Origin of the sequence: Sphingomonas mali NBRC 15500 (assembly GCF_001598415.1) — a bacterium.
GTDB lineage: Bacteria > Pseudomonadota > Alphaproteobacteria > Sphingomonadales > Sphingomonadaceae > Sphingomonas > Sphingomonas mali.
Genome location: NZ_BCYX01000030.1, coordinates 1 through 45,837, shown reverse-complemented (window position 1 = coordinate 45,837; position 45,837 = coordinate 1). Strand labels below are relative to the sequence as shown.

The following is a 45,837-nucleotide window of genomic DNA, read 5'->3' as shown; positions in this document are numbered from 1 at the left end:
GGGTCAAACCCACGTCATCACGCTCCAAGGGCTGTTCGCGGCCGGTTCGTTCCTATATCGATCCGGACAGGGCCGCACGTCCGGAGACAACATTGATTACCATCCTCAGTATCCTGCAGGTCCTGCTGACCGTCGCGCAGTGGATCATCATCATCCAGGCGATCCTGTCCTGGCTCATCTCGTTCAACGTCATCAACACGCACAACGACACCGTGCGCGCGATCTGGACGGCGCTCGATCGGATCACCGAGCCATTCTATCGGCCGATCCGGCGCATCATGCCCGATTTCGGCGCGCTCGATCTGTCGCCGCTGGTCGTATTGCTGATCATCTGGTGCATCCAGATCGCGATCGGGCGGCTGGCCTTGTGGTGGGTCGGCGCGGGCGCGCTCTGAGCGGCTGGCGCACGACACCCGACGGAATCGAGATCGCGGTGCGCGTGACGCCGCGATCGTCACGCAATGAACTTTCGCCGGGCTCCGGCCATGTGGTGGCGCGGCTCACCTCGCCTCCAGTTGACGGCGCCGCCAACGTCGCGCTGATCGAGCTTGCCGCGAAGCATTTCGGGGTAGCGAAGCGGGAAGTCCGGCTGATCGCCGGTGATCGCGCCCGGTTGAAGCGGCTGGCGATCGCCGGCGATGCCGAAGCGCTGGCGAAGATCGCCGCCGCGCTCTATCAGGCCGAGCCATGACGGCGAACATCATCGATGGGAAAGCGTTCGCGCTGGGATTGCGCGAGCGCGTGGCGCAACAGGTCGCGGTATTCCGTGAAGCGACAGGGCGCGCGCCCGGGCTCGCGGTGGTGCTGGTCGGCGAGGATCCGGCGTCGGCGGTCTATGTCCGCAGCAAGCACAAGGCGACCATCGGCGCAGGAATGGTGAGCTTTGAGCACAAGCTTTCCGTGCACACGTCGCAAGACGATTTGCTGGCATTGGTCGACCAGTTGAACGCCGATCCCGCTGTGGACGGCATCCTGGTCCAGTTGCCGCTGCCCGGGCATATCGACGAGCGCGCGGTGACGACGCGGATCGATCCCGACAAGGATGTCGACGGCTTCCACCCGGTCAATGCCGGACGGCTGGCGACAGGGCTTTACGGCTTTGTGCCCTGCACGCCGCTTGGCTGCCTGATGCTGCTCAAGGATCAGCTCGGCGACCTCGCCGGGCTCGACGCGGTGGTGATCGGGCGGTCGAACATCGTCGGCAAACCGATGGCGCAGCTCCTCATCAAGGAAAGCTGCACCGTTACCGTCGCGCATTCCAAGACCAAGGACCTGTCGAGCGTGGTCAAGCGCGCCGACATCGTCGTGGCGGCGGTCGGCCGGCCGGAAATGGTCAAGGGCGAGTGGATCAAGCCCGGCGCGACGGTGATCGACGTCGGCATCAACCGCACCGAACAGGGTCTGGTCGGCGATGTCGACTTCGCCGGCGCGCTGAGCGTCGCGGGGGCGATCACCCCGGTGCCGGGCGGGGTCGGGCCGATGACGATCGCGGTGTTGCTCAGGAATACGTTGGTGTCCGCGCATCGCCGCGAGAAGGTGCTGTACGACAAGGACGCGCTGTGATCCCGTTGCTGCTCATGCTGGCGGCATCGAGCGACGCACCACGCAGTGCGGCCGATGCCGAACGATCCTTCGCTCGTGATGCGCAAACCGACGGTCAGTGGACGGCCTTTCGCCGTTGGGCCGATGACGAGGCGGTGATGTTCCTGCCGCAACCAACCAGGGCGCAGACCTGGCTGAAAGATCGCAAGGACCCGCCCAATTCGGTCATGTGGTGGGCCGCCGACAGCTTTGTGTCTTGCGACGGCGGGCACGCGGCCAATACCGGGCCGTGGATCCGGGGCTGGGCCAAGGCCAACGGCTATTTCTCGACGATCTGGGCGCGACAGCCCGGCGGTGGGTGGAAATGGCTGGTCGATAGAGGCGATGCCTTGTCCAGCCCGCGCGCTGCCGGCGACCGGCCGCGTGTGACGCGCGCATCGTGCCGAGGCCATCCGACGACTGTCGCGTCAGTACGCTATCGCGATGGCGAAACCAGCGAAGGCCAATCCAATGATCGCACCCTCGCATGGCGCTGGCACGTCGCCCCGGATGGCGGGCAAAGCCTGGACGTGTGGCTTTGGGACGGCCACCGGATGAAGCTGGTCATTACCGACCGGACCGCTGCGGGATGATCGAGCTCTACCTCTCCGCGCTCGTCACCTTCTTCGTCGTCATCGATCCGCCCGGCTGCGCACCGATCTATGCCGGGCTGACGCATGGCGCGACGCCCGCGCATCGCCGATCGATGGCGATCCGCGCGGTGGTCGTTGCAGCGATCATCCTGTTCGTGTTCGCCGCGGTCGGCGAGGCGATGTTGAAGGCGCTTGGCGTCAGTCTGTCGGCGTTCCGCATCGCGGGCGGCATCATGCTGTTCCTGATCGCGCTCGAAATGGTGTTTGAGAAACGCACCGAGCGCCGCGAGGATCGTGCTGCCAAGGTCGCGCAGAGCCCCGAAGTCGAGGACGTGTCGATCTTCCCGATGGCGATGCCGATGATCGCCGGCCCAGGATCGATCGCCTCGGTCATGCTGATGATGAGCCGCAACCATGGTCTCGAGAAAGTGGCAGCGGTCCTCGCGGCACTAGCGACGATCCTGGCGCTGACTCTGGTGGCGTTGCTCGCCGCCGGCCCGTTGATGCGGTTGCTCGGGGCACGGATAGAGGCGGTCATCACCCGCATCCTGGGCGTGTTGCTCGGCGCGCTGGCGGTTCAGTTCGTGATCGACGGCATCCGGATCAGCCTGGGGCTGACCTAACCGGCCGCCCCAGCTCTTCTCTTAATCCGTCACCCCTCTAAATCCGTCACCCCAGCGAAAGCTGGGGTCTCGAGCGAAGGCGCGACGCGGCTTGAGACCCCAGCTTTCGCTGGGGTGACGAGGGGTTAGTTTATCCGGAACAACCTGAGCGGCGAATTCCTCGGCAATTCCAATGGCTGGAGGAATGGGAAAATCTCGCCCTTCGCCATGCGATCGTAGAAGCCGCCTGGGTTGCGCACGCGATAGATCGTCGATTCGGCCATGTTCGGGCAGATCAGCAGCAAGGTCGCGCCATGCTTCTTGGCGATCGCGCGGAACTGTTCGGGGCTGCCGCCGAAGGCATGCTGGACATCGAGGATGGCGTCGCCGTTGCGGTGATACGGGCCCGCCACCGCCTTGTGATGCGTGACGACGATGATCCGCGGGCCGAGATCGACGAAGCTGAAGATCGTCGCGCTGGGATATCGATTGAGTGGCGCGAGGCTGGTAAAGGAGGGGCATCGCGCACCGGCGCGGTTGATCGTCATCATCCGCGCGTCAGGCTTGTCGATCGGCAGGAATTTGAGCGACAGCCCGCTGAACATGCCCGAGGCTATCAACACCACCGCGACAGGCCCGATAACGCGGACGAGCATGTTGCGACTGTCGAGCAGCAACGGCACCGCGATCCAGATCAGCGCCGCCGCTCCGGGCACCGCGAGCAATTGCGCCGCCGGCCCGGCGCGCGTCTGCCACAACAGCATCAGGCAGGCGAACAAGGTGAACAAGGTCACTGCCGACCAGCCGACCATGTTGGGCGCGCGATCGTCGACGGCGCGCTTGGTGGCGATCGCGGCGCCGAGCAGGCCGATGATCGGCAAGGTCACGATCGGGAACGCCTGGCGGAACGGATGCTGATAGATCGGCTTGGCCTCGCGCACATTGTCGAGCCAATTGCGCACCAATTCGGGCGATACCTGTTCGGGCCGCCCCAGGCATTGCGGGAACAGCCAGGCGAAGCCCGCGGCGATCACCGCACCGGCGGTGACGGCGAGGCCGAGCCGCGCCCAACGCGACGCCGGGCTCAGCCAGGCCAGGACGAACAGCAATCCGCCCGCCACCAGCATCACGGTCAGATAGACCGGCGTCAGCGCGTCGCAGCGCATCACCGAATTGGCATAAGATGCGAACGCGCCGTAACCGAGCGCGGTGCCGCTCGCCAGGCTGACCCCATAGGCCGCGACCCGCCGTGCCTCGCCGCGATCCCAGATCCATTGCAGCGCGATGATCGCGCCCGCCATCGCGGCATAAGGCAGCATTTCCAGGCCGATCGAGATGCTGACCGCGCTTGCCAGTCCGACGATCACGCCGCCGCGCGCGCCCTTGGGATCGCACAGCCCGGCGACGGTCAGGCTGAGCATCGCCAGCTGCCAGCCATGATGATCGATGCGATCGGGCGCGAACATCAGCATCGTCGGCGTGCACGCGCAGACCAGCAACGCCATCGCCAGCGGCCAGGCATGCGGGCTGACCAGCCGGCGCACCGTCGCGCCCAGCCCGATAAACGCGATCGACAGCGGCAGCAGCGGCGCGATGCCGCACGCGACTCGCTCGGCCCAAAACGTGCCGATGAACGGGCGCAGGATCAGGATCAGCCCAGCGATCGGCAAGTCGACGATGCGGCTCCAATGGATGTCGAAGCCGCCCGGCGGATTGAGGTAATAATCGCGCAGGTCGTACCAGTCCTGCCCGTTGAGCAGCGCGCGGACCTGCATCAGCCGCATATTGTCGTCGGTATCGCCGAGCCCCAGCGACCGGATCTGCGGCCAGGCGGTGATGACATACCACAGGCCGACGATGAACCAGGCGAGCAGCGCGTATTTGATCCAGTGCCGATCGAGTTCAACGACCAGGTCGGACCACCAGCTTTCGATCTTGCTCAAAATGCTTCCCTCGCGCGTCGGGGCGCTTTAGGGCCTGTACCCGCGCCCGGCAACGGCCACGACGGAGCGAATTTTGGCGCATATCTAGGAGTGAGGAGGGATCGATGCCCTGGGCATCGTGACCGACGACCGGACGCGGAGATGCGTCAAAAGGCGCCCGAGCGAAGCGATCGTGGCCATTGCCGGGCGGGGGTACAGGCCCTAAGGCGGCGCCCACTCCCGGGGCAAGCGTGTGACGGCAATTCTCAAACAAATCGATACGTGGCGAGAGAGCGGGCTGATGGGCCAGCTGGTGCGCTTCGGTATCGCCGGCGGCCTTTCGACGCTAATCTATTCCGCCGTGTATCTGCCGCTCACCACCTGGGTGTTCCCCGCCGCGCACGCAGTCTATGCGGTCCCGTTCGCCTTCGCCGTCGCGGTGACCGCCGGCTTCTTCCTGCACAGCCGGTGGAGCTTCAAGGGACATGGCACGCGCCAGCCCGGCGGCACGCAACAGGTCAAGTTCGTCATGGTGCAGGCATCGGGCATGGGGCTCAACGCCGTGATCACCTGGGTCGGCACCGCGTTGCTCGGCTATCCGGCCTGGGCGCCGCTCTTGCCAGCGATCGCGCTGGCGACGATCTTCACGTTCATCCTCAATCGCTGGCTGGTGTTCGCCTGATGGCTCGCCCCCGAATATTGGATCGCCCCGAATAATGGACCGTATCGTTTACGACCGCATGGCGGAGCATGACTCGTCGCATTGGTGGTATGTCGCACGCCGCGACATCCTGCACGATTATGTCGCGCGCTACGCCGATCTGCCCAAACAGGCCCGCATCCTGGAGATCGGCTGCGGCACCGGGCACAATCTCGCGATGCTCCAGCAATTCGGCGATGTCGACGCGATCGAGATCGATCCCGCCGCCGCCGCGATCGCCAGCAAGCGGCTCAACAAGCCGGTCAGCAACGCGCCGCTGCCGACGCTGCCGGGGATCGAGCGCGGCGCCTATGACATGATCGCGGTGCTCGACGTGGTCGAGCATATCGACGACGATGTCGCCGCATTGCGCGCGATGAAGGATTGCCTGAAGCCCGGCGGCAAGATCCTGATCGCGGTGCCCGCGCACCAATGGATGTGGTCGGCGCACGACGTCGTGAACCACCATCATCGCCGCTATTCCAAGGCCAGCCTGAAAAAGGCGATCGAGGCGGCGGGGCTGGAGACGCGCAAGTTCGGCTATTTCAACTCATTGCTGTTCCCACTCGCCGCCGCGGCACGGGTGGCCGGGCGGTTGACCGGCCGCGACGACAGCGACGATTCGCCGCCGCCGGGACCGGTCAACAAATTGTTCGAGGCGATCTTCCGGCTGGAACGCCATATGGTCGGGCGCGTGCCGATGACGCCAGGCGTGTCGATCCTGACCCTGGCGGTGCCGAAGGGGTAATTTTCTCCCCTCCCGCTCGCGGGAGGGGTTGGGGGAGGGTCTGTTACTCGGCCGCCTTGGTATCGGGTACGGGCAACACACCCTCCCCTAGCCCAGCTTCAGGTGAACGATGCTCCGCATCGTTCAGGTCAGGCTGGGAGCCTGACCGACCTGAAGCTCGTAAACGGGAGGGGAATGCCTGATCGCGATCCTCCGCCCGATAGCCTAAGGTCGCCTTGCCCTGCACTGGCCCCGCCACGTCGGACACCAGATATAGCGGCCGCCGCTTCGACTCGACGTACAGCCGCCCGAGATATTCGCCGATCATCCCGAGCACGAACATCTGCACCGCGCCCAGCAGTACGACGATGAACGCGAGCGACGTCCAACCGGGCACCGCGCTCCCCGAGAAGAACCCGACCGCGATATAGATCAGCAGCAGAAACGACGCCCCGGTCAGCGCCAGGCCGACATGGCTGGCGAAGGTCAGCGGCTTGGTCGAAAAGCCGGTCATTGCGTCGAACGCGAGGCGCAGCATCTTCGACAGCGGATAATTGGTCTCGCCCGCGAACCGTTCGGCACGGTCATAGGGGAACGGCACCTGGCGGAACCCGATCCAAGCGACCATGCCACGGATGAACCGCGCCTGTTCGGGCAGCGCCAGGAACGCATCGAGCGCGCGGCGCGACATCAGCCGGAAATCGCCGGTGTCGAGCGGGATAGGCGTATCGGTGACGCGATCGAGCAGGCGATAGAAAGCCGCGGCGGTCGCCTTCTTGAACAGAGTCTCGCCTTCGCGCTTGCGGCGGACGGCATAGACCACGTCGGCTTCTTCTGCGGCCATCATCTTGCGCATGTCGCCGAGCAGTTCGGGCGGATCCTGCAGATCGGCGTCGATGATCAGGATCTGCTGGCCCGCGCAGAGATCGAGCCCGGCGGTCAGCGCGAGCTGGTGGCCATGATTGCGCGACAGGTTGATCGCGACGAGCCGCGGATCGCTTTGCGACAGCCTGCGCATGATCGACCAGCTGTCGTCCTTCGATCCGTCGTTGATCAGGACGAGCTCGTAATCCTCGCCGACCTCCGCCTTGGCGGCGGCGGTGACACGGCCGTGCAGCGTTTCGAGGGTCAGTGCCTCGTTATAACAGGGGACGACGATCGAGAGCTTGGGACGATTCATGGCGGTGCTGCTTAGTCGTCCGCGCGGTCCGCGTCATCGCCTTTCGTGGTTTCCACGGCTGCGCCCTCGCGCGCCTGCGCCTTGCGGCGGCGCAGATTGGCGCGCAATTGTTCGGCCAGGCGGGCGGCGCGGTCCGGTTTGTCGTTCTTGGCGGTCATCTTGGTGAATCGCCTAAACCCGTCCACCGCGCCTTGACAATATCCGGGTCGACGGACATAGGCGCGCCTCCGTCGGGGCCTTTGGTCCCGCGTGAGTGCTGCCGTAGCTCAGTGGTAGAGCGCATCCTTGGTAAGGCTGAGGTCGTGAGTTCAATCCTCACCGGCAGCACCATTTTCTAAACCCAGCTGAAATTCAGCTTGCGGGCGCGAACCGCGAGCAATGCCTGCGTCGGATTGACCCTGGCTAGCTGGCCCTCCATTCTCGGTATCAAAGGGGTCGGACCAGAGATGATCGGCTGGAAATGGGCGCAAGCCTCGATAAGAAGCAGAATGCGATCGAGCCGGGCCGCCCGGCCGTGACCAGCGCGGAAAACGCCGAGGATCGCGCCTTCAAGGCAATCCGCGGCCCCTGGGCGGGCACGCCGCATCACCTCGACGCCCCTTTCTGGCCGACGCCCGAGCCGTTGGTCGAGCATATGCTCGATCTCGCCGAGGTCGGGCCCGGCGATCATCTCATCGACCTTGGCTGCGGCGACGGCCGTATCGTCATTGCCGCCGCACGCCGCGGCGCCACCGCGCTTGGCGTCGACATCGATGCGGCGCGGATCGCCGAAGCCGAAGCGGCAGCGCGTGCGGCCGGCGTCGAGCAGCTTGTCGGTTTCCGCTGCGAGGATTTGTTCGCGACGCGGCTCGAGGCCGCCAGTGTCGTCACGCTCTATTTGGTCCCGCACATCCACGGCCTGCTCGGCGCGCGTCTCCGCACCGAGCTAGCACCCGGCAGCCGCGTGCTCAGCCATGCTTTTGCGATACGCGACTGGGCGCCGCGCGCGCACGAGACCATCGACCAGCGCGAGTTATACCTCTGGATCGTCGACTAGGGTCTGAACTCAGCGACGAGGTCGTAGCGGTCGCCGCGGAACAGCTGGCGGACATGCGTGACGATCTGCCCGGCGCGCCAGGTCGTGCGCTCGAGCTCGAGGCAAGCACCGCGCGGACGCAGTCCGAGTGCCTTCGCTTCGGCTGCGCTCGCCTCCACCGCACGGATGCGGTGGCGGGCGGCGGTCCAGGGGACGTGATGGAGGAGCCAGGTGCCGGGCGCTTCATTGGCGAAGCTCTCCTGGGCGGCGTCGGGTACCGCGGCCAGCGCGATCAGGCGGCGTTCGAGCGCGAAGGGTTCGCCGCCGCCGTGATGCACGCCTTCGACCAGCAACGCAGGGAGCGGGACGTCGCCGGCGCTGTCGGCGATGCGGCGATTGGTCAACTGCCAGCGATACTCCTCGCCCCGCGCGGCGATGACTTGCGCCAGATCCGGGACTTCGAGCACCGCCGAGTGCACCTGTGGATGCGCGACGAACGAGCCGGCCTTGCGGCGGCGTTCGATCAGGCCGTCCTTGGCAAGGCCGCCAAGCGCCTTGCTGACCGTCGCGCGCGCGCACCCATAAGTCGCGACCAGTTCGTGTTCGAACGGGATGCGATGGCCGGGCCGCCATTCGCCTGAATGGATGCGTGCCTCGATATCCCGGCGGATGCGCGCCTCGACTGTCATGAGAGCAAGGCAGTGACCGTGCGGCGATAGCGGTCGGCGATCGTGTCGGCGGCAATGTGGCGGCCGTGGTCGACAAGCTTGCGGCCCGCGCGCCAGACCGAATCGATCGCGCCCGGACGCGCGGCGAAGATCCAGCGGTCGAGCAAATCGGTGCCGGCACCGGCCAAGGCGGGGTGCTGGAGGTCGAGCGATACGATATCGGCGGCACTCCCGACCGCGATCCCGCTCGCCACGCCGAGCGCCTGCGCGCCGCCTGCCTGCGCCTTGGCGACCAAGGTCGCGCCGACCGACGGCTCGGCCCCGTCGACCAGCAATGCACGCTTCCTGAGCATCAGGCGTTGCGAATATTCAATGGCGCGGAGTTCGCTCGCCGCGTCGATCAGGATGTTCGAATCGGTGCCGATGCCGAAGCGCCCGCCCGCCGCGAGATAATCGACCGCGGGGAAGACGCCGTCGCCGAGATTGGCCTCGGTCACCGGACACAGGCCGGCAACCGCGCCGCTCGCCGCAAGCCGCGCGGTTTCGTGCGCGTCGATATGGGTCGAGTGGATCAGGCACCAGCGGCGGTCGACCGCCGCATGGTCGAGCAGCCATTCGACCGGGCGCGCGCCGCTCCAGGCGACACAGGCTTCGACCTCGCGGACCTGTTCGGCGGCGTGGATGTGGAGCGGACCGTTCTCCGCCAGCGGCACGATCGCGGCGAGTTCGTCGGGCGTCACCGCACGGAGCGAGTGCGGCGCGATGCCCAGCACGGCATCGGCGGGCAGTTTGGCGCGGCTCGCCTCGACCAATCGCGCGAAGCCGTCGACGTCGGAAATAAAGCGGCGCTGGCCCGGCGCGGGAGGAGCGCCGCCGAAATCGGCATGCGCGTAGAAGACGGGAAGCAGCGTCAGCCCGATGCCCGTCGCCTCCGCCGCGGCGACGATCGCGCCTGCGGTTTCGGCCGGATCGGCATAATGCGCGCCGTCGAGATCGTTGTGGAGGTAATGGAACTCGCCGACGCGGGTGAACCCGCCTTCGATCATCTCGACATAGGCCTGGGCAGTGATCGCTTCGATATCGTCGGGAGTCAGGCGGTCGAGGAAGCGGTACATCACCTCTCGCCAGCTCCAGAAATCGTCGTCGGGCCGGCCGCGTCGCTCGGACATCCCGGCCATGCCGCGCTGGAAACCGTGGCTGTGGACGTTGCACAGGCCGGGCAGCGCCGCGCCATGGCGCTGGTCCCGGGACTCGGGCGCCACGCCGGTTGCGACCGCGGAAATAGTCGCGCCGTCGATCGCGACGCGGACCTGTTCAGCCCATCCGTCGGGCAGCAATGCGCGTTCGAACCAGAGTGTCGGCATCGGTCCTCCTGTCGATTATGTCTAGACATAATAATTGGCGCGGGCAAGATGGAGGCCATGGAGCGGACCTGGACCAATGCCCGACTCGCAACCATGGCCGGCAACGGGCTGGGCGTGATCGAGGATGGCGTGGTCGCGAGCCGTGACGGCGTGATCACCTATGCCGGGCCGCGCGCCGATGCCCCGGCAGCGGCCGGCGAGGTTATCGACTGCGGCGGACGCTGGATCACGCCGGGACTGATCGATTGCCACACGCACCTGGTCCATGCCGGCGACCGTTCGGGCGAATGGGCGATGCGGCTCGATGGCGCGTCATACGAGGAAATCGCGCGCGCCGGCGGCGGCATCGTATCGACGATGCGCGCGACGCGGGCGGCGAGCGAGGCCGATCTCGTCGCGACCGCCCTGCCCCGGCTCGATGCCTTGCTGGCCGAGGGGGTGACGACGATCGAGATCAAGTCGGGCTATGGCCTGACCGTCGCCGACGAGTTCAAGATGCTGCGCGCCGCGCGGTCGCTGAGCGATGAGCGGCGGGTGCGCGTCGCGACCACGTTGCTCGGCGCGCATGCGCTACCACCTGAATATGCCGGGCGGGCCGATGACTATGTCGCCTTGGTCACCGACGAGATGATCCCCGCAGCGCTCGGCTTAGCCGACGCGGTCGATGCCTTTTGCGAGGACATCGGATTCACGCCCGAACAGACCGGCCGCGTACTCGCCGCGGCACAGCGCGCGGGGCTGCCGGTGAAACTCCATGCCGAGCAATTGTCGGCGCTCCACGGCGCGAGCCTCGCCGCGAGCTTCGGCGCACTATCGGCCGACCATCTCGAATATGCCGATGAGACCGACGCCAAGGCGATGGCCGCGGCGGGCACCGTTGCAGTGCTGCTGCCCGGCGCCTTCTACTTCATGCGTGAGACCAAGCTGCCCCCAGTCGATCTGTTCCGCGCGCACCATGTTCCGATCGCGATCGCGACCGACTGCAACCCCGGTACCTCGCCAACCACTTCGCTGTTGCTGATGCTCAATATGGCAGCGACCCTGTTCCGGCTCACCGTGACCGAGGCATTGCGCGGCGTGACCGTCAACGCCGCCCGCGCGCTCGGCCTGGCCGACCAGATCGGTACGATCGAGCCCGGCAAGGCATGCGACCTCGCGATTTGGGACATCTCCGACCCCGCCGAGCTCGTCTACCGGGTCGGTTTCAACCCTCTCCATCTACGCGTGAAGGACGGCGAATGCTGCTGACTCCCGGTGCCGTCCCCTATTCGGCGTGGCAGGCGATTTACGAAGGCGCGGTGCCGGTGCTCGACCCGGCCTGCCGCCCGGCGATCGCCGAGAGCGCCGCGGCGGTTGGCCGCATCCTGGCGCGGCACGAGCCGGTCTATGGCATCAATACCGGGTTCGGGAAGCTCGCCAGCGTCCGGATCGGTGACGAGGATCTGGCGACACTCCAGCGCAATATCGTGCTCAGCCATGCCGCGGGCGTCGGCGCGCCGATGCCGGTGCCGATCGCGCGGCTGATGATGGCGCTGAAGCTCGCCAGCCTCGCGCGCGGGGCGTCGGGCGTGGCGCCGGCGACGGTCGACTTGCTCGAGGCGATGCTGGCCAAAGGACTGGTGCCGGTGGTGCCCGCGCAAGGGTCGGTCGGCGCGTCGGGCGATCTCGCCCCGCTCGCCCACATGACCGCGGCGATGATCGGCGTAGGCGAGATCTTCGTCGGTGACGAGCGCCTGCCTGCAACCGATGCGCTGGCACAGGCGGGGCTCGCGCCGCTCGTCTTGGGTCCCAAGGAAGGGCTGGCGCTGCTCAACGGCACGCAATTCTCGACTGCCTATGCCCTCGCCGCCTTGTTCGAGGCGGAGCGGCTGTACCGCGTCGCGTTGCTCACGGGCATCCTGTCGACCGAGGCGGCGAAGGGATCCGACGCGCCGTTCGACCATCGCATCCACGCGCTGCGCGGCCATCGCGGCCAGATCGAAACCGCGGACGCGCTGCGCCGGATGATGGAGGGCTCTCCGATCCGCGCCTCGCATCGCGAAGGCGATACGCGTGTCCAGGATCCCTATTGCCTGCGCTGCCAGCCGCAAGTGATGGGCGCGGCGCTGACCGTGCTGCGCCAGGCCGGCGAGACATTGGTGACCGAGGCCAATGGCGTATCGGACAATCCGCTGATCTTCCCAGAGACCGACGAAGCCTTGTCGGGCGGCAATTTCCACGCCGAGCCCGTCGCCTTCGCCGCCGACATGATCGCGCTTGCCATCTGCGAGATCGGGAGTCTCGCCGAACGCCGCGTCGCGATGCTGGTCGATCCGGCCTTGTCGGGGCTGCCCGCGTTCCTAACGCCCAAGCCAGGGCTCAATTCGGGCTTCATGATCCCGCAAGTGACCGCCGCCGCTTTGGTGTCCGAGAACAAGCAGCGCGCGACGCCGGCCAGCGTCGATTCGATCCCGACCTCGGCCAATCAGGAAGATCATGTGTCGATGGCGGCGCATGGCGCCCGGCGGCTGATCGAGATGGCAACCAATGTCGACGCAGTGCTGGGGATCGAATTGCTGGCGGGCGCGCAGGGGTGCGATTTCCACGCCCCGATGCTGTCGAGCGAGCCGGTCGAGCATGTTCGCCGCCTGTTGCGCGAGCGGGTGCCGACGTTGACCGACGACCGCCATATGGCACCGGACATGGCGATCGCGACGGAATTGGTGCGGTCGAAGCGGCTGCTGGTGGCGGTGGGGGAGCTGCCGGGAGTGGTGGGATGACTGCGGCCCTGTCCCTTACCCGTCACCCCGGCCTTGTGCCGGGGTCCACCGGGCAACCGAGCGCGAAGCTTGAGCCTCTTGTCCGGAGCCTGCAGCCCGGTGGATCCCGGCACAAGGCCGGGATGACGAGGGAAGTACGGACGGCTTTGGACTCTGGGGCGAGCGCAGGAGCGACCGTATGACCTGGCTCCACGTCGAACGCAGGGACTCCCCGCTGATCCTCGCCTTCCCGCACGGCGGCACCGATATCCCAGACGCGCTGCTCGGCGATTTCCGCTCGCGCTGGTGGGCGATCCGCGACGCCGACTGGCATATCCGGGAGCTGTACGACGGTCTCGCCGACGCGACACTCATCTGGACCGACCTGTCGCGCAGCGTGATCGACTGCAACCGCGATCCGTCGGGTGCGTCGCTCTATCCGGGGCAAGCAACCACCGGTCTATGCCCCACCGAGACGTTCGACGGCGAACCGCTCTATCGCGACGGCGCCGCGCCCGACATGGCGATGCGGCGCGATACCTGGTTCACGCCTTATCACGCCGCGATCCAGGCCGAGATCGAGCGGCTTCGCACGCTCCATCCGCGCGTCGTGCTGTACGATTGCCACTCGATCCGCAGTCGCGTCCCACGACTGTTCGAGGGCGAGCTTCCCGAACTCAACATCGGCACCGACAACGGTTCGACTTGCGACGCGGCGCTCAGCGATGCGGCGGTCGCGCAATGCGCCGGCCGCAGCCATGTCCTCAACGGCCGTTTCCGCGGCGGTTGGACGACACGCCATTACGGCCAGCCCGGCAAGGGCGTCCACGCGATCCAGATGGAGATCGCGATGCGCGCCTATCTCGACGAACCCGCGGGCGAACCCGACGAGAACAACTGGCCGCCTGTCTACGATCTCGACTTCGCCACTCCGCTGCGCGCCGACCTCTCGCGCGTGCTCGCGGCCGCTCTTTCCTTCGCCAAGGATTCCGCATGACCCGCATCGACAATCAGCGCCACATCCAGGCCGCGACCGGCACTGAACTTTCCGCCAAAAGCTGGCTGACCGAGGCCCCCCTACGCATGCTGATGAACAATCTCGATGCGCGCGTGGCCGAGAACCCGCAGGAACTCGTCGTCTATGGCGGCATCGGCCGTGCCGCGCGCGATTGGGAAAGCTATGACCGCATTGTCGAGACGCTGCGCCGGCTGGAGGGCGACGAGACGCTGCTGATCCAGTCGGGCAAGCCGGTCGGCGTGTTCCGCACGCACGAGAATGCGCCGCGCGTGCTGCTGGCGAACTCCAACCTCGTCCCGCATTGGGCGACCTGGGAGCATTTCGCCGAGCTCGATCGTGCCGGGCTGATGATGTACGGCCAGATGACCGCCGGGTCGTGGATCTATATCGGCACCCAGGGCATCGTTCAGGGCACCTACGAGACGTTCGTCGAGATGGGCCGCCAGCATTATGGCGGCGACCTGACCGGCCGTTGGCTGCTGACCGCCGGGCTGGGCGGCATGGGCGGCGCGCAACCGCTCGCCGCGGTGATGGCGGGCGCGTCGTGCCTGGCGATCGAATGCCAGCCGAGCCGGATCGAGATGCGGCTGGCGACCGGCTATCTCGACCACAAGGCCGACACGATCGAAGAGGCGATGGCGATCCTCGACCGCGCCAAGGCCGAAGGCAAATCGGTGTCGGTCGGCCTGCTCGGCAATGCCGCCGAATTGCTTCCGGAGATGTTCCGCCGCGGCATCCGCCCCGATCTGCTGACCGACCAGACCTCGGCGCACGACCCGGTCAACGGCTACCTCCCGATCGGCTGGACGCTCGACCAATGGTTCGACGGGCGCGAGCGTGACCCCCAGGGCGTCGCCAAGGCGGCCAAGGCGTCGATGGCGGTCCATGTCCGCGCGATGCTCGATTTCCAGGCCGCGGGCGTGCCGACGGTCGATTACGGCAACAATATCCGTCAGGTCGCCAAGGACGAGGGCGTCGCCAACGCGTTCGACTTCCCCGGCTTCGTGCCAGCGTACATCCGCCCGCTCTTCTGTCGCGGCATCGGCCCGTTCCGCTGGGCCGCGCTGTCGGGCGATCCCGAGGACATCTACAAGACCGACGCCAAGGTGAAGGAGCTGCTGCCCGACAATGCGCCTCTCCATCGCTGGCTGGACATGGCGCGCGAGCGGATCCACTTTCAGGGCCTGCCCGCGCGGATCTGTTGGGTCGGGTTGGGCGATCGCCACCGCCTAGGCCTCGCGTTCAACGAGATGGTCGCGAGCGGCGAATTGAAGGCGCCGGTGGTGATCGGCCGCGACCATCTCGATTCGGGATCAGTCGCCAGCCCCAATCGCGAGACCGAGGCGATGCGCGACGGCTCCGACGCGGTCAGCGACTGGCCGTTGCTCAATGCCCTGCTCAACACCGCGAGCGGCGCGACCTGGGTGTCGCTCCATCACGGCGGCGGGGTGGGCATGGGCTATTCGCAGCATGCCGGCATGGTGATCGTCGCCGACGGCACGCCCGAGGCGGCGAAGCGGCTCGAACGCGTGTTGTGGAACGACCCGGCAACCGGCGTGATGCGCCACGCCGATGCCGGCTACGACATCGCGATCGACTGCGCGCGCGAAAAGGGACTCGATCTGCCGAGCCTGGGCTAGGGTCCGTACTCGATTACGGCGAGGATCGTGATTGAGTACGGACCCTAGGCGGAAAATCGGAACGTCCGCCGCCGTCGAGGCGTTCGTGCCCCTCGAAGGAGAGAAAGCATGAACGCCAAACTTAGCTTCGGCGCGATCGCGCTCATCGCGGCGCTGGGTGCCTGCTCGCAAAAGTCGCAGGACACGACCGCCAATGCAGTAACCGATATCGGGTCCGATGTCGGGAATACGACCAGCGGAGCGATTGACGCAGCCGGCAACGTCACCGGGAATGCGCTCGACGCCGCCGGCAACGCGCTGAACCCGACCCCGACCGGCCAGGAATTCGCCGACAAGGCGGCCAAGAGCGACGCATTCGAGATCGCCGCGGCCAAGCTCGCCAAAACCAACGCCGAGTCGGCCGACGTCAAGAAGTTCGCCGCGACGATGATCGAGGCTCACACCGGATCGACCGCCAAGATCAAGGCAGCGGCTGCCAAGGCGACCCCGGAGATCAAGCCCGACCCCACTCTGACCAGCGACCTGCAGTCAAAGCTCGACGATCTCGGCAAGCTCAAGGGCGCCGATTTCGACAAGGCCTATGTCGACGGCCAGATCAGCGCGCACGAAGACGCGCTGTCGCTGATGAAAAGCTATGCCGACAAGGGCGACACGCCCAGCCTGAAGACCGCCGCCAGCGAGATCGCGCCGAAGGTGCAGGAGCATCTCGACATGGCGAAGAAGTTGAAGAAATAGGCCGTTAAAGCCCCTCCCCTTCAGAGGAGGGGTTGGGGTGGGGCAGTCCCAAGCGATGCGCTCTGCGGGGCATCCCCCACCCCCTACCCCTCCCCTGAAGGGGAGGGGCTTTGTGTTGCCTAACTACTCGTCCGCTCGACTAAAGGCGCGAAGCGGGCGACCTGCCGTCCGATCAGGCACAATTGCTCGACCACCGCCGGGTCGGTCGCGCCGCCCTGATCATCGAACTGCGTCACCTGGGTGTTGATCGCCGCCGCGAAGGGGGTCGGCCAGCCGCGCAGGGCGTGGACGATCGAGCGCAGCGCCGCGATCGTCGACCCCGTCGCCTGCCAGCCATAGGCCGTGGCGATCAGCCCGACCGGCATGTCGGCGAGATAGGGGCGCGCGTCCTTCGCCGTCTCCTCGAGCAGATCGAGCGCGTTCTTGACCACGCCCGACAGACTGCCGTGATAGCCGGGGCTGGCGATGATCACGCCCGACGCCTTGCGCACGGCATCGACGAATTCGCGCTCCTGCGAGGTCCGCGAGGTCGCGCGCGGATCATAAAGCGGCAATCGCGCCATGTCCTCGCCACCAAACAACCGGGTCGCGAATCCCTCGCGCTCGACCGCATCGAGCGCGATCCTCAAGGCGCGCTCGGTCGACGACACCGCCCCGATCGTTCCCCCGATTCCGACGATCAACGGTTTGTCCGGCATCCCAGCTCCTTCGCCACTAGACTCTGTTTCAGCCAGGCTGAAACGGTTGCGGTACCGCCCTACGCAGTCATTCCAACGATGTGCGCATCGCCGGAACCTCGGCCTGCTCCGCCCGCACCCCCACCCGGCCGCCCAATCAGGGTATTCTATGGGCGGCCGGGTGGGGGTGCGGGCCGGTACCGATTCAGCGAAGCTGATAACGACTCTATTGTCCCGCGATAGCCTCCCTGCGCGCGATCTGCTACAGCGGCATTGCACGGCCTGTGTTATTCGAGTAATACGCCTGTTGGCCCGGTGGGCCGTGTGGAAGCAGTGGATGCGCGACGACCCCTTTGACGGCAGCCGACGACCCGACCCCCGCTGGGGAGCACATTCGGCCTATCCCGACGATTATCTGAGCCAGGCGGCGACAGCGATTCCTCCACCCGATTCCGCGGGTGGCGCGGTGCCGGCTGGGCCGGATTACTCCACCAACCTCCCCGTCATTCGCAAGAAGCGCCGTTGGGGCCGCATCATCGTGCGCACGATGGCGGCGTTCGTGGTGCTGTTCGTGATCCTGGTCGGCTGGCTCGCGATCACCGCACCGCTCTCCAAGTCGTTGCAGCCGCCGACGCCGCCGTCGGTGACATTGCTCGCCGCCGACGGCACGCCGATCGCGCGGCGAGGCGCGACGGTCGACAAACCGGTCGATGCGTCGAAATTGCCCAAGCATGTGAGCCAGGCGTTCATCGCGATCGAGGATCGGCGTTTCTATTCGCATTGGGGAGTCGATCCCTGGGGCATCATGCGCGCGATGGCGCACAATATGATGGCGGGCGGCGTGCGCGAAGGCGGCAGCACGATCACCCAACAGCTGGCCAAGAACGCGTTTCTCGATTCGGACCGCACCGCCGGGCGCAAGCTGCGCGAGGCGCTGATCGCCTTCTGGCTGGAGGCATGGCTGTCGAAGAACGAGATTCTGTCGCGCTATCTGTCCAACGTCTATTTCGGCGACAACGTCTATGGCCTGCGCGCCGCCTCGCTCCATTATTTCAACGTCGAGCCCGAGCAATTGAGCGTCAGCCAGTCGGCGATGCTGGCGGGGCTGGTCAAGGCGCCGTCGAAGCTGGCGCCGACCGGCAATCTGCGGGGCGCGCAGGATCGTGAGAAAGTGGTGCTGGGCGCGATGGTCGCCGCCGGGTTCCTCAATCGGGATCAGGCCGACGTCCGGCTGGCCTCGGTCCGCGTGCGACCGGTCAAGGAATTGCCCGACGGCACCTATTTCGCCGACTGGGTCCTGCCCGAGGCGCGCGATACGCAAGGCGACCTGAGCCAGGAAACCAAGGTCGTCACCACGCTCGAACCGCGACTGCAAAAGGCCGCCGAGCGTGCGGTCAGGCGCGCGGGCCTGCGCCAGGCACAAGTCGCGATCGTCGCGATGCGTCCCGACGGTCGTGTCGTCGCGATGGTCGGCGGCAAGGACTATAAGACCAGCCCGTTCAACCGCGCGACGCAAGCGCGGCGCCAGCCGGGATCGACCTTCAAATTGTTCGTCTATCTGGCGGCGATGCGCGCCGGCATGACTCCCGACGACATGATCGAGGACGAACCCATCACGATCGGCGGCTGGAGCCCCAAGAACAGCGACGGCCGCTACGAGGGCAAGATCACGCTGCGCCGCGCCTTCCAGAAATCGAGCAACGTCGCGGCGGCACGACTGATCCAGAAGGTCGGCATCGACAACGTCATCAAGGCGGCGCGCGACCTCGGCATCTCGACGCCGATCGCGCACGACGCGTCGATCGCGCTCGGCACCTCGACCGGCTCGCTGCTCGAACTGACCAGCGCCTTCGCGGCGATCGCCGGCGACGGCTATCCGGTCAGCGCGCGCGGCATCGAGGCGAGCGAGGGCAAGCCGTGGTATTCGAACATCGTCGGCGGGCCACGGTCGCTCGGCGGCAATATCCGCGACGAAATGCTCGATCTGCTGTCGTCCTCGACCGACGGCGGCACCGGGCGCCAGGCGGCGCTATCGGTCCCGACCTATGGCAAGACCGGGACGACGCAGGACAATCGCGACGCCTTGTTCGTCGGCTTCGCCAAGGACCTCGTCGTCGGCGTGTGGGTCGGCAATGACGACAATACCCCCAATGCCGGCCTGTCGGGCGGCGGCATTCCGGCGCGGGTGTGGAAGGACTTCATGCAGAACGCGCTGGGCATCGCCCCGCCGCCACCACCGGTCGCCCCGACACCGATCGATGACAATGCGACCGATGGCGACGAGGACGGGACCGTGATCGACCCTGGCACCGGCCCGCTGCCGGTCGAGGGCAATATCTCGGGGCTCGGCGTCAACCTCCAGGTCAAGCGCGACGGCACCTTGCGCCTGTCGCCCGCCCCCGACCCCGGCGACCGCCCGCCGCGGCCACCGAATGAGGATGACGGACGGTAGGCGATTCCAATCCCCTCTCCCGCGTGCGGGAGAGGGAGGGGCCCGCCGCGAAGCGGTGGGAGGGTGAGGGTCTTCTGTCTTCTTTTGGCTTCAGTCGCTTGGAAGAAGAAAGAAGACCCTCACCCAACCCTCTCCCGCTCGCGGGAGAGGGCTAGAAGGAAAGTTTCCCTCTTTCCTCACGCCCCCGCATCGCAGATGGAGCCGCATGCGCTTCTTCTCCGACAATGCCGCCCCCGCCTGCCCCGCGGTGATCAACGCGATTGCCGCCGCCAATGTCCTCGACACCGCTTATGATGGCGATCGCTGGTCGAAACAGCTCAACGGACGCTTCTCCGACCTGTTCGGGACGCCGGTCGAGGTACTGTGGACCCCGTCGGGCACCTCGGCGAATTGCCTGGCGCTGGCAGCGCTCTGCCAGCCGCACGGCGCGGTGATCTGCCACCGCGAGGCGCACATCAACAATGACGAAGCCGGCGCGCCGGGCTTCTACCTCCACGGCGCCAAATTGCTGCTCGCCGAGGGACCGGGCGCGAAGGTGACGCCCGATGCGGTGAAGGGAGTACTCGCCGCTATCCGCAACGACGTGCACCAGGTCCAGGCGCATGCGCTGTCGATCACCAATGCCACCGAATACGGCCTGACCTACACGCCCGACGAAGTCGCCGCGCTGGGCGATCTCGCCAAGGCACGCGGGCTCGGCTTCCATATGGATGGCGCGCGTTTCGCCAATGCCGTGGTGCATTCGGGCGCCGATCTCGCCGATCTGACCTGGCGCGCCGGGGTCGATGCGCTCAGCTTCGGCTTCATCAAGAATGGCGGGATGACCGCCGAGGCACTGGTGTTCTTCAACCCCGAACTTGCCGCGGCGAGCCATTATCGCCGCAAGCGCGCCGGGTTGCTTGCGTCGAAAGGGCGCTATCTGGCGGCGCAGATCCTGGCGATGCTGGACAATGACGTGTGGCTGGCGAATGCGCGTGCGGCAAATGCCGGCGCCGCGCTGCTCGCGCGCGCGGCGGGCGATCGGCTGGTCTATCCGGTCGAGGCGAATGAGGTGTTCCTGCGCGCGACGCCCGAGGAAGCGGCGAGCCTCAGGGCGCTGGGCTTCGACTTCTACGACTGGGCGCCGGGCGAAGTGCGGCTGGTCACCTGCTGGGACCAGGCCGAGGACGCGATCCGGCCGTTGGCGGATGCCATCGCGGCGCTACCGTAGAACCCCTCTCCCGCATGCGGGAGAGGGAGGGGCCCGCCGCCGAAGGCGGTGGGAAGGTGAGGGTCTTCTTTCTTCTTGAACTCCTCCTGTTTGGAAGAAGAAAGAAGACCCTCCCCCTACCCTCTCCCGCGAGCGGGAGAGGGCTAAAAGGCGGTCGTCCATAGACTCACCTTGTCATCGTACAAGCAGAAGCCGGGTTGTTACGCCCGCGCACCGCGGTAGAGCGGGATCGTGCTCCAGCCGCCCCAAGCCAAGCCCCGCTCGACCACGCTCAGCGTGCTGGTGCCGTTCGGCATTGTCACACTGATCTGGGGATCGACCTGGTTGGTGATCCGCGATCAATTGGGCGTGGTGCCGCCGAGCTGGTCGGTGACCTATCGCTTCCTGATCGCGGGCATCTGCATGGCCGGCTGGGCGCTGTGGAAGCGCGAGAGCTGGCGGCTTGGCGCGCGCGGCTATGGCTTCGCGGTGCTGCTTGGGCTGCTGCAATTCTGCGGCAATTTCAATTTCGTCTATCGCGCCGAACAGCACGTCACCTCGGGCCTGGTGTCGGTAGTGTTCGCGATGCTGCTGATCCCCAATGCGCTGTTCGGCCGCATCTTCCTCGGCCAGAAGCTCGGCCGCCAGCTGATGATCGGATCGGCGATCGCGATGGCAGGCGTCATCCTGCTGTTCGTACGCGAGGCGCGAGTCGATCCGCATGGTCCGGGTCAGGTGCTGGCAGGCATCGGGTTCACGCTGTGCGCGATCCTCTGCGCCTCGACCGCCAACGTCATGCAGGCGACGCCGACCGCGGCGCGTTATCCGATGGGCACCACCGTCGCGGTCGCGATGCTCGCCGGGGCGGCGATCGATGCGATATTCGCCTATGCTACCACCGGCGCGCCGGTCATCGAGCATCGCGCCATCTATTGGATTGGTACGCTCTATCTCGGCGTCTTCGCCTCTGCGCTCGCTTTCCCGCTCTATTTCGGGGTGATCCGCACGATCGGCCCGGCCAAGGCGGCCTATTCCAGCGTGATCGTACCGGTGATCGCGATGATGCTGTCGACCCTGTTCGAAGGCTATCGCTGGTCGGGACTGGCGATCGGCGGCGCCGCGCTCGCCGCATTCGGACTGGTCATTGCGTTGAGAGCGCGCAGACCCAACCGATAATCGGCATAGACCGGCCGCCAGTCCAGCATCCGCTTGGCCTTGAGGTTGGCGACGCGGCGGTTTTCGGCGTGAAAGGCGCGCGCTTCGGGCGTCAGCATGTCGAGCGGGACGATCGGCGGTGGATCGATGCCAAGCAACAATGCGGCGAACTCGATCACCGCGTCCTGGCTCATGGGCATGTCGTCGGCCAGATTATAGGCGCCGGGCGACGCGTCGAACCCCGCGATCACACCGGCGGCCAGATCGTCGACATGGATGCGGCTGAACACTTGCCCGGCGATCCCGGTGCGATGCGCCCGTCCATTTCGCACGCGATCGAGCGGCGAGCGACCCGGGCCGTAGATGCCCGGCAGCCGGAACACCCGCGCGCCGAGCGACAGCCAGTCGGCATCCGCGCGATTGCGGGCCTGGCGCCGCCCCCGGATCGGCGCGCTTTCGTCGACCCAGGCCCCGCCGGCATCGCCATAGACGCCGGTCGAGGAGAGATAGCCGAGCCACGTGCCGCCACCCGCCAGCGCCGCGCCGTAGCGGGCGAGGACGGGATCGACCTCGTCGGGCGGCACCGAAGACAGGATGTGCGTCGCACGATCGATCGCCGTGATCACACCATCGCGATCGTCGAAATCGAGATTGCCCGCGCTGCCGGTCGCGGCAACCTCCCAGTCGTCGAGCCGGGCGGCAACGACGCTCGCCGCATAGCCCAGCCCGAAGATTAAGAGTCGTCCCATCCCGCACTCCCGTTCGCCCTGAGCTTGTCGAAGCCTGTCCTGAGCGGCCGGCCGGGCCGAAGGGGGCACGTATGAGTCGCGCTATGTCCTCACCGAACGTGCTTCGACAAGCTCAGCACGAACGGAAGGGGATAGGCAGCTATTCACTTTGCCCCATAACCGCCGAAATACGTCCCGAAATAATCGCCCTTGTTCCAGCGTGGCCGCTCGTCGTTATCGGCGATTTCGCGCGCGATCGTGTAATTGACCGTCACGAAGCGCACGCCTTGCGCCCAATCGAGCGGCTGCGAAATCTCGTCCGACGGCTGGTGGTAATGATTGGCCATGAAGTCGGCCCAGGCCGCCTTGCCCGCGCCCTTCTCACCCGGCCACAGGAAGACCGCGGGAATACCCTTCTGCACGAACCGGAAATGATCGGAGCGGACGAAGATGCCTTGTTCCGGCATCGGGTCGGGCGACATCGACACGCCGACCGATCCCGCCGCGCGCTCGACGATCGGGCCGAGCGTCGAGCGCTGGGCCCCGAACACCACCATATCCTCGAACGGATAGGTGATCAGCGGCATGTCGAGATTGACGTCGGCGACGATCGACTTGAGCGGGACAGTCGGATTGTTGGCGAAATAGTCCGAGCCGATCAGACCCTTTTCCTCCGCCGTCACCGCCAGGAACATGATCGTTCGCCGCGGCGGCTTACCCGACGAGACGAACCGCCTGGCCTCCTCGATCAGGCTGGCGATGCCGATGGCATTGTCCTCGGCACCGTTGTTGATCGTGTCGCCGGCCTTGTCCGGGGCACCGACGCCAATATGATCGAGATGCGCCGACAGGATGACGATTTCATCCTTCAGCTTGGGGTCACTCCCGGGGAGGAGGCCGATCACGTTCGACGACGGCATCGGCCGCGTCTCGGTCTTGATCGCGACTGACAAGGTGCCCTTGAGCGCAACGGGTTTGAACGCAGCGTCGTCGCTGTCCGCTGCCTTGCGCACCTGATCCCAACCGATCCTGGCGCCCGCGAACATCTTTGCCGCGATGCCCATCGACAAGGTCCCGAGCACCGGCACGCCGTCCGTACCGCCGGTGGCCTTACCGTTCGACCATGTCACCCGGTCGCGGTCCCAGGACCGCGCCAACGTCGCGACCGGAACATTGCCGCGCCCGCCGCGCGGGCTTTCGATCTGGACCGCGCCGATCGCGCCATGCTCAGCGGCAATCCGCGCCTTGGTCGCCGGGCTTGAGAAGAAGGCTCGCTCTTCGCCGTCATATTTGCTCGGCGCGCCGCCGACAAAGGCGACGATCTTCCCCTTCACATCGGCGCCGCGATAATCGTCGCGTTTGTAATCGGGCGCCACGATGCCGTAGCCGACGAAGACGATTGGTGCTTGCAGGCTGGTTTCGGGCTTGGCAGCGTTAGACGACGGCGCGAAATCCTGACCGAAGACGAGCGTCTGCGGTTGGCCGCGGACCGGCGTCCAGACGAAATTGCCCTTGTCGGCCAGCTTGACGCCGATCAGCGGCACCTTCTGGAGATAACCGCCGTCATCGCCCCCCGGACGCAGCCCGGCAGCATAGAATTGCGCCGCGACATATTGCGCGGCGATGTCGAATTCAGGGCTGCCCGCTTCGCGTCCGCGCATCGCATCAGACGCAAGGAACATGACATGGGCCTTCATCGCCGCCTGATCGGCGGGAAGCGGCGCGTTGACCCGCGCGTTGATCGACCTGGCGCTTTCCTTTGTCGGGACGGGCGGGCTCGGAATCTTCGCGCTCTGCGCGACCGCAGTTCCGGCGGCGAGCGTCAACGCGACCGCGCCGATCAGTCTCAACATGGCTTTCCTCTTGGCTGTCCCGATCGTGGCGCGTAGCACGCAGAGAACGGTTGGCAATCGCGTCTTGTGCGAATGATGCAGCCATAACGCAGGACCGCACGGAAACACATGATCGACGTTCAATCCGCCCTTGCCGACCCGATTGTCACGCGCCGCGAGGATTACAGCGCGCCCGATTGGCTGGTCCCGGACATCGCGCTCGATTTCGAGCTCGATCCGGCAACGACACGGGTCAAGGCGGCGCTGGACGTGACGCGCAACGGCGATCACGATCGCCCGCTCCGGCTCGACGGCGACGGGCAGGTCCCGTTGGCGGTCAGCGTCGACGGTAACCCGCACAATGACTGGCGGATGGACGGATCGGACCTGGTCATCGATCTTCCCGCCGGCAAGCATCGCGTCGAGACCGAGGTCGAGGTCCATCCCGACCGCAACACCCAGTTGATGGGGCTTTATGCTTCGGGCGGCAATTTGTGCACGCAATGCGAAGCCGAGGGTTTCCGGCGCATCACCTTCTTCCCTGACCGGCCCGATGTGCTCGCGCGCTATTCGGTCAGGATGACAGCGGACAAGAAGCGCTTCCCGATCCTGCTCGCCAATGGCGATCCGATCGCGTCCGGCGATCTCGACCCCGAAGAAGGCAAAGCCACCCGCCACTGGGCCGAATGGCGCGATCCTTTCCCCAAGCCGAGCTATCTGTTCGCGATGGTCGCGGGCAACCTCGCCGCCAATCGCGCGACCTTCACCACCATGTCGGGACGCAAGGTCGAGCTCGGTATCTGGGTGCGCGAACGCGACCTGGCCAAGACCGAGCATGCGCTCCAGGCGCTGCAGCTGGCGATGGCGTGGGACGAAAAAACCTATGGCCGCGAATACGACCTCGACGTGTTCAACATCGTCGCGGTCGACGATTTCAATTTCGGCGCGATGGAGAATAAGGGGCTGAACATCTTCAACAGCCGCTACATCCTGGCCGATCCCGACACCGCGACCGATTACGATTACGACGCGATCGCCGCGGTCGTCGCGCACGAATATTTCCACAATTGGTCGGGCAACCGCGTGACCTGCCGCGACTGGTTCCAGCTCAGCCTGAAGGAAGGCTTCACCGTCTTTCGCGATCAGAGCTTCTCTGCCGACCAGGGATCGGCGGCGGTCAAGCGGATCGAGGACGTACGGAGCCTGCGCGCCAGCCAGTTCCCCGAGGATAACGGCCCGCTGGCGCATCCGGTTCGCCCGGAAAGCTATATCGAGATCTCCAACTTCTACACCGCGACGATCTACAACAAGGGCGCCGAGCTGATCCGGATGATGGCGACGATCCTGGGCAAGGATCGTTTCCGCCGTGCCACCGACCTCTATTTCGACCGTTTCGATGGGACGGCTGCGACGTGCGAGGATTTCGTGCGCTGCATGGAAGAAGGCGGCGACATCGACCTGACCCAGTTCCGCTTATGGTATTCGCAGGCCGGAACGCCGCGCGTCTCCGCCGCGCTCGATCACGATGCCGGCTCGGGCCGCGCCACCTTGCGCCTCGCCCAGCGCACACCGCCGACTCCCGGACAATCGGTCAAAGAACCGATGGTGCTACCGCTCAAGCTCAAGCTGTTCGGCAGCGCGAGCGGTGCGGCGCTCGGCGAGGAGCAGCTCTATCTGCTCGACCAGCCAAGCAGCGAGATCGTGTTCGAGGGCGTGAGCGAGGCGCCGATACTATCGATCAACCGCGGTTTCTCCGCCCCGGTCATCATCGAAAGCGACCGCTCAGCGCAGGATCTCGCCTTCCTCTCGGCGCACGACGACGATCCGTTCGCGCGCTACGAGGCGATGCAGCAGCTCATGCTCGATACTCTGGTGACTGCGACCCAACTTGGCCGAGCCGACCACGGCCCGGTGATCGAGGCGGTGCGCCGCACGCTGGAAGACCCCGCGCTCGACCATGCCTTCGTCGCCGAAGCCGTGCTGCTGCCGTCGGACAGCTTCATCGGCGACCAACTCGACCGGGTCGACCCCGAGGCGGTGTTCCGCGCGCGCGAGGCGCTGCGCCGCGACCTCGGAAAGACGCTCGCGCCCTTGTGGCGCCAGGCCTATGCGGACGCCAGCAACGGCGCCCCGTTCGTCTATTCACCGGCGGCCAAGGCCGATCGCCGGATGCGGACGGTGGCGCTCGGCTACATCGCTGCCTCGGGCGCTGAGGATGCGGCCGATCTGGCGTTCGCGCAGTTCGAGACGGCGGACAATATGACCGACCGCCAAGGCGCGCTAACCACGCTCGCCAACGGGACGTCGGACAAGCGCATCGCCGCGCTCGATATCTTCTACAATCGCTATTCGACCGACGCGCTGGTGCTCGACAAATGGTTCCAGACCCAGGCGTTGTCGTCGCGCGACGATACGCCGATGATTGTCGAGGAACTGGCGCGGCATCCCGACTTTACCCTGGCCAATCCCAACCGCGCGCGCTCGCTGGTCGGCGCGTTCAGCGTCAACCAGCGCGCGTTCCATGCGGCGGGCGGTGCCGGCTATCGCTTCCTGGCCGACAATCTGATCGCACTGGACCGCCTCAACCCGCAGACCGCAGCCAAGCTGTTGCCGCCGCTCGGCCGCTGGCGCCGGTTCGATGAGGTGCGGGCGGGCCTGATGAAGGCGGAACTCGAGCGCATTCTCGCGACGCCGGGATTATCGAAGGATCTGTTCGAGCAGGCGTCGAAGAGTTTGGAGGGGTAGGAGCTCCCCAAAGGACACCTCTGGGCGGCTGACGCGTTTCCCGCGCATGGCGGATTCGCAAACCCAGGCGCGCAAGACCCACGAGAAGATCAAGCAGTCCGCTGCCACGCTCGAGGTGAGCGCGATCGAGCAGACCGACAGCGCCGACCGCCGCACCGAGATGGCCGCGGATCGAACTATCCTGGCGGCCGAGCGGACCTACGCGGCCTGGGTTCGGACCGGGCTCGCCGCGCTGGCGTCGGGTATCGGTGCGCGGGCACTGCTCGACCGGGTCGTCGCGGACTGGCTGACCCGCCCGACCGGCGCGATGCTGATCCTGTTCGCCGGCTTCTGCTTCGTCGCGGCGGTGTGGCGCGACGTGGCGCCCAGCGTGCAGCCGCCCAAGCCTCGTGCTCAGCGATTGCCCGCACCCCTGTTGATCGTAATCAACGGCTTTCTCGTCATCGTGACGCTGGCGGCATTCGTCGGCGTGATCGCCAGCCGCTAATATCAGCGTTGCAGCGCCGCCCGCATCGCCAGGGCATTGAGCGTTGCCGCACCTGTCATCGTGTTGTCGAAGATGGTCCAGCTCTCGACGCCGGCCTTACGCGCGCCAGCTGCATGACGATCGATCGTCGCTGCATCGTAACTCGACCGATAGATTTGCGGTGATCCGTGCAGCCGTGTGTACCGCAAACCCGGCCAGCCTCCGGCCTCTCCAGCGCCCGCGGCCGGCGGCGGATCGGCCGCGACGCGCGCGACCCGATAGCTGATCAGGAGGTTCTCCGCTTCGGGAGCGAACCAGCTCAGGTGGCGCGGTTCACAGGCCAGATCGTTCGCCGTGCGATCGCGGAGTAAGGCAAAGAAATCGGCGGCAATCGAGCTATCGAAGGCGATGCTCGGCGGGAGTTGGATCAGGATCGGTCCGCGTTTCGCTCCCAATCCGTCGGTCTCTTCGAGAAATCTGTCCAGCGGCGCCGCCACGCCAATGAGCCTCGCCTCGTGCGTGACCGCCTTGGGCAGTTTCACCGCGAAGGCGAAATCGTCGGGCGCGCTTGTCGCCCAGCGTTCATAGGTCGCGCGGCGATGCGGACGGTAGAAGCTCGAATTGATCTCGACCGCGTTGAGCCTGGCGGCGTAGCGTTCGAGCTGGCTTCCGGCTGCGGGGAAGGCGGCCGCCGCGATGCGTGGGACCGACCAGCCGGCGGCACCGATCCTGATCGTCAGAACAGCCTGCCGCCATTCGGCACCGGCTCGCTCGGCGCGATCAGCACGACCTTGCCGTCGGCGTCGGGAAAGCCGAGCGTCAGCACTTCCGACCGCATCGGCCCGATCTGGCGCGGAGGGAAGTTCACCACGGCGGCGACCTGGCGGCCGACCAGATCCTCCAGCGTGTAATGTTCGGTGATCTGTGCCGACGAGCGTTTGGTGCCGATCGGCTCACCGAAATCGATCGTCAGCTTGAACGCCGGCTTGCGTGCTTCGGGAAAAGGGTCGGCGGCGATGATCGTCCCGACGCGGATGTCGACCTTGAGGAAATCGTCGAAGCCGATCGTCTCGGCGGCCGGCGCATTACTGTCGTGGGAAACGTGCATCAGAAATTCACGTCGTGATAATGCGGCGAGGCCGGAATGCCCTCCATCCGCTCGCTCAGCAACGGACGGAAGCTCGGACGGCTCTTCATGCCGCCGTACCAGCGCGCGGTCTGTTCGTGGTTCTTCCAGTCGATCCCACCGAGATAATCGGCGACCGAGATCTGCGCCGCGGCCGCCAGGTCGGCGAGGCTGAGCGTCGCGCCCGCCATCCAATTGTGCCGGTCGAGCAGGTAATCGGTATAGTCGAGATATTCGACCGCCGACTTCATCGCTTCGCGCAGCACGCGCGCGTCGGGGCTCGCCTTGGTGACGATGCGCTTGAGCACGCGCTCGCCCAGCAATCGCTCGGTCACGTCGCGGAAGAAAAAGGTGTCGAACCAGGTCGCCAGCCGGCGAATTTCGGCGCGCTGGATCGCCGTGCCGTTGATCATCTGCGCCTTGTCGACCGTCTCCTCGAAATATTCGCAGATGACGAGTGAATCGATCAGCCGGATGTCACGCTGCGCGTCGGTTATCACCGGCGTTTGCCCCGCCGGATTCATGTCGATGAACTCGTCGCGCCGCTCCCACGGATTCTCGCGCACCAACGTATAGCCGACCCCCTTCTCCCCGAGGAGCAGCCGGACCTTGCGCGAAAAGGGACAGAGCGGGAATTGCAGGAGTTGCCACATGCTGTCGCTGTTATAAGCTGGCGGCGGGCGGGGGAAGATAGCTTGGCAGACTATTCGATCGATGACCGGTTCGAGACGGTCGCCGTCACCTGGAGCCAGCCCGAAGCGGCGGTGATGCTGTCGATGTTCGAATTCTACAGCATCCCGGCGTTTGCACTGGGGCGCCGGCATGTTTCGGCACAGGGTTCGATCCTGACCGCGCTGCACGGAATCCAGATACGCGTCGCCGTTGCCTTCATGGATGAAGCGCTCGGCCTGCTCGCCGAGGTCGCCGAACGGCCTGCAGCGATCCGCCCCTACGCGTTTGGACTGCCCGGATTGTATCGCGTCATCGTAATTCTGGCGTTGCTTACGGTTATGGCAATGCCCGTGGCGCTCGCCCTGATCGGTCCGGACGACGGCACGGCGACGATAGCCTTGGTGCTGTTCACTCCGCTGTTGCTGGTCTTCAACGCGGCGCCACCACCGCGCACGCCGTCCTACTTCATGCTGTGGAAACGAGCCGCGACAGCCTAGCCGACCCGCGCGCCCATGCCGCCATCGACCGGCAGCACCACGCCGGTGATGAACTTCGCCTCGTCGGATACCAGGAACAGGGTCGCATAGGCGGTGTCCCAGGCATCGCCCATCTGCGCGAGCAGCGGCACACGCGCGGCGCGTTCGGCCCGCACCACTTCGCGATCGAGCCCGCGGGCGCGCGCGATGCCGTCGATCGCCATTGGTGTGTCCATCAGGCCGGGCGCCACCGCGTTGACGCGGATGCCGTACTTCGCATTGGCCAGCGCGGTCGATTGGGTCAGGCGGTTCACCGCCGCTTTCGAGGTTTCGTAGGCGACCATCTGCCACCCGGCGATCCCCGCGAGCGACGAGATGCTGACGATGGCCCCGCGCCTGCGCTCGCGCATCCCGGGAATCGCGGCGGCGATGCCGTTGAGCACGCCCTTCAGATTGACCGACAGGATGCGGTCGAACGCGTCCTCGGCGACGATGTGCGCGGGACCGTCATTGCCGCCGATGCCGACATTGTTGACCAGGATGTCGAGCGGTCCAGCGACTGCCACTGCCGCTTCGCAGTCCGCCCGGCTCGTCACGTCGCAGGCGAGCGCGCGGGCATCACCGCCGCTTTCGCGAATCGCCTCTGCCGTCTCCTCGGCACGCGTCAGGTCGCGATCGGCGCACAGCACACTCGCCCCTTCGCGCGCCAGCAGGACAGCGATGGCGCGGCCGTTGCCGATCGTTGCTCCGGGGGTCTGCCCCGCTCCCATCACTAATGCCACGCGCCCGGCGACTCGCCCCGTCATCGCGGGAAGTCCGCGTCGAGCACTTGCCCCTCGTCGAGTTGCACCCCGAAGCTGTTCAGGAACATCGATACCTGGGTATATTGACCGACGGTGAAGACGGCATCCATCCGCTGACGCTCGTTCAAATCCCCAAGCGCCGCCCAGGTCGCATCGCTGACGAAGAAATCGCGCACCAGATCGTCGGCAACGCGCAGCAACACCGCATCGGCCGTACTCCAGCCCGGCGCCTCGGGACCAATTTTGATGCGCTCGATCTCTTCCTGGCTGAGCCCCGATTGGAGCCCGATGCGGGTATGCTGGGCCCATTCATAGCCCGATCGGCACAACCAGCCGGTGCGCAGGATGAGCAATTCGCGCTCGCGCGGTGCCACCGAATTGCGGTCGGACAGGATGTAGCCGCCCCACAGGTTGAAGCGCTTGAGCGCCTTTGGCGCGCGGGCCATCGTGCGGAAGATGTTGAGTACGCGCCCGCCAAAAGGCGCGAGCACTTCGCGCTGTTCGTCATCGAGTTCGCTATCGGCGAGCGGCGCCACGCGCGGCTGACTGAGCCTCATCCATCCTCTCCCTATTTTTTTGGAGAGGGTAGACGATACCGATCATTCGACAAGCCCGGCAGCAACGTCGCCGGACTGCCATACCCGACGTTCCGGGCATCAATTAGGGTCGGTCATTCCCAGAACGCGGCGGACGCGCTCGGTCGTCGCCTTGAGTTCATCCGACATCGCCACCGCGGCGCTCGCTGTGCGGCCGGCCGCGACCACCGTCTGCTTGGCGTTACGGTGGATCTCGTTGCGGTAATCGGGGTTGCGGCGGGCCGCCACGCTGTCGAGCGTGTCGTTGGGACGGATGCTCGAATCGGGCGCGATAGCCGCCATCGGTCCGACGCGCGTCTCCATCACGGCATCGGTCAACGCGTCGATCAACCCGACGACGCCGTTCTGCACCATCGGATTGTTGAGCGCATTGGCGGCGGCGCGCGCGTCCATCTGCGGCGCCAGCCCCGGAGGCGGCGCATCGCGGTCTTGCGCAAGCGCCGGAGTCGCGGCGAACGCGAGGACGGGAAGCAGCATATAGTTACGCATGGCACATCATCCGAACAACGATCGGTGAGTCGCCTTATAGCACCGATCGCTTCCCCAACGCTACTCCGCCGCCTGCAGTTCCTCGCTGTCGTCCAGTGCGTGCGTCAACCGTTCGAGCATTTCCTTCGGCACGACTTGCCAGAATTTGCCGCGCGCGCGGTCCCAATCGTCGAGAATCCCTTGCGACCAATTGCTGTCGGTCGCCGCGGCATGCGCGCGGATCAGGTTCTTGAGCACCGCTTCCCAATGCGCCGAGGCCAGGCGTTGCCAGACGATCGACTCGCCATTGGCGCGCCGTTCGAAGCTGGCGCCGGCGTCGTAGACGAACGCCATGCCGCCGGTCATGCCGGCGCCGAAATTGGCGCCGACCGCGCCGAGCACCACGGCAATGCCGCCGGTCATGTATTCGCAGCCATTCGCGCCGCAGCCCTCGACCACCACGGTCGCGCCCGAGTTGCGCACCGCGAATCGCTCGCCGGCCTGCCCCGCGGCGAACAGCCGCCCGCTGGTCGCGCCATAGAGCACGGTGTTGCCGATGATCGTATTCTCCTGGCTCGCCAGCGGCGATGAGACGACCGGGCGGACGATGATCGTGCCGCCCGAGAGGCCCTTGCCGACATAATCGTTGGCGTCGCCGAACACTTCGAGCGTGATGCCCTTGCACAGGAACGCGCCCAGGCTCTGCCCGGCCGAGCCGCGCAGCCGCACGGTGACGTGTCCGTCGGCGAGCTTGTCCATGCCGAAGGTGCGCGTGATTTCACTCGACAGCCTTGTGCCGACCGCACGATGCGTGTTGCGTACCGAATAGGTCAGCTGCATCTTCTCGCCGCGCGAGAAGACGTGTGCGGCGTCCTTGATCATCTGCGCGTCCAGGCTGTCGGGCACTTCGTTGCGCCACGTCTGCAGGCTGAAGCGGCGCTGGTCCTCGTCGGCATCGACCTTGGCCAGGATCGGGTTGAGGTCGAGATCGTCGAGATGCTCGGCGCCGCGGCTGACCTGGCGCAGGAATTCGGTACGCCCGATGATCTCGTCGAGGCTGCGCACGCCCAGCCGCGCCAGGATGTCGCGAACTTCTTCGGCGATGAAGGTCATCAGGTTGATGACCTTTTCCGGACTGCCGGTGAACTTGTCGCGCAGCTTCGCATCCTGCGTGCAGACACCGACCGGGCAGGTGTTCGAATGGCATTGCCGCACCATGATGCAGCCCATCGCGACCAGGCTGAGCGTGCCGATGCCGAATTCCTCGGCACCCAGGATCGCGGCGATGACGATGTCGCGCCCGGTCTTGAGCCCGCCATCGGTGCGTAGCTTCACGCGGCCGCGCAAGCCATTGAGCGTGAGCGTCTGGTTGACTTCGGACAGCCCCATTTCCCACGGCGTGCCCGCATATTTGATGCTGGTCTGGGGCGAAGCGCCGGTGCCGCCGACATGGCCCGAGACTAGGATAACGTCGGCATGCGCCTTGGCGACGCCCGCCGCGACGGTGCCGATCCCGGCCGAGCTGACCAGCTTCACGCACACCCGGGCGCGCGGATTGATCTGCTTCAGATCGTAGATCAGCTGCGCCAGATCCTCGATCGAATAGATGTCGTGGTGCGGCGGCGGGCTGATCAACGTCACGCCGGGTGTGGCGTGCCGCAATTTGGCGATGAATTCGGTGACCTTGAAGCCGGGCAACTGACCGCCTTCGCCGGGCTTGGCGCCCTGCGCGACCTTGATCTCGATCTCATCGCAGGCGTTGAGATATTCGGCCGTCACGCCGAACCGGCCCGAGGCGATCTGCTTGACCCCGGAATTGGCGTTGTCGCCATTCTCGTACGGCTGGTAGCGGAGCTTGTCCTCGCCCCCCTCCCCCGACACCGCCTTGGCGCCGATCCGATTCATCGCGATCGCCAGCGTCTCATGCGCTTCGGGCGACAGCGCGCCGAGGCTCATGCCCGGGGTGACGAACCGCTTGCGGATCTCGGTGATCGGCTCGACCTGGTCGACCGCTATCCCTTCGTCGGGGAAATTGAACTGCAGCAGGTCGCGCAGATAGACCGGCGGCAGATCGGCGACCCCGCGCGAGAATTTCTGATAGGTCGAATAGCTGTCGGTCGCGACCGCGGTCTGCAACAGGTGCATCAGCTGCGCCGAATAAGCGTGCGTCTCGCCGCCATAGCGTTGGCGATAGAAGCCGCCGATCGGCAAGGTCGCCACGCCGGTGTCGAACGCCTGCTGGTGGCGCAACTCGGCATTGAGGTGGAGCGAGGCATAGCCCTCGCCCGAAATCTTCGCCGGCATGCCCGGAAACAGGTCGGCGACCAGGCTGCGTGACAGGCCGACCGCTTCGAAATTATAGCCGCCGCGATAGCTGGAGATCACCGCGATCCCCATTTTCGACATGATCTTGAGCAGGCCTTCGTCGACCGCCTTGCGGTGATTGGCCATGCATTTGTCGAGGCTGAGGTCGCCGAACAGCCCTCGCGCATGGCGATCGGCGATCGCCGCTTCGGACAGATAGGCATAGACCGTGGTCGCGCCGACCCCGATCAGCACCGCATAATAATGCGTGTCGAGGCATTCGGCGGTTTCGATATTGACCGAGCAATAGGACCTGAGGCCGCGCCGCACGAGGTGCGTGTGCACCGCCGCCGCCGCCAGCACACCGGCGATCGCCACCTTGTCCGGGCCGATATTGCGGTCCGACAGGAAGATCTCGCTCTTGCCTTCGCGCACCGCCTGCTCGGCCTGGTTGCGGATACGCTGGATCGCCGTCCTGAGCGCATCGGGCCCGCCGCCCGAGGGGAAAGTGCAGTCGATCTCGGCGGTCTGGCTGCCGAAATACGCCTTGAGCTTGGCCCATTCGACGCCGGTCAGCACCGGGCTTTCCAGCACCAGCACGCGATCCTGGCGCACCCCCGTGTCGAGGATGTTGGCGAGGTTGCCGAACCGCGTCTTGAGCGACATGACGTGGCGTTCGCGCAAGGAATCGATCGGCGGGTTGGTGACCTGCGAGAAATTCTGGCGGAAGAACTGGCTGATCAGCCGCGGCTTGTCGGAAATGACCGCGAGCGGCGTATCGTCGCCCATCGATCCGATCGCTTCCTTGCCGCCTTCGACCATCGGCGACAGGATCAGCTCCATATCCTCGAGCGTCTGCCCGGCGGCGACCTGGCGGCGCAGCAGCTCGGCACGATCGAAGCGCGTGACCGTCTCGCCCTTCGGCGCCTTGAGTTCCTCTATCGTCAGGAAGTCGCCGACCATCTTGGCATAATCATGCTCGTCGGCGATGCGGTCCTTGACCTCGCGGTCGTGGAGCAGACGGCCTTCGTCGAGGTCGACCGCGATCATCTGGCCCGGCCCGAGGCGGCCCTTTTCGACGATCATCGTCTCGGGCACGACGACCATGCCCGCTTCCGAGCCGACGATCAGCAGCCCGTCGGAGGTCTGGGTATAGCGCAGCGGACGCAGCGCGTTGCGGTCCATGCCCGCGACAGCCCAGCGGCCATCGGTCATCGCCAGCGCGGCGGGTCCGTCCCACGGCTCCATCACCGAGCCGAGATATTTGAACATGTCGAGATGCTTCTTGGGCATCTCGCCCTTCGGCCCCCACGCCTCGGGCACTAGCATCAGCTTGGCGGTGGGCGCGTCGCGACCCGAGCGGCAGATCGCCTCGAACACCGCGTCGAGCGCGGCGGTGTCTGATGCGCCCGCCGGGATCACCGGCTTGATGTCTTCCGATGCTTCACCGAACGCATTCGCCGCCATCTTGATCTCGTGGCTGAGCATCCAGTTCTTGTTGCCGCGGATCGTGTTGATCTCGCCATTATGCGCGAGACAGCGGAACGGCTGCGCCAACCACCATTGCGGGAAGGTGTTGGTCGAATAGCGCTGGTGAAAGATCGCGACGCGGCTTTCGAACCGCGGATCCCGGAGGTCGGGGTAGAAGACCGACAGGCTCTCGGCGAGGAACAGCCCCTTATAGACGATTGAGCGACAGCTCAGCGAGCAGATGTAGAAGCCGTTGATCTGCGCGGCGATGACGCGCTTCTCGATCCGGCGGCGGACCAGATACAGGTCCTTTTCGAATTCCGCGGCCGATTGCGTCCCCGGCAACGGACCCGCGATCATGATCTGCTCGATTTCGGGGCGCGTCTCCTGCGCCTTGCGGCCGATCACCGACACGTCGACCGGCACCTGGCGCCAGCCATAGATCGAATAGCCTGCCTCGATGATCACGCTCTCGACGATCGTGCGGCACGATTCCTGCGCGCCGAGATCGGTGCGCGGCAGGAAGATCATGCCGACCGCGAGCTGGTTGTCGGCGACCTTGTGCCCCGACGCCTGGATCGCCTCGTCGAAGAATTTCATCGGCAGGTCGATATGCAGGCCCGCGCCGTCGCCGGTCTTGCCATCGGCATCGACCGCGCCGCGGTGCCATACCGCTTTCAGCGCATCGATCGCCGACTGCACGACGCGCCGCGACGGCTGGCCGTCGGTCGCGGCGACCAGCCCGACGCCGCAGGCATCGGATTCGAATTCGGGGCGATACATCCCCTCGGCGGCGAGGCGGGCGCGTTCGCTGTCGTTCATGCTGCCTTCCTCTCGTTCGCCGCCTTCGCGCGAAGATATCTGTCCATATGCCCGGCGACGTCACGGCCGTCGCGCACCGCCCACACCACCAGGCTCGCACCGCGAACGATGTCGCCAGCGGCGAATACGCCGTCGAGGCTGGTCATCAGCGTGGCATTGTCGACCAGCAACGTGCCCCAGCGCGTCACCCCGAGTTCGGGCGCGTCGAACAGCCGCGGCAGATCCTCGGCGTCGAAGCCGAGTGCCTTGATGACCAGATCGGCGCGCCGCACTTCACTCTCGCCGCCATCGGGTTCGGGCGCGCGGCGGCCGCTGGCGTCAGGCGCGCCAAGGCGCATCCGCGCGATCGTCACGCTGTCGACTGCCTCACCGCCGCCGAACGCCTCGGGCGCCGACAGCCAGACGAACTCGACGCCTTCCTCCTCGGCATTGCCGACTTCGCGCTGCGAACCCGGCATGTTGGCGCGATCGCGGCGATAGAGGCACGCAACCGACGCCGCGCCCTGGCGCACCGCGGTGCGCACGCAATCCATGGCGGTATCGCCGCCACCGACGACGATAACGTTCTTGCCCGCCGCGTCGAGCGCGCCGCTGTCGAAATCGGGCACAGCGTCGCCGAAGCTCTTGCGGTTCGACGCGGTGAGATAGTCGAGCGCCTCGACCACGCCATTCGCGCCGACACCCGGCGCCGCGAGCGCGCGCGCCTTGTACACGCCGGTCGCGACCAGGATCGCGTCGTGGCGCGTCCGCAATTCCTCGAGTCCCGCCTCGCGGCCGACCTCGAATCCTTCGTGGAAGACGATGCCGCCGGCCTTCAGCCGGTCGACGCGGCGCATCACTACCGGCTTTTCGAGCTTGAAGCCGGGAATGCCATAGGTCAGCAACCCGCCCGCGCGGTCGTGACGGTCATAGATATGGACGTCGTATCCGGCGACGCGCAGCAACTCGGCCGCGGTCAGACCAGCCGGCCCCGCGCCGATGATGCCGACCGACTGGCCGCGCGCCGGCCCCGGCACGATCGGCTCGACCCAGCCATTTTCCCATGCGGTGTCGGTGATGAATTTCTCGACCGAGCCGATCGTCACCGCGCCATGGCCGGAGAATTCGATCACGCAATTGCCCTCGCACAGCCGGTCCTGCGGGCAGATGCGGCCGCAGATCTCCGGCATCGTCGAGGTCGCGTTGCTGAGCTCATACGCCTCGCGCAGCCGCCCTTCCGCGGTCAGGCGCAGCCAGTCGGGGATATGGTTGTGGAGCGGACAATGGACCGAGCAATAGGGCACGCCGCATTGCGAGCAGCGCGCCGACTGTTCCTCGGCGTCGGGCACTCCGTAGCGATCGGCAATCTCGCGAAAGTCCTCCGCGCGCTGTTGGGCGTCCCGCTTGGCCGGATAGGCCTGCGTTACATCCACGAATTTCAGCATATCACCGGCCATCGCCCGCTCCCTTCGGAACGGCCGCTAACCGCTTTTCCCCTTTGCGTCACCTAAATTCGACCAATTGGTCCCACATCGGACCTAACTAGCCGCTATTTTGATCCACCTTGCCGCAGTATGCCGAGTTTCGTCCGATATTTATGGCCGATACGGTTCTATCTTAGCAAAAACACCATTGCAATCGCGCCGACAGCGATTCGGTACCAGCCGAACGGGCTGAACCCCGTGCGCCCGACCAGCCCGACGAACCACCTCACCACCAGCAGGGCGACGATGAAGGCGACGACGAAGCCGATGGCGATCAGGCCGAACCCGACACTGTTCGCCGCCATCAGCTCGTGCCGCTTGGTGACGAGTTCGAGCACGGTGGCGCCGAGCATGGTTGGGATGGCGAGAAAGAAGCTAAATTCAGCAGCGGTGCGGCGTTCGACCCCTAGACTCAATGCGCCGAGGATCGTCGCGCCCGAACGGCTGACCCCCGGGATCATCGCCAGGCACTGGATGAAGCCGATCCCGATCACTTTGGGCAGCGGGATGTCGGCGACGCCCTTTACATGGCCCTCCTTGACCGTGCGCTCGATGCCGATGATCGCGAGGCCGCCGACGATGAGCGCGATGGCGACGGTCAGCGGCGATCCGAGCAGTTTTTCGATCTGCTTGTGCAGCGCGAGCCCGATCACCGCAGCGGGCACGAAGGCCACCAGGATATTGCGGACAAAGCGGATCGAAATCGGGTCGAACTTCAACAAGCCCTGGAGCACTGCCCAGAAGGTCCGCCAGTACAGCACGACGATCGCCAGAATCGCGCCCAGCTGGATGACGATGTTGAACAGCGCCCAATAGTCGCTGTCATAGCCGAGCAGCGCGCTGGCCAGGATCAAATGGCCGGTCGAGGAGACCGGCAGGAATTCGGTCACGCCCTCGACGATGCCGAGGATGATGGCGGTAATCACGTCGTTCACGGGGATACTCCCTATACGCGGGCGTTGCCGCGAACGGATGTCTGGTAGAAGGTCAGGCCGCCTTGGCGCGCAGGCCGAACCGGCCCGCCTTGCGATATTGCACCAGCCAGGACGACGCGACCGCTTCCATCGGCGTCGGCGCGATGCCTAGCGACTCGAGGCCGGGAAGCGTTCCGCTCGCGACATTGTCGGTTTTGAGCATCTTCCACTGATCGAGCTTGATCGGCGCGCCGGGCAGGAAGCCGGCATAAGCGATCGCCTGCCCCAAGACGTCGGGCAGTTCGATGAAATCGGCCTCGCGGCCGATAGTCTCGGACAGCCAGCGCAGCAGGTCGCGCATCGTGACGACTTCCGGGCCGGTCGCCTCGATCCTCTGGCCGGCATGCACGTCGCTCGCCTCCAGCGCGCGGACGACCGCGCGCGCGACGTCGACGACATGGACCGGCTGGAATTTCGCGCCCGCGCGCAGCACCGGCACGACCGCCCGGCCGAATATGCCCGGCGCGCCGCCGATCATTCTGGCGAAGCGGTTGAGGAACTGGTCCTCGGGTCCGAACACGACGGAGGGCCGCAACACGATCGCACCCGGGAAAGCCTCGCGCGCCGCGGCTTCGCCCGCCGCCTTGCTGGCATAATAATGCGACGGCGACTCGGCATCGGCACCGAGCGCAGAGAGGTGGAGGAACGCCGTCGCCCCGGTGTCGCGCGCCGCCTTCGCCGCCGCGCGCACGCCCGCGACATGGACGCCCTGGAAATCGGGACCCCAGGTCCCCACCAGATAAACCACGGCGTCCGATCCGGCGACCGCACGCGCGATCGTGTCTGGCTTGGTCACGTCGGCCGCGACGAACTGCGTCTGGCCGAGCCCACCCAGCGGCTTGAGGAACCAGGCACGACGCGGGTCGCGCTCGACCACGCGAATGCGCGCGCCTGCGGCGAGCAATTCCTGCGCGACGTAGCGGCCGACGAATCCGCCCCCGCCGATCAGTGTTACCAGCTTGTCCTTCATGACGATCCTCGACACCATGCCTGGCCTCCCCATGCCGCGCCCCGCGCCGTGCCGCAAGCTTCGCGGTCGCTGTTGACAACCAGCAGGTGCCCCAATAGAGCGCGCCCCCTACCCCGTGCCCAGATGGCGGAATTGGTAGACGCACCAGCTTCAGGTGCTGGCGCTCGCAAGGGCGTGGAGGTTCGAGTCCTCTTCTGGGCACCATTTACCCATCCCATGACACCCCAAAACCATCGACAAAATGGCGGAAATCTGCCATTTTCTCCTTGGTTTTGTCCGAAGGTGTCCGATCAGATTTCAGTCGATCTCGCGCGAAAGTGGGCCATGGCCCGGGCCAGCGATGGCCCGACTTAGACGATGGCCCGTCGGGTCATTTCGACGGATAGGAAGGCACGTTCAGATCAAAACCGTACGATTCGGGATTGACTGCCATGCCTTTGAAAGATTTGGAGATTCGTGCCCTCAAGGCGCAAGATCGCGTTTACAAGCGCACCGATGAGCGTGGGTTATATATCGAGGTGCATCCCAGCGGCTCGAAACTCTGGCGAGTGAAGTACACTCACCTGGGCAAGGACAAGCGCATCGCGCTAGGCCGCTATCCAGAGGTCGGATTGGCAGAGGCGCGCCGCAAACGCGACGAGGCGAGAGCATAGCTTCGCGAAGGGGTCGATCCTCTATCCGGTCACGCATCATCGACGCTGTAGAACATCGGGTTGCGCACCCATGCATTGATGGCCGACTCTCGCCAACCGGTGCAGCGCGTGGCGATGCGAACCTGTTTGGGAAACGTGCCGGTCTGGACCTTCCGGTAGAGCGTCGAGCGGCTAAGGCCGGTGCGATCGAGCACCGCGTTGAGGCGAAGAATGCGGTCTGGCGTATCGGTCGGCATGGAATTGTCCTGTCTCGCGTGAGTTCCAATCGCTCCCCGTCGATACATTTGAGACACGACATCCGCCGGCGCAAGAGTGCCAAAGCAGTGCCGAGCTAATGATAGTAGGCGTTTATAGTCCGGTAGAGTGCGCCAGAGTGCATAGGAGTGCAGCAGACGGCATTGGAGCGCGCGAAATAAATTTCTTCGGACAATATTACTGTCGATTGAGTCTCGGTTAGTCCGAAATTGTCTCGACGCGTGCCGCGGCATTCCACAGCGTCCAGATCGCTCGCGATTGCGCTTCGTCGTCTCGCGTTGTGGTTGCGGGCCGGGGGCCGTACGCTGCTCTTGGTAACTGTGGCCGCTTCTACTTTTCGGGATTCTCGCGACGCTGAAGCTCGTTATCGATCGCCTCGCGAACGAACAACGCCAGCCGCCGATTGCCGACCAATGCCTCGATGCGTTGGATCGTCTCGACCGGTAGCCTGATCGTCGTCGGCTTCATTCCAAGTGGCGGGCGTCCCATCGGATTGTGCGTATCCGGCGCTGGACCAATCTCCAATACTATCATCATTGACGCTACCGTTTATCTAATATACGACATCGTTTATCTGGATAAACGATGTCGTATATCGATGCAACGCCGTTTACATGCTCCGGAGCCGACCAGTTGGCGGCGGTTTCCACGAGCGGCCATGCAGCGATTCGCGGCTGATGCGGAACAGGCGCGCAATGCTCACGAATGGTTCGATAACTTCACGGCGTAGGCTCCTGACCGCAATCGCCGTTGCGCCAGTGGTCATTTCGTCCCCCTGGGACGCAGCCATTGCGGCGTTGCCTTACCATGACGAGCCTGTCGTCCTCAGGCGGACCAAAGCGGGGCGCAGCGACAGTCGGTTCCGCTATCACAATGCCGAGAGCTTTTTCCTGGGGATCGAGAAGGGCATCGTGCGCGACCCGCACGACAGGCTTTATCAGACTGGCATCGTTCTTCAGTTGGGGTTGAGTTCGCATCTCCTGGATGTCGGCTTTACCGATCGATGGTGTGCTCGCCATGTCGGCCTCCACATCACGAGGTCGCTCGCCTACGCCAATGCAACCGGCTTCGGATTCGAGTTGGCCGACTTCGACCTACTGGCGGCGATCCTCTCGCCTTATGGCAAGTGGCGCTTTCCGCAACCGCGTGAACAGATTGAAGACCTACCGTTCACGCCGGAGCAAATTCGGATGCTCACCCGCGCGTTGCTCGATCACGTGTATTATGTGACCGGTCATGCTCGCCCGCGAGGGTGGAGCGTGCGTCATGCCTGACGAGGAACAGCGTCAATACGCCGAAGGACTCGAAACACATCCGCTGCTGACGCGGACCGTATTCCTGCTCGCCAGTCGCGATAGCTTTCCATACGCGAAGATCGGCTGGCGATGCGGGATCAGCATCGAGGAAGTGCAGGTTCGCGTGGCTGATGCGCGGCTTGATGTGACTCGTCACATGCACGGGCGGCCGACCTTCACCGGCCGCATCCGACGCGAGTTGCTGCCGTGGCGCGATGGGTGGGCGGCAGCGCGGATGAGGGAAGGTAATCGGCGGCTCGCGCCCTGGCTTTCGCCGGAGAACAGACCCGGCAGACGCGGCGTGATTGATTGGATCGCATGGGCGTTCGAACACGTGCTGCGATAACCTAGCTGATTGAGGGGGCGGCGCAATCGTCGTAGAGCGCGCTGGTCCGTAACCCCGTGTTAGATTGGAGGAGAGCTGACCTACCGCCCTTCGGTCCTACTGTTTCGAAACTGCCAGAAGTTCCGATGCATAATGTGTGGTTGGCGGAAGCACGTTTTTGATTCCCACTGTTTCATTCCAATATCGCTCCATCCAGAGCCATTTTGCGCGAACCGATGGGCTATGCCCGGCGCCGTAGCATTGCCACGCGAGCTGCTTGGCTATGCGGTCGGCGAGGTCACAGCACACGGCCTGCGGACCACAGCGTCGACGCTTTTGAACGAAAGCGGCAAGTGGAGCGCGGATGCAATCGAGCGCTCGCTTGCGCATGCGGACAAGGATGACCCCGACAGCATCCGCAGCGTCATCAATAAGAGCGGCTACGCGCTCGCGCCTGCTCGGGCGGCCGAACGGCCGCACCCGCATTTCCTCGCATGGCATCGGGAACATCGCTTCAAGCAATGAGGCCCTTTGGAATGTACGGATCCCTCAATCGCCTGCTGGCGCTCCAACCCGTGGCCTCTAGGCAAGTGACCTGTGGTGTCTACCTTCTCGACTGAGTCCAACGGGCTTACTGATTGTCGGTGTACATTGGCAAATTGCCAATCCTGCCCAGACCGCCGTTGTAGTTAGGCATATCCGGTATTGTCTATATAGATTACAGCTAATGCCTCTAATAGGAATAATGTCCCTATTTGTTGACATTTCTGCCCATATCTGCCACTTTCGTCGCGAATAACGACAAGGAAACGCCCATCCCCGACCGCACGGCCATCGTAACCTATAAGAGCGTCCCCGCCGGCGAGCTAAGCGAGCTCGGGGCCGACACACGCTTTGTCTATAATGAGGGCTGGACTGAGACGATCGCCTGCGCGCTACCCGCTACTCAACGAGATCATTATTATCGCAATGGCCTCATTCCCTTCTTTGAGCATTTAGGTCCGGAAGGGTGGCTGCGCGGCCGCCAAGCACGAGCGGGCGGCACCGCGGTACAGGACGATTTCGGACTGCTTCTGAACTACGGCGCAGATTGCATCGGCGCCGTGGGCATCCTTGAGCCCGATGGCAGCCGACTCATAGCACCAGCCGAACCGAATGTGATCGAGGAAGCCGCGGCACTACCGGGGCGGACGCTTTCCGGCGTGCAGAAGAAGCTGCTCGCCTTTCGTGGCGAAAAGGGCTTTGAACCCTGCATCAGGGCCAGCGATCCTGCGACACATATCGCAAAATTCAATCGCGAGGACCTGCCGACCCTCGTCCAGAACGAGGATCTCTCGTTGGAACTTGGTCGCGAAATTCTGGGCGACGCGGAAATCACCAAGGCGAAGCCAGCGGTCCTGGCCGGGATCGAAGGCTTGGCGCTCCTCGTCGAGCGCTTCGATCGGGTGGACGACGAAAAGCTCCGGCTGGAAGACTTCGCGCAGATACTCGGCAAACCGCGTGGCCGCGAATTCGATGGCAAATACCACTCATCTTATGAGGAAGCTGCCACCGTCATCACGCGGTTTTCGGCGCGCGCGCGCATCGACCTCGCCCGCTACTTCCGGCTGGTCGTCTTCAATCTGGTTCTCGGCAATGCCGACGCCCATCTGAAGAATTTCTCGCTCTTGGAAACGAGCGAGGGTTTGCGCCTGAGCCCAGCCTATGACCTGATCAATACGCTTGTCTATCCAGACTATGAGCGAACCGCAGCGCTTGAGATCGGCAATGCCAAGCGCGCCTTCGATACGCTCGACCGAGCCCTGCTCGAGGCGCTGGGGGCGGCGATCGGATTGCCCGCGCCCGAGATCAAGCGCTCCCTCGACACACTCGCCAAGGGCTTTTCGGGTGCCAAGACGCTCGAATTTTCAGCGCGGATCCAGCCCGACGATTTTCGCATCGCGTATCGGGAGATCATCCGGGGAAATGCTGGAAGGATATTCGCATGACCGAGTGGCCGATCGACTGGCGTGCAGTCATCGATGAGGCGAAGCGGCGCCGTACGCGGGAAGGGCTGACCCAGGCAGGATTAGCTGCGCTTGCCGGCGTCAGCCGGCAAACCGTCGTCTCGTTCGAGCAGGGCGAGATCAATCTCCGGTTCGAACGCGTGATCGCCATCCTTGATGCGCTTGGCCTGTTCGTGCAGCCAGGCCGCGCCGACAGTCTGCAGTCCTTCATCCATGATGCGCGAAATCGGTTCCGGGAGCTGGTCGAGCGTCTCGACGACGATCACCCCTCGCGGCAACTGCTCGGACACAGCGAGCAAGCCTATTCGATTGAGAAAGTCGAGCAGCTGCCGACACTGGCCCGGTTGAAGGACATTCTGTCCCACGCGCCCAAGACGTCGGGGTGGTCACCATTCTGGGTGCCGACCAAGGAATCGATCAAGCCGACCTTCCATGACGGATTGCTGGAATGTTGGCTGGGCCGGCCAGACGCAGATCGCCACTTCAACGATTCCGCGCATAGCGACTTCTGGCAGATCGCGCGCGATGGGACGGCCTATCTCCAGCGCGGCTATCAGGAAGACGGGCGGGATCTCCAAGCCGGCACCTTCTTCGATCTTAGCCTTCCGATCCGGCGGACCGCCGAGGTGCTGTATCACGCGGCCTGGCTCGCCCAGCAGTTGGGCGTGAGCGGCACAGCCAAGATCCGCTTTTTCGCGCGCTATACAGGGCTCGCCGGCCGAGAGCTTATCGCTTGGGCGAAACCTGGGCTGGCGCTCACGCTTGAGGAAGGTCTGCGCGCGCGGTCGGACCAGGTCGATCTCAATGCCGTCACAAGCGTTGACGATATCGATCAGAATCTAGAGCGTGTCGTGACGCAAATCCTTCTGCCACTCTACGAGCGGTTCGACGGCTTCGAGCCGCCCGAGGCACTGATCAAGGGACAGATTTCCGACTTCCGTCACTTCGTAGAAGATTTGCGATAGCGATAGTTCATGCCCCGAACCGCAAGGGAACGGACCAAGCGTCGCACAGATTCAGCAAAATCGTATTTTCAACGGTCTGTTGAAAATGCCCTCGGGAGTGAAACACTCAGTCCCGTACCGACATCTCTTCGCAACCCAACCGAACAGCCCATCGACACCTCGACACCTCGACACCCACCGGGGTCGCGTTTCTGCAGATGCTAGGTGTCTTCGCTCAGTTCGAGACCGCCATCCGTAAGGAGCGCCAGATGGAAGGTATCGCAAGGGCGAAGGCGGCAGGCATCCCCGCCCGCGGGGATGGCAAGTGCGCAATGCCTGACAACAAGCCAAAGCTAACGGACGAGAAGCGGCGCCGATACGTCGAAGCGCTCGAAGCACTTCCGCCGTTGACGCGGACGGTATTCGTGCTCGCAAGTCGAGACGGTTTTCGGCGATTGGGCAATTTCGGCCGAATGACCTGTGTGGTG

Annotated in this window: 45 protein-coding genes, 2 tRNA genes and 1 pseudogene; 28 read left to right on the top strand and 20 right to left on the bottom strand. The window is 65.3% G+C overall.

The genetic code is table 11. From position 1 onward, the window contains the following. Positions 1–92 precede the first annotated feature (92 nt). From SMA01S_RS18055 to SMA01S_RS18035, 5 genes are read left to right on the top strand one after another with little or no spacing between them, the layout of a single operon-like run. The gene (locus SMA01S_RS18055; protein ID WP_066825638.1) at positions 93–395 is read left to right on the top strand and encodes a YggT family protein; all 303 of its coding nucleotides are present in this window, start codon (positions 93–95) and stop codon (positions 393–395) included. After that, the gene (locus tag SMA01S_RS18050) at positions 335–691 is read left to right on the top strand and encodes a DUF167 domain-containing protein (RefSeq protein WP_369405676.1); all 357 of its coding nucleotides are present in this window, start codon (positions 335–337) and stop codon (positions 689–691) included. Before SMA01S_RS18055 ends, SMA01S_RS18050 begins: the two co-directional genes overlap by 61 nt. Beyond that, a complete protein-coding gene (gene folD / locus SMA01S_RS18045; RefSeq protein ID WP_066825635.1) occupies positions 688–1,563 on the top strand; it encodes a bifunctional methylenetetrahydrofolate dehydrogenase/methenyltetrahydrofolate cyclohydrolase FolD in 876 nt (291 codons plus the stop codon). The genes SMA01S_RS18050 and folD overlap by 4 nt, the downstream gene beginning before the upstream one ends. Beyond that, entirely contained in the window at positions 1,560–2,174 is a 615-nt protein-coding gene (locus SMA01S_RS18040) for a hypothetical protein (RefSeq protein WP_066825632.1), read from the top strand. The genes folD and SMA01S_RS18040 overlap by 4 nt, the downstream gene beginning before the upstream one ends. Beyond that, complete coding sequence (locus SMA01S_RS18035; RefSeq protein ID WP_066825629.1) at positions 2,171–2,797, top strand: MarC family protein; 627 nt, start codon at positions 2,171–2,173, stop codon at positions 2,795–2,797. The genes SMA01S_RS18040 and SMA01S_RS18035 overlap by 4 nt, the downstream gene beginning before the upstream one ends. A gap of 125 nt (positions 2,798–2,922) precedes the next feature. On the opposite strand, the gene SMA01S_RS18030 is transcribed toward SMA01S_RS18035, so the two are convergent. Next, the gene (locus SMA01S_RS18030) at positions 2,923–4,719 is read right to left on the bottom strand and encodes an AcrB/AcrD/AcrF family protein (protein WP_245649324.1); all 1,797 of its coding nucleotides are present in this window, start codon (positions 4,717–4,719) and stop codon (positions 2,923–2,925) included. 280 nt (positions 4,720–4,999) lie between these two features. On the opposite strand from SMA01S_RS18030, the gene SMA01S_RS18025 reads away from it, so the two are divergent. Together SMA01S_RS18025 and SMA01S_RS18020 are read left to right on the top strand one after the other, a co-directional pair. Continuing rightward, positions 5,000–5,380, top strand: coding sequence for a GtrA family protein (locus SMA01S_RS18025; protein WP_084250412.1), 381 nt, complete (start codon positions 5,000–5,002; stop codon positions 5,378–5,380). 34 nt (positions 5,381–5,414) lie between these two features. Next, positions 5,415–6,146 (top strand): class I SAM-dependent methyltransferase, encoded by a 732-nt coding sequence (locus SMA01S_RS18020; RefSeq protein WP_066825625.1) that lies wholly within the window; start codon positions 5,415–5,417, stop codon positions 6,144–6,146. Positions 6,147–6,189: 43 nt separating this feature from the next. Here SMA01S_RS18020 and SMA01S_RS18015 read toward each other — a convergent pair whose 3' ends face one another. Both SMA01S_RS18015 and SMA01S_RS24890 read right to left on the bottom strand, forming a co-directional pair. Next, positions 6,190–7,305 carry a glycosyltransferase family 2 protein gene (locus SMA01S_RS18015; protein WP_084250411.1) on the bottom strand — a complete coding sequence of 372 codons (1,116 nt, stop codon included), beginning with the start codon at positions 7,303–7,305 and terminating at the stop codon, positions 6,190–6,192. A gap of 11 nt (positions 7,306–7,316) precedes the next feature. Continuing rightward, complete coding sequence (locus SMA01S_RS24890; RefSeq protein WP_169803389.1) at positions 7,317–7,463, bottom strand: hypothetical protein; 147 nt, start codon at positions 7,461–7,463, stop codon at positions 7,317–7,319. Positions 7,464–7,560: 97 nt separating this feature from the next. Here SMA01S_RS24890 and SMA01S_RS18010 point away from each other — a divergent pair. Both SMA01S_RS18010 and SMA01S_RS18005 read left to right on the top strand, forming a co-directional pair. Then, a tRNA-Thr gene (locus SMA01S_RS18010) sits at positions 7,561–7,635 on the top strand. A 130-nt stretch (positions 7,636–7,765) separates the two neighbouring features. Then, positions 7,766–8,341, top strand: coding sequence for an SAM-dependent methyltransferase (locus SMA01S_RS18005; protein ID WP_066825622.1), 576 nt, complete (start codon positions 7,766–7,768; stop codon positions 8,339–8,341). Here SMA01S_RS18005 and hutC read toward each other — a convergent pair. Together hutC and SMA01S_RS17995 are read right to left on the bottom strand one after the other, a co-directional pair. Further along, the gene (gene hutC / locus SMA01S_RS18000; protein ID WP_066825619.1) at positions 8,338–9,009 is read right to left on the bottom strand and encodes a histidine utilization transcriptional repressor HutC; all 672 of its coding nucleotides are present in this window, start codon (positions 9,007–9,009) and stop codon (positions 8,338–8,340) included. The two genes, SMA01S_RS18005 and hutC, sit on opposite strands and share 4 nt — an antisense overlap. After that, entirely contained in the window at positions 9,006–10,352 is a 1,347-nt protein-coding gene (locus SMA01S_RS17995; RefSeq protein WP_066825616.1) for a formimidoylglutamate deiminase, read from the bottom strand. The genes hutC and SMA01S_RS17995 overlap by 4 nt, the downstream gene beginning before the upstream one ends. A 57-nt stretch (positions 10,353–10,409) precedes the next feature. Here SMA01S_RS17995 and hutI point away from each other — a divergent pair, with 57 nt between their 5' ends. From hutI to SMA01S_RS17970, 5 genes are all read left to right on the top strand, one after another. Next, entirely contained in the window at positions 10,410–11,600 is a 1,191-nt protein-coding gene (gene hutI / locus SMA01S_RS17990; RefSeq protein WP_066825641.1) for an imidazolonepropionase, read from the top strand. Then, a complete protein-coding gene (hutH, locus tag SMA01S_RS17985; RefSeq protein WP_066825613.1) occupies positions 11,591–13,111 on the top strand; it encodes a histidine ammonia-lyase in 1,521 nt (506 codons plus the stop codon). Before hutI ends, hutH begins: the two co-directional genes overlap by 10 nt. A 178-nt stretch (positions 13,112–13,289) precedes the next feature. Next, entirely contained in the window at positions 13,290–14,087 is a 798-nt protein-coding gene (gene hutG, locus SMA01S_RS17980; protein WP_066825609.1) for an N-formylglutamate deformylase, read from the top strand. Then, positions 14,084–15,748: a urocanate hydratase gene (gene hutU, locus SMA01S_RS17975; protein ID WP_066825601.1), complete on the top strand. Its 1,665-nt coding sequence runs from the start codon at positions 14,084–14,086 to the stop codon at positions 15,746–15,748. The genes hutG and hutU overlap by 4 nt, the downstream gene beginning before the upstream one ends. Before the next feature lie 108 nt (positions 15,749–15,856). Beyond that, on the top strand, positions 15,857–16,483 hold the full coding sequence (locus SMA01S_RS17970; RefSeq protein WP_066825598.1) for a DUF4142 domain-containing protein: 627 nt from the start codon (positions 15,857–15,859) through the stop codon (positions 16,481–16,483). A 119-nt stretch (positions 16,484–16,602) separates the two neighbouring features. Here the strand turns inward: SMA01S_RS17970 and SMA01S_RS17965 are convergent, their stop codons facing one another. Then, positions 16,603–17,181, bottom strand: coding sequence for an NADPH-dependent FMN reductase (locus SMA01S_RS17965; RefSeq protein WP_066825595.1), 579 nt, complete (start codon positions 17,179–17,181; stop codon positions 16,603–16,605). A 316-nt stretch (positions 17,182–17,497) separates the two neighbouring features. Between SMA01S_RS17965 and SMA01S_RS17960 the strand changes: the two genes are divergently transcribed. The 3 genes from SMA01S_RS17960 (at position 17,498) to SMA01S_RS17950 (ending at position 21,977) form a co-directional block, all read left to right on the top strand. Further along, the gene (locus tag SMA01S_RS17960; RefSeq protein ID WP_066825592.1) at positions 17,498–19,612 is read left to right on the top strand and encodes a transglycosylase domain-containing protein; all 2,115 of its coding nucleotides are present in this window, start codon (positions 17,498–17,500) and stop codon (positions 19,610–19,612) included. Positions 19,613–19,817: 205 nt separating this feature from the next. Next, on the top strand, positions 19,818–20,822 hold the full coding sequence (locus SMA01S_RS17955; RefSeq protein ID WP_066825590.1) for a threonine aldolase family protein: 1,005 nt from the start codon (positions 19,818–19,820) through the stop codon (positions 20,820–20,822). Positions 20,823–21,053: 231 nt separating this feature from the next. After that, a complete protein-coding gene (locus SMA01S_RS17950) occupies positions 21,054–21,977 on the top strand; it encodes a DMT family transporter (RefSeq protein WP_066825588.1) in 924 nt (307 codons plus the stop codon). Here the strand turns inward: SMA01S_RS17950 and SMA01S_RS17945 are convergent. Together SMA01S_RS17945 and SMA01S_RS17940 are read right to left on the bottom strand one after the other, a co-directional pair. Next, the gene (locus tag SMA01S_RS17945) at positions 21,887–22,705 is read right to left on the bottom strand and encodes a Rossmann-fold NAD(P)-binding domain-containing protein (protein WP_066825587.1); all 819 of its coding nucleotides are present in this window, start codon (positions 22,703–22,705) and stop codon (positions 21,887–21,889) included. The two genes, SMA01S_RS17950 and SMA01S_RS17945, sit on opposite strands and share 91 nt — an antisense overlap. A 143-nt stretch (positions 22,706–22,848) precedes the next feature. After that, positions 22,849–24,537: a M28 family peptidase gene (locus SMA01S_RS17940; RefSeq protein ID WP_066825584.1), complete on the bottom strand. Its 1,689-nt coding sequence runs from the start codon at positions 24,535–24,537 to the stop codon at positions 22,849–22,851. A 108-nt stretch (positions 24,538–24,645) separates the two neighbouring features. Between SMA01S_RS17940 and pepN the strand changes: the two genes are divergently transcribed. Both pepN and SMA01S_RS17930 read left to right on the top strand, forming a co-directional pair. After that, positions 24,646–27,261 carry an aminopeptidase N gene (gene pepN, locus SMA01S_RS17935; RefSeq protein WP_066825581.1) on the top strand — a complete coding sequence of 872 codons (2,616 nt, stop codon included), beginning with the start codon at positions 24,646–24,648 and terminating at the stop codon, positions 27,259–27,261. Between the two features lie 46 nt (positions 27,262–27,307). Beyond that, positions 27,308–27,748 (top strand): YidH family protein, encoded by a 441-nt coding sequence (locus SMA01S_RS17930; RefSeq protein WP_066825577.1) that lies wholly within the window; start codon positions 27,308–27,310, stop codon positions 27,746–27,748. A 2-nt stretch (positions 27,749–27,750) separates the two neighbouring features. Here the strand turns inward: SMA01S_RS17930 and SMA01S_RS17925 are convergent, their stop codons facing one another. The 3 genes from SMA01S_RS17925 to SMA01S_RS17915 are packed head-to-tail and all read right to left on the bottom strand — an operon-like array spanning position 27,751 to position 29,506. Beyond that, positions 27,751–28,455: a DUF72 domain-containing protein gene (locus SMA01S_RS17925; protein ID WP_500801823.1), complete on the bottom strand. Its 705-nt coding sequence runs from the start codon at positions 28,453–28,455 to the stop codon at positions 27,751–27,753. A gap of 8 nt (positions 28,456–28,463) precedes the next feature. Next, positions 28,464–28,835 (bottom strand): tRNA-binding protein, encoded by a 372-nt coding sequence (locus tag SMA01S_RS17920; RefSeq protein WP_066825571.1) that lies wholly within the window; start codon positions 28,833–28,835, stop codon positions 28,464–28,466. After that, positions 28,835–29,506: a glutathione S-transferase family protein gene (locus SMA01S_RS17915; protein WP_066825568.1), complete on the bottom strand. Its 672-nt coding sequence runs from the start codon at positions 29,504–29,506 to the stop codon at positions 28,835–28,837. The genes SMA01S_RS17920 and SMA01S_RS17915 overlap by 1 nt, the downstream gene beginning before the upstream one ends. Positions 29,507–29,548: 42 nt before the next feature. Here SMA01S_RS17915 and SMA01S_RS17910 point away from each other — a divergent pair, with 42 nt between their 5' ends. Beyond that, a complete protein-coding gene (locus SMA01S_RS17910) occupies positions 29,549–30,022 on the top strand; it encodes a hypothetical protein (protein WP_066825566.1) in 474 nt (157 codons plus the stop codon). On the opposite strand, the gene SMA01S_RS17905 is transcribed toward SMA01S_RS17910, so the two are convergent. From SMA01S_RS17905 to SMA01S_RS17875, 7 genes are all read right to left on the bottom strand, one after another. Then, entirely contained in the window at positions 30,019–30,807 is a 789-nt protein-coding gene (locus SMA01S_RS17905; protein WP_066825563.1) for an SDR family NAD(P)-dependent oxidoreductase, read from the bottom strand. The genes SMA01S_RS17910 and SMA01S_RS17905 overlap by 4 nt on opposite strands. After that, a complete protein-coding gene (locus tag SMA01S_RS17900; RefSeq protein WP_066825560.1) occupies positions 30,804–31,361 on the bottom strand; it encodes a carboxymuconolactone decarboxylase family protein in 558 nt (185 codons plus the stop codon). Before SMA01S_RS17900 ends, SMA01S_RS17905 begins: the two co-directional genes overlap by 4 nt. 99 nt (positions 31,362–31,460) lie before the next feature. Beyond that, entirely contained in the window at positions 31,461–31,889 is a 429-nt protein-coding gene (locus SMA01S_RS17895; protein ID WP_066825557.1) for a hypothetical protein, read from the bottom strand. 60 nt (positions 31,890–31,949) lie between these two features. Continuing rightward, a complete protein-coding gene (gene gltB, locus SMA01S_RS17890; RefSeq protein WP_066825548.1) occupies positions 31,950–36,464 on the bottom strand; it encodes a glutamate synthase large subunit in 4,515 nt (1,504 codons plus the stop codon). Beyond that, a complete protein-coding gene (locus SMA01S_RS17885; RefSeq protein WP_066825547.1) occupies positions 36,461–37,900 on the bottom strand; it encodes an NAD(P)-dependent oxidoreductase in 1,440 nt (479 codons plus the stop codon). Before SMA01S_RS17885 ends, gltB begins: the two co-directional genes overlap by 4 nt. 155 nt (positions 37,901–38,055) lie before the next feature. Continuing rightward, entirely contained in the window at positions 38,056–38,862 is an 807-nt protein-coding gene (locus SMA01S_RS17880) for an undecaprenyl-diphosphate phosphatase (protein ID WP_066825543.1), read from the bottom strand. 52 nt (positions 38,863–38,914) lie between these two features. Further along, positions 38,915–39,871 (bottom strand): NAD-dependent epimerase/dehydratase family protein, encoded by a 957-nt coding sequence (locus SMA01S_RS17875; protein WP_066825540.1) that lies wholly within the window; start codon positions 39,869–39,871, stop codon positions 38,915–38,917. A gap of 117 nt (positions 39,872–39,988) precedes the next feature. On the opposite strand from SMA01S_RS17875, the gene SMA01S_RS17870 reads away from it, so the two are divergent. Next, positions 39,989–40,075, top strand: a tRNA-Leu gene (locus SMA01S_RS17870). A gap of 227 nt (positions 40,076–40,302) precedes the next feature. Further along, positions 40,303–40,524, top strand: a complete 222-nt coding sequence (locus SMA01S_RS17865) for an Arm DNA-binding domain-containing protein (RefSeq protein WP_084250410.1) — start codon at positions 40,303–40,305, stop codon at positions 40,522–40,524. Positions 40,525–40,553: 29 nt separating this feature from the next. On the opposite strand, the gene SMA01S_RS17860 is transcribed toward SMA01S_RS17865, so the two are convergent. After that, positions 40,554–40,760, bottom strand: a complete 207-nt coding sequence (locus SMA01S_RS17860) for a helix-turn-helix transcriptional regulator (protein ID WP_066825537.1) — start codon at positions 40,758–40,760, stop codon at positions 40,554–40,556. Between the two features lie 349 nt (positions 40,761–41,109). Further along, positions 41,110–41,316 (bottom strand): hypothetical protein, encoded by a 207-nt coding sequence (locus SMA01S_RS24285; RefSeq protein ID WP_169804266.1) that lies wholly within the window; start codon positions 41,314–41,316, stop codon positions 41,110–41,112. A 221-nt stretch (positions 41,317–41,537) separates the two neighbouring features. Here SMA01S_RS24285 and SMA01S_RS17855 point away from each other — a divergent pair, with 221 nt between their 5' ends. From SMA01S_RS17855 to SMA01S_RS25200, 6 genes and pseudogenes are all read left to right on the top strand, one after another. After that, positions 41,538–42,053, top strand: a complete 516-nt coding sequence (locus SMA01S_RS17855; protein WP_245649323.1) for a hypothetical protein — start codon at positions 41,538–41,540, stop codon at positions 42,051–42,053. Further along, positions 42,046–42,420 (top strand): hypothetical protein, encoded by a 375-nt coding sequence (locus SMA01S_RS17850; RefSeq protein WP_066825532.1) that lies wholly within the window; start codon positions 42,046–42,048, stop codon positions 42,418–42,420. The genes SMA01S_RS17855 and SMA01S_RS17850 overlap by 8 nt, the downstream gene beginning before the upstream one ends. Before the next feature lie 255 nt (positions 42,421–42,675). After that, positions 42,676–42,801, top strand: a pseudogene (locus tag SMA01S_RS25210) (integrase); the annotation flags it as partial. 356 nt (positions 42,802–43,157) lie between these two features. Beyond that, positions 43,158–44,387, top strand: coding sequence for a type II toxin-antitoxin system HipA family toxin (locus tag SMA01S_RS17840; protein ID WP_169804267.1), 1,230 nt, complete (start codon positions 43,158–43,160; stop codon positions 44,385–44,387). Next, a complete protein-coding gene (locus tag SMA01S_RS17835; protein ID WP_066825527.1) occupies positions 44,384–45,370 on the top strand; it encodes a helix-turn-helix domain-containing protein in 987 nt (328 codons plus the stop codon). The genes SMA01S_RS17840 and SMA01S_RS17835 overlap by 4 nt, the downstream gene beginning before the upstream one ends. Before the next feature lie 248 nt (positions 45,371–45,618). Continuing rightward, on the top strand, positions 45,619–45,837 hold a 219-nt coding region (locus SMA01S_RS25200; RefSeq protein ID WP_245649326.1), incomplete at its 3' end, for a hypothetical protein.

Excerpts from the sequence above, each read along its gene's own strand:
- SMA01S_RS18035 (WP_066825629.1), top strand. The coding sequence starts at position 2,171 with ATGATCGAGCTCTACCTCTCCGCGCTCGTCACCTTCTTCGTCGTCATC.
- SMA01S_RS17970 (WP_066825598.1), top strand. The coding sequence starts at position 15,857 with ATGAACGCCAAACTTAGCTTCGGCGCGATCGCGCTCATCGCGGCGCTG.
- hutC (WP_066825619.1), bottom strand. The coding sequence starts at position 9,009 with ATGACAGTCGAGGCGCGCATCCGCCGGGATATCGAGGCACGCATCCAT.
- SMA01S_RS24890 (WP_169803389.1), bottom strand. The coding sequence starts at position 7,463 with ATGACCGCCAAGAACGACAAACCGGACCGCGCCGCCCGCCTGGCCGAA.
- hutG (WP_066825609.1), top strand. The coding sequence starts at position 13,290 with ATGACCTGGCTCCACGTCGAACGCAGGGACTCCCCGCTGATCCTCGCC.
- SMA01S_RS18005 (WP_066825622.1), top strand. The coding sequence starts at position 7,766 with ATGGGCGCAAGCCTCGATAAGAAGCAGAATGCGATCGAGCCGGGCCGC.
- SMA01S_RS17920 (WP_066825571.1), bottom strand. The coding sequence starts at position 28,835 with ATGCACGTTTCCCACGACAGTAATGCGCCGGCCGCCGAGACGATCGGC.
- SMA01S_RS17850 (WP_066825532.1), top strand. The coding sequence starts at position 42,046 with ATGCCTGACGAGGAACAGCGTCAATACGCCGAAGGACTCGAAACACAT.
- SMA01S_RS17905 (WP_066825563.1), bottom strand. The coding sequence starts at position 30,807 with ATGACGGGGCGAGTCGCCGGGCGCGTGGCATTAGTGATGGGAGCGGGG.
- SMA01S_RS18020 (WP_066825625.1), top strand. The coding sequence starts at position 5,415 with ATGGACCGTATCGTTTACGACCGCATGGCGGAGCATGACTCGTCGCAT.
- SMA01S_RS17885 (WP_066825547.1), bottom strand. The coding sequence starts at position 37,900 with ATGGCCGGTGATATGCTGAAATTCGTGGATGTAACGCAGGCCTATCCG.
- pepN (WP_066825581.1), top strand. The coding sequence starts at position 24,646 with ATGATCGACGTTCAATCCGCCCTTGCCGACCCGATTGTCACGCGCCGC.
- SMA01S_RS17955 (WP_066825590.1), top strand. The coding sequence starts at position 19,818 with ATGCGCTTCTTCTCCGACAATGCCGCCCCCGCCTGCCCCGCGGTGATC.
- hutH (WP_066825613.1), top strand. The coding sequence starts at position 11,591 with ATGCTGCTGACTCCCGGTGCCGTCCCCTATTCGGCGTGGCAGGCGATT.
- SMA01S_RS24285 (WP_169804266.1), bottom strand. The coding sequence starts at position 41,316 with ATGATGATAGTATTGGAGATTGGTCCAGCGCCGGATACGCACAATCCG.
- SMA01S_RS17875 (WP_066825540.1), bottom strand. The coding sequence starts at position 39,871 with ATGAAGGACAAGCTGGTAACACTGATCGGCGGGGGCGGATTCGTCGGC.
- hutU (WP_066825601.1), top strand. The coding sequence starts at position 14,084 with ATGACCCGCATCGACAATCAGCGCCACATCCAGGCCGCGACCGGCACT.
- SMA01S_RS17945 (WP_066825587.1), bottom strand. The coding sequence starts at position 22,705 with ATGGGACGACTCTTAATCTTCGGGCTGGGCTATGCGGCGAGCGTCGTT.
- SMA01S_RS17900 (WP_066825560.1), bottom strand. The coding sequence starts at position 31,361 with ATGAGGCTCAGTCAGCCGCGCGTGGCGCCGCTCGCCGATAGCGAACTC.
- SMA01S_RS17930 (WP_066825577.1), top strand. The coding sequence starts at position 27,308 with ATGGCGGATTCGCAAACCCAGGCGCGCAAGACCCACGAGAAGATCAAG.
- SMA01S_RS17940 (WP_066825584.1), bottom strand. The coding sequence starts at position 24,537 with ATGTTGAGACTGATCGGCGCGGTCGCGTTGACGCTCGCCGCCGGAACT.
- SMA01S_RS18025 (WP_084250412.1), top strand. The coding sequence starts at position 5,000 with ATGGGCCAGCTGGTGCGCTTCGGTATCGCCGGCGGCCTTTCGACGCTA.
- SMA01S_RS17960 (WP_066825592.1), top strand. The coding sequence starts at position 17,498 with ATGCGCGACGACCCCTTTGACGGCAGCCGACGACCCGACCCCCGCTGG.
- SMA01S_RS17995 (WP_066825616.1), bottom strand. The coding sequence starts at position 10,352 with ATGCCGACACTCTGGTTCGAACGCGCATTGCTGCCCGACGGATGGGCT.
- gltB (WP_066825548.1), bottom strand. The coding sequence starts at position 36,464 with ATGAACGACAGCGAACGCGCCCGCCTCGCCGCCGAGGGGATGTATCGC.
- SMA01S_RS18015 (WP_084250411.1), bottom strand. The coding sequence starts at position 7,305 with ATGAATCGTCCCAAGCTCTCGATCGTCGTCCCCTGTTATAACGAGGCA.
- SMA01S_RS17965 (WP_066825595.1), bottom strand. The coding sequence starts at position 17,181 with ATGCCGGACAAACCGTTGATCGTCGGAATCGGGGGAACGATCGGGGCG.
- SMA01S_RS17860 (WP_066825537.1), bottom strand. The coding sequence starts at position 40,760 with ATGCCGACCGATACGCCAGACCGCATTCTTCGCCTCAACGCGGTGCTC.
- SMA01S_RS17895 (WP_066825557.1), bottom strand. The coding sequence starts at position 31,889 with ATGCGTAACTATATGCTGCTTCCCGTCCTCGCGTTCGCCGCGACTCCG.
- SMA01S_RS17865 (WP_084250410.1), top strand. The coding sequence starts at position 40,303 with ATGCCTTTGAAAGATTTGGAGATTCGTGCCCTCAAGGCGCAAGATCGC.
- hutI (WP_066825641.1), top strand. The coding sequence starts at position 10,410 with ATGGAGCGGACCTGGACCAATGCCCGACTCGCAACCATGGCCGGCAAC.
- folD (WP_066825635.1), top strand. The coding sequence starts at position 688 with ATGACGGCGAACATCATCGATGGGAAAGCGTTCGCGCTGGGATTGCGC.
- SMA01S_RS17915 (WP_066825568.1), bottom strand. The coding sequence starts at position 29,506 with ATGTGGCAACTCCTGCAATTCCCGCTCTGTCCCTTTTCGCGCAAGGTC.
- SMA01S_RS17835 (WP_066825527.1), top strand. The coding sequence starts at position 44,384 with ATGACCGAGTGGCCGATCGACTGGCGTGCAGTCATCGATGAGGCGAAG.